Here is a 41,988-nt window from a genome sequence, read left to right as displayed (position 1 = left end):
CTGAGGTCTCGTTGGCGGCCATGCCTTCGCCGCCGGGGTGGAAATGCCGAAAGAAAAAATGGTGTCGGGGATTTCACCCAACACCATTTCCCTCGCATCCGCGAGTGTTTTTGCAATGCGGGCCGGACATTCATCCGCTGCCGGCCCGCGCGTCCCGCTCAGGAATAGCCGGGACGCGGCACCAGCCCCATCAGCGATTGGGAAAGGCCGCCATCGACCACGATCTCTTGCCCGGTGATATAGGACGCATGGCGCGAGGCCAGAAACAGCGTCGCCCCGGTCATGTCGTCGGGCGAGGCGATACGGCGCAGCGGCACCATCTCCTCGCGCCGGGCCTTGGTCTCGGGGTCGGCATAGAAGGCTTCCGACAACGGCGTGCGCACCAGACCCGGGCTGACGCAGTTCGAGCGCACCCCGGACGGTCCCCATTCCTGCGCAAGCTGCCGCGACAGCATCGTGATCGCCGCCTTGGAGGACGAATAGGCCCCGCTGGCCGGTTGCGGCTGGCTGGCGGCGATCGAGGCGATATGGACAAGCGCCCCTTCCCCGCGCGCCAGCATCGCCTTGCCAAAGGCCTGCGAGGTCAGCAGATAGCCGGTCAGGTTGATCCTGAGCATCGCCGACCAATCCGCCTCGGCGATGCCCTGCAGCGGACCGGGGCGCAGGATGCCCGCGTTATTGACCAGGATGTCGGCACCGCCCTCGGCGTCAACCTGCGCGGCGGCGGCCTCGATCTCGGCGCCCTGCGACAGGTCGCAGGCGATGCCGCGCGCGGCGCCACCCAGTTCGGTCAGGATCGGCTCCAGCGCTGCATCGTTGCGGTCCAGTGCGAATACCCGCGCGCCCTGCCCGGCGAACCCCCGGCACAGGGCCTGGCCGATGCCGCCCCCGGCGCCGGTGATGACGACGGTTTTGCCCTGAAGATCAAGCCAGCTCATCGGTATCTCCTTATCTTTCGATCAGTTCTGAGTTGCGAAGACAACAAAAACTCTTATGTCTAGAGGCAGCACCTGATATCCGCCGGTGCCCGCTCGGATACGCCGAAGCGACGCGCGGGACACGAGGAGGACAAGCGCCATGCAATCCGATCATTTCGACCTCAACCGCTGCATCGGGGCGCTCAGCCTGCGCTTTTCCAGCCGGCTGGGGGTTGGCGCGTCGCAGGAATACCATGAACGCTTCCAGATCGGCGTGGTCGAATGGCGCATCCTGTGCCATCTCGCGGTCGAACCCTGGTCGGCCGTCATCGCCATGGGCAATTCGATCGGCGTCGACAAAAGCTCGGTCAGCCGCGCCCTTGTCGGGATGGAAAGCCGCGGCCTTGTCGAGATGCGCGACGCCGCGCGCCGCAAGCGCGAGGCGAACCTGACCGAGGCGGGACTGGCATTGCATCGCCAGGTCCTGCCGATCGCGCGCGCCCGTGAAAGCGCGCTGCTGTCGGGCTTCTCGAACAAGGAGTTCGACCAGCTCCTTGATTTCATGCAGCGCCTGATCACCAATCTGCCCAAGGTCGAAGAGGACGCGCAGTCCCGCGCCGCGGCCGAGCGAACCTAGGCCGCAAGCGAGGGCAGCGGCGCCGCACGCAGCAGCCGGTCCTCCTGCGCGACGACCAGATGCGCCGAAGCCCGCAGGTATTCGGCGAAATCCGGGTCGGAATCGCGCGCCTGCCAGCGCGCCTCCATATCCGCCATGTCGCGATAGGCCCACAGGTGAACGACCTGGTTCAGCTGGCCGACCGTGCTGGTATAGAAGCCGATCGGCGCGCCAAGGCTGCGCAGCAGGACGGGCATGGCGAGCCGGTCGAAGACCTCCATGAACTCGGCCATACGGCGGGGCGTGATCGTATAGACGCGCAGGTTGACCAGCGGGCGATCCTGGGGGGCGGTGAACATGGGTTTCTCCTCAGGCTGCATTGCGCACGGAGCCTTTGTTGTCGTCAAGTTTTCCAGCCAGCGACAGCGCCGCGACATAGCCGAAGGTCATCGCCGGCCCGATGGTGATGCCAGCGCCCGGATAGGCCCCGCCCATGATCGAGGCCGCATCGTTCCCCGCGGCATAGAGACCCGCGATCGGCGCGCCCTGATCGTCCAGAACCCGCGCCTGCGTGTCGGTGACGAGGCCCGGGAAGGTGCCCAGATCACCCATCACGATGCGCAGCGCATAGAACGGTCCCTGCTCGACCGGCGCGACGTTCGGGTTGGGCTTGTGGCCCGCATCGCCCAGATAGCGGTTGAAGCCCGAGGTGCCGCGGCCGAACTGCCGGTCCTCGCCCTGCCGCGCGCCCTCGTTATAGGACGCGACCTCCTTGGCCAGCGTCGAAGGATCGACGCCGATCTGGCGCGCCAGCTCCTCGACCGTCTTGCCGCTGCGCAGGTAACCCGAGCGGAGATGCGACGCCAGCGGCATGGGATAGGGCTTCACGAAACCGATCCCGTATTTGCGGATGGTGCGGTGATCGGCGATCAGCCAGGCCTCGGTGCGGCCCGTGCCGCGGCAGGCCTCGATCATCGCGGCGCCGACATCGTGATAGGAGCAGCTTTCGTTGACAAAGCGGCGGCCCGCAGGCGTCACCATGATGAAACCGGGCTTGTAGCGGTCCACGAGATGCGGGAACGCGATCTCGCCACCGGGATAGGGAACCTTCGAGACCGGCATCCATGCGGCAGCATTCGGCAGCCCCTCGGACAGATGCCCGCCCGCCTTCTCGCCCAGGGTGATGCCGTCGCCGGTATTGCCCTCGGGAACCGGGGTGAAATGCTCGCCCCCTTCGCGCAGATGCGGATAGATCTCGCGCGTGCGGCGGGGATCGCGGGCGAAGCCGCCGGAGGCGAGGATCACGCCGAGACGGGCCGAGAACTCGCGCCGCTTGCCGTCGACGGTCGCGACGACGCCCGCAACGCGGCCATCCCGCGTCACCAGTTCGGAAACCGGCGCGTCGGTCAGGATCTCGATCCCGAGGTCGAAGGTCGATTTCGCCAGCCGCGCCGCCAGCGCATTGCCGGAAGTCAGTTGCACGCCCCGCCGATAGCGCAGCATGTGCAGCATATGCACCCCCAGCCGCTTGGCGACATAGGCCGCCGAAACCGGCGAGCGGGTGAAGTTGAAGAAATGCTTCAGGTCATTGTTCGACGAGTTGAACATCATCCCCATGAAGGTGATGGTCTTCAGCGGCGGACGCAGCCGGCCCAGCTCTTTGCCGAGCCGCCGCCCATCATAGGCCGCCGCCGTGACCGAACGACCGATCTGCACGCCTCCGGGCGCTTCGGGGTGATAGTCGGGATAGATCGAGGGGACGAAAGCCACCTCGGTCTCGGATTCCATGAAGCGCAACATACGCGGGCCGTAGTCGAGATAGGCGTCCACGAAGTCGCGGTTGTAGTTCGGCCCGGCCTCGTGGCGCATATAGGTGTGGACGGCCTCGCGGTCGACCTTGGCGCCGCCCTGCTCGGGGGTGCGGTCCTCGAAATGCGGGTTGCCGGGGATCCAGGCGACGCCGCCCGAAAAGGCGGTGGTGCCGCCAAAGACCGGCGCCTTTTCCAGCACGATCACCGAAAGGCCAGACTTGCGTGCCGTGACCGCGGCGGTCAGCCCGGCAGCGCCGGAACCCACGACGACGACATCATATTCGTTGGTTGTGGACATGTTGATGTTCCTTTCAATCCTGCCGGATGCGATTGCGGACAAACAGCGCAGCAACGCCGGCAACAAGAAGCGGGATGGCAAAGACAGCCAGAAGGGCGGGCAGGCCGAGGCCCCGGCCGATCAGGATGCCGCCCAGCATCGGCCCGATTACCGCGCCGATCCGCCCGATCCCCATGGCCCAGCCGATCCCGGTCGAGCGGATCTCGGAGGGGTAGAGCCCAGCGGCAAGCGCGTAGAAGGAGTTGAAGCCGCCATTCGTGGTGAACCCGGCAAAGAAGGCCAGCACCAGCGTCACGGCCAGCGAAACCGAGAGGTAGCCAAAGGCCGCCACCACGACCGCACCGCAGAGCATCGCGGCGCAGGTGGCGCGCTGCAACCCCATCCGCGCGCCGGCGGCGGCGATGATGAAGGTGCCGATAAACCCGCCCAGATTGAAGAGCGCGCCGGCATAGATCGCATTCTCGACCGCGAGCCCGGACTGAACCGAAAGCTGCGTGATCCAGGACACCAGGAAATAGAAGGTCATGAAGCCCATGATGATCGCCACCCAGAGGCAGATCGTGCCAGAGAGCCGCCCGTCGCGAAAGATCTCCGCCGGCGAGGTCTTGTGCGCCTCGGTGCGCGGCGGCAGCGCGGGCAAGGTCGGCTCGCCCAGACGGCCCAGCACGCGGTTCAGCCGCGAGAGCGCGTTCGCTGGCTGCATACGCTTCAGATAGTCGATGGATTCGGGAAGGATGAGCAGCACCAGCGGCAGCACGATCAGCGAGACGCAGCCCGCACCCGCCAGCATCATGCGCCAGCCATGGATCGGCAGGGTGTGGGCGACGACAAGGCCGGTGATGACCGCGCCCATGGGATAGCCCGCGATTGCCGCCCCGACGACCAGACCCTGCTGTCCGCGCGGCGCATATTCGGCCGCGAGCGTGGTGACGCTGGCCAGAAAGGCGCCGACGGACATTCCGATGATGGTCCGCAACAGGACAAGCTGGGTCACGTTCTGGGCCTGGCTCGACAGGAGCATGCTGACCGTGATCACCGTCAGCAGCGCAAGGATCAGCGGCCGGCGCCCGAAGCGGTCGGCAAGCGGCGCAATGAACAATCCACCCACCGCCATGCCCGCCAGCGAGGCGCTGAACACGATCCCCAGAGCCTCGGGCCCCAGCTCCCAGGACGCCTTCAGCGAAGGCGCGATATAGGACATGATGACGATGTCCATGCCGTCAATGGCATTGAGCAGAAAGCAGATCGCGATGACCGCCACGCGCAGCGGGGTCCAGCGCCCGTCGACCGTCCGCGTATCGGCCTCTCCCGTCATGATCGTATGTGCCATTTCGCCTCCCCGAAATGCGGCACGGCGATATCGTTCCGCGAAAGCATGGCTTCGCGGTCAGCAAACTTGCCGTGTTGAGCTACAGATTATTCCGCCATCTCCCTCGGCGGCGTCGCGTCATCCATAGGCGAGAGAAAGGATCCGGTCAAACATTTTGTTGCGACCGCAACACAAGAAATGTCGAAATTGCGCATGTGGAGGGGCGTATTCCGGCGGCGATGGACTGCCTTCAGGTGGGCTTGCTTCCGTTTTGGCAATCATGAAATGCCGCTGGCGTGGTCGAAACGGACAAAATCTCACGACGCCCTGCCCCCTCGACGGGCTGGAGGCGGTGCTGTTCCGGGCAATATGGATCAGAGCCCCACGCTCTCCTCGCGCAGGGCTTCGCCAAGGAAGCGGCGGCCTATGATTGACGATCGCGCTGCTGCATATCCACTAGCCAAAGCGGTGCGCGTCGCCCTTCGACCGTCAGTCGGATACCGCGATCAGGTAGCCGGGCTTCAGGACCAGATCCACAAGGTCGCCATCCGTATGGCAGGCAGAGGGATGCAGGCGGACGATCAACCTTTCCTCCGAAGGCACGACGACGGTATATTCCATGATCTCGCCCAGAAAGACCCGGTTCTGGACCGTGCCGGTGATACGGTTCGGCTGGTCGGAGGGTACCGTTCCGGCCGGTGAAAGGGCGATGTTTTCGGGACGGATGGCAAAGGTGATTTCTCTCCCGGCCCGGGCAGGCGCGGCGAACTGGCAATGAAAGCGGCCAAGGGGGGACTGGATCTCGCCCTCCCTTCCCGCGACGATGTCCCGGGCAACCTTGCCGCGCAGCAGATTGGTCCTTCCGATGAAATTCGCGACGAAGGCGGATGTGGGCCGGTCATAGATCTCTACCGGCGACCCAACCTGGACCAGAGCCGAATTGTTCAGGACCGCCACCCGGTCGGAAAGGGCCATCGCCTCGCTCTGGTCATGGGTCACGTAGATGGTCGTGACCCCCCATTCCATCTGCAACCGCTTGATCTCGCTGCGCATCTGCTCGCGCAGCAGGGCATCCAGATTTGACAGCGGCTCGTCCAGCAACAGCAGCTTCGGCTCGCGGACGAGGGCCCGGGCCAGAGCCAGGCGCTGCTGCTGTCCGCCCGACAGCCGGGTGGCCGACCGGTTGCGATACTCGGCCAGACCAACCATTTCGAGGGCCCGGAGCACCCGTCTCTCCATGTCTGAACGTGTGAGATTTGTCTTGCGCCGGAACCGCAGCGGATAGGCCACATTGTCGAATACGTCCATATGGGGCCAGATCGCATAGGACTGGAACACCATGCCGATATCGCGCTGATACATCGGCACCTGAAGTTCGCGCGCCCCGTCGAACAGGATGTCATTGCCAAGGCGGATAACCCCGTCATCGGGCCTTTCAAGCCCGGCGATGGACCGCAGCGTCGTCGTCTTGCCGCAACCAGAGGGACCGAGCAGGGTGAACAGCTCGCCCTCCTTGACGTCGAAACTGATGCCCGAAATACCTCCCTTTGCTTCGCCGGTTTCGCTGAGATAGCGTTTGACCAACTGGTCGACGATCAACATGAAAATTCCCTCCCCGGTGACGTATCAGACGACGGCCATGCGGTAGCGCCGCGCGACGACTGTGAAGATGATGCTGACGATGGTCATGAGGCCGACCCATATCATGCCCATGGCAGCCAGTTCCGTGACCTGCCCGTTCTGCCACAGATCGAACAGACTGACCGCGACCAGTGAACTGCCCGGCCCGACCAGCAGCAGTGGCAACGACATGGCCCGAACCGCCAGAAGAAAGACAAAGAGCCAGCAGCTGAACATCGAGGTCGCCAGAAGCGGCATCACGATCATTGCGAAAGTGCGCTCCTGCGTGGCGCCTGCGGCGGTGGAGGCCTCTTCGAGGTCGGTATGGATCTGCATGACCCCCGAATAGGCATAGCGCATTCCATAGGGCAGATAGCCGACAGCCGAGGCCAGAATGACCGAGAAGAGCGTGCCGTAGATCCCCCAGGGCAGGTTGACGAAGACATTGAGGAAGGCGACGCCCATCACGATGGAGGGAAAGACCAGCGGCGCGGTGGCCAGTTGGTCGAGCAGCCATGCCCCCCGCCGCCTGCGCACCGCCAGCCAGGCGCAAAGCGCCGTGAACGGCACGACCAGCGATGCCACCGCCGTCCCGAGGATCAGCGTATTCACCAGCGTTTCGCGGAAGAAGCCGGGGCCGATCACCTTCTCATAGTTCTGCAAGGTGAACCGCGCGAAGCTGGCCATGTTCACCTTGGAATAGAAAGGCTGCAATGAGGCGAAAAGGATGATCAGCAGCGGCAGACCGATCACCAGAAACAGGATCAGCGCCATCAGCCCCGTTGCCACCCAGCGCCAGCGGCCCAGATCCAGGGTGCGCGGGCGATAGCCCTTGCCCGTGATGCTCTGATACTTGTGGGCATGGCGCGACAGCCGACCATAGAAATAGAGCATGATCGACAGGAACACGAGCAGGAACACCGAATAGGCCCCGGCCTGACCGAAATTCGGGGGCGAGACGGCGCGCGCGTTCTGATAGATCGACGTCGTCAGAACCTCGATCCCTCCGGCAAGACCGACGATAGCGGGCACCTCGAAGGATTCGAAGGCGCGAATGAAGCTCATCAGCAGCAGTGCAAGCACGCCGGGCATTCCCATCCGCAAGGTGATCTTCCAGAAGGTTGCAACCGGCCCTGCCCCGCTCATCATCGAGGCTTCCTCGAAGGCGGCGTCGGTCGCCCGCAGAACCGAGGACATCAGCAGGAAGTTCAGCGGCACGAAGCTCATCCCTTCGATCAGGATCATGCCGCCGATGGAGTAGATATTGAAGCGCAGCCCCCCGGTCAGCATCGCCCAAAGTTCGGTGACAGGCCCGGTCCGGCCCAGCAGAAGCAGCCAGGCCACGACATAGAGAACATGCGGGATGGCCATCGAGATGATGGCACCAAGAAAGGCCAGCCGCCGGGCCGGTGCATTGGTCCGCTCGACGATGATCGCCAGCGCGGCCCCGAGGATGATGCCGATACTGGCAGATCCGATCGAATAGATACCCGTATTGAGAAGGCTGGTCAGGAATCCCCGGCTGCTGAGAAGGCCCGAGAAATAGCCCAGGGTGAACTGATCGAAGGATCCGTCATAGTTGGTGGTATGAACGCTGGCCGCCAGCAGGAAGAACAGCGGCGGCAGCACCAGAACAAGCAAGATCAAGGCCAGCACGATCACCGTCAACGACACGCTCTCGCGCCAGCGCCGGATACCCGGTATCGGTGAATCAAGAGGAAAATCGGTCATGGATTGTCGATGCCTTTCAACCTTCGCCCGGCGGGCAGGGACATTCAGCGGAAATATTCCTGATAGATCCGATCCGATTCCTCACCGTTGCTGACCAGAGCCTCGGGTCGGACGAAGTTCTCGCTGACCTCTGCCGTTGCCGGAACGATGGGAGCGAGCATGTCGGAGGGCTGCACGTCGGGATGGGCGGGGAAGTAATCCGCCCCCAGCAGGATCTTTTGCCCGTCCGTCGACAGCAGGAAATCGGTGAACAGCGCCGCAGCATAGGGATGGCGGATATTCTTTGGGATCAGGAGCGTCGCCGTCGTCGACACGACGGGATCCAGCTCGAGCGAGTCCACCGGTGCGCCCTGCGCCTTGCTGATCAGCGGATGGTGGCAAAAGATGTTCAGGGCAAAGAGGTATTCACCTGCAATCACCCGGTCCACCAAGGTCCGTGCCGAGCCCGCCCCGAAGTTGACGACTTCCTGCGCCGCCAGCTTCTGCAGGTACTCATCGGCCTTTTCCTCGCCCCAGGCAGTGCGCAGGTTGGTGATAAAGAGGGGCGTCCCGCTTTCGCTGCCGATTCGCCAGGCGAACTGACCTTTCCATTTGGGATCGAGTAGATCATCATAGGTCTTCGGCAGCTCTTCCGCCGAGACCTCGTCGGTATTGTAGGCCATGCAGTAATAGCTGATCCGCGTGGCCGCCCATAGATGGTCGGGGTCGCGATAGGCTTCCGGGTATTCCGCGAGGAGCGGCGAGTCGAACTTTTGCGAGACACCCGCCTTGATCAGATTGACCGAAACGCTGGTTCCCTCGACGACATCAGCCACGACGTTTCCGGCCCGCATCTCGGTCAGAACCCGTTGGGCGATATCCTCGCTGTCGCCGCGCCAGTATTCCACCCGGATGCCCGGATACTTGTCCATGAATGCCTTCGTCAACGGCTGCAACGCCTGATCGACGATCATCGCGGAATAGATCGTCAATGCACCTTCCGCCTCGGCGCCCCTCAACAGGAACGCCTCACGGTCGGCATCCATGTAGTTCAGAATCTCTTCCTGGCTTTGTGCCTGCGCGGTTCCTCCCAAAACCGTGCAGGCAATGGCTGCGGCCAGAAGATCAGCGCGGCATGCAGTTTTCCTCCAGATGGTCATTGCACTCCTCCCTATGTGCATTTTTGATGATCAGCGCGTCCGCGATCCGGACACCCTTGCCTCTTTCCCGGACAAGCACCGGGTTGAGGTCGATTGCGGCGATATCGCCCGCTGTCCTGGCCACGAACTCCGAAAAGGCGACGATGCAATCGACCAGCGCCTCGCGGTCGAGCGCATCCGCCCCGCGGAAACCGTCGAGAAGGACTGAAGCCTTCAACTGGTCGATCATTGCAGCGGCCTCACCATGCGTAAGCGGGGCCAGTCCGATAGCGGCATCCTTGAAGACTTCGACCATGACCCCGCCGCCGCCCACCACGACCATCGGTCCGAATTGCGGATCCTGCGTCATGCCAAGAATGAACTCGGCGCCCCCGGAAATCATTTCCTGGACCAGCACGCCCTCGACCGTCGCGTCCGGGCAGTGCCGGACGGCATTGCCCAGGATCTCGGCTGCAAGCGTCTGGGCCGTTTCGGGTGTCACGTTCAGCCGGACACCGCCAATATCGGACTTATGCGGAATATCGGGCGACTGGATCTTGAGCGCGACTGGTCCATCGAACTTTCGGGCCAGTTCGGCAGCCTCACGGGCGGTTCGCGCGATGTATTCCCGTGTGACCGGTAAACCCGCCGCATCAAGAATCTTCTTGCTTTCGGCCTCACTCAACATTCGACCAGCCGTTCCCTCATTTGGAACATTGTTCCCGATTCGCCCGTCTGACGGTAGCAGGGATACCATGCTGCGATAGGCGGCATAGTCAAAAAGATGCCTGACCGCCCGCATGCCGCGCTCGACATCCTCGATCAGCGGCAGGCCGGCGCGGTCGGCATATCCGCGCCAATGCCCGGTCAGGCTGTTCGAGATGAAGGACAGAACCACAAGCGGTTTCGGCGAATTCTCGGCCAGTGCCGCCATCCGTCCGACCAGCAGGTCGTGGTTCGGCGCCCCGTCCATCCGCATCCCAAGAACGAGGCCAATCATGTCTATCGCCGGGTCGTCCTGCAGGGCTGCGATAATGCCCTCAAGCGCACCCTCGGCGCGCAGCCTTGGCATCCCGACCGTATCGAGCGGATTGCCAAAGTTCCGCTCGATCCCCAGGGCCTTCCCCACACGTGCGATTGTCTGTGGAGACAAGGGCGGAAAGGATACTCCCGCCTCGTCGCCCAGATCGCTGATCAGCGACGTGGCCCCGCCCGAAACCGTGAGCAGGCAGAGTCCACGTCCCCCGGGCAACGGAGCAACGGCCAGAAGCGCAGCCGTCTCGACAAGTTCGTCGAGGCTCCGAACCGAGGCTACCCCGGCGCGACGGAACAATGCCTGATAGGCCTCGGCATTGCCGGCCAGCGTCCCGGTATGGGCCAGAGTGGCCGCCTGACCTTTCTCGGACCGTCCGAGCTTCAGGACGACAAGCGGCTTTCTGCGGCTTGCGCGCTCGACCGCGGCGCGAAAGCGCGGGCCGTTCTGCGCCCCTTCCATCACAATGGCGATCACCCGCGTTTCGGGATCATCGGCAAGGCAATCTATATAATCGGCCAGATCAAGAACCGCCTGGTTTCCCATGGAAATCAGATAGTTCACTCCAATGCCGCGATTGGCCGCGAGTTCGGCCACGGCATTCAGCAAACCGCCGCTCTGCGACAGAAGCGAGATGCCCCCGGGCGCCAATCCCGAGGGAATATCCGCCATGGTCGTCGCAAAACCATGCTGCAGGGCGGCGATGCCCATGCAATTGGGGCCGGCAACCGCCATCCCCGCCGCCTGTGCGGTCGCAACAAGCCGGGCCTGCCGTTCACGCCCCTCATCGGTGCCGGTATCGGCAAAACCCTCTGACACGACAAGAGCGGCCGGGATACCGTGCGCCGCAGCCGCTTCGACCGCCGCCTGCACCGCATCGGCGGGCAAGGCGATCACCAGGCAATCCGGTACGCCCGGCAAATCCCCGATCGAAGCATGGCAGGCAATGCCCGCGATTTCCGCCGCCGTGGGATGGATCAGCCAGACCTCTCCGCCGAACCCCGAACGCTGCAAGCCCGTGAGCATCTTGGCCGCCGCACCCGTCCCCTTCGAGGAAATGCCAATGAAGGCGATCGACCTCGGCGCCATCAGCCGCGTGGTTGGAAGCCTCTTTTCCGCCTGCATCATGCTCAACCTTCCAGAATGCGAAATTTCGGGAGGGTGAAACCTTCGTTCGGGTGGTCCTCATAGACGATCTCGACCTGCTGGCCGACGCTATGGATATCTGACGGCAGATTATCCCCCACCAGTTGCGAACTGATCAGGGGACCCTCATCCAGTTCGACCAGCGCATAATGATAAGGCAGTTCCTCTCGAAAGCCGGGATGGAAGGCCATGTGATGAATGTTGAAGGCAAAGATGCGCCCGCGCCCGCTGGCCTCGACCCATTCGCAATTCCCGGCGAAGGGCTGGTTCTCGTGGTGCTGGCAATAGGCCTTGGGCCAATAGACGGCACCGCAGTCCTTGCACTTCCAGACCAGCAGCTTGTGATCCTTGAGGCCGTCCCAGAAAGCCTCGTTATCCTGGTCGATACTGGGCCAGGGTTTCTTCCATTCGTCGGTGACGGTCAGGACATGGGGTTCTGCGGTCATGCGTGCCTCCCGAGCAGGGTGCTGGTATGGATCGAGCACATTCCGGGCGAGACCAGCTCGCCGCCATGCCCGGTTGTCAGAACGACGTTGCAATCCTTGATCTGGCGTTCGCCGGCTTCGCCGCGCAGCTGGCGGACGGATTCGGCGAGGCCCGTCAGATCGCCGAGGTGATAGCAGGAGAGCAGCCCGCCGGAGGTGTTCACCGGGATCGAGCCACCCGGCCCGATGGCCCCGGATTCGACGAAGGCGCCGCCTTCACCCTTCTTGCACCAGCCATAGTCCTCAAGCTGGAGCAGGACCTCGCCGGTGAAGCAATCATAGAGCTGGGCGCAATCCACATCGTCGAGCGTCAGTCCCGCCTGTCCGAAAGCCTGCGATTTTGCCGGTTCGACCGCCATATGGGTAAAGTTCTTCTTCTCCCACCACAGATCTCTGGAGACTTCGCCAAACCCTTGACCCAGCACATAGACGGGCGGCTTGGGACGGTCCCTGGCACGCTCGGCGGTGGTCAGGACAAAGGCGATGCCGCCATCCGAAACCTGGCTGAGGTCCAGCAGATGATAGGGATCGGCGATGATCGGCGAGTTCTGGTGATCCTCGACGGTCATCGGGCGGCCATGCATCTTGGCTTCGGGATTGAGGTTCGCCCATGCCCGTTCGGCCACCGCGATTGCCCCGAGCTGCCGGCTGGTCGTCCCGTAGACCGCCATATGCCGTGCTGCCATCCAGCTGTGGTGGCTGGCCGCGCGGCTGTCACCCAATGGCTTGCCCCAATAGCCCCGCTTCTCGGTATGGGCCATGCCGCGAAAGCCCTTCTTGCGCGACACCTGGGATTGCGACCAGTCGGTTACTGCCCCCATCAGCAGGACGTGATCCGCGATCCCGCGGTCAAGGTATGACATCGCCGCGGCGATCCCGAGACCCGCAAGGGCCCCGCCTCTTCCCATGGTGAAGTAGAAGTTGTTCTTGGTCCCCAAAACGCGGGTAAACGTATCCGAATAGGAGGCGCGATCCCCGCCTCCACCGGTGCGGCGCAGGTCGATGGCGCCACCGATATCGTCGCGGGTCAGGCCGGCATCGGCAATGGCAAGCCGCGCACATTCGGCGGCGATCATCCGTTCGGATCGGTCGGGTTGCGGCCCGGCCACGACGCCAAGGCCGATAATCGCGTATTTTCCTGAACTCGGGTGTTTCGGCACGGATTGGTCCCTTTTCGTAGTTTCGGATAAGGTCAGGCCGCTTCGATCCGGCGCACGCCCGTGCCCGGTCCGTCCGGCAAGCAGAGAGTGCCGTCCCTGACGGCAAGCCCTGTGAATGGATCGTCGAGCAACCGCTCGAACTCGCCCAGCTCGCAGGCATAGTCGATGCCGGGCAGGGCGCAGGCCGCGCTGAGCGCAAAGCCGGACAGCAAACGGCTGCCCACGGCCGCGCCCATGCGATAGCGGATGCCGCCCAACTCGCAGATCCGGGCCGCCGCCAGCGTATTGCGCAGGCCGCCCAGCTTGGGGATCTTCAGGCTGATCGCATCCACCCGACGATGGCGCACGAGGTCATATATCTCGGCCAGCGATCCTGCGGCCTCGTCAGCCTCGACCAGCACCGGGACCATGCGCGTGACAAGCGCCAGCCCGTCCAGATCGCCTGCAGGCACGGGTTGTTCGACAAGGTCGATCCGGCTTGTGGCCATGCCGTTGATCGCAGCGATGGCATCCTTGGCGTCATAGGCCTGATTGGCGTCGATCGTCAGATGCACGACATCCCCCACGGTAGCCCGAATTGCCGCGACGCGCGCGATATCCGTCGCGACATCGCCATCCACCTTGATCTTGAGATAGCGGTATCCCTGCCCGACCAGCCGTTCGGCCTGAGCCGCCATTTCTTCGGGGGTCTTGATCGCCAGGATACGCAGGATCGGCACCTCGCGCCGCGACTGCCCCCCAAGCAAGGTGGTCAGCGGAACGCCAAGCTCGCGGGCCAGCAGGTCATGCAACGCGCAATCCACCGCCGCCTTGGCTTGCGGCGCACCCTTCAGCACGCGATCCAGTCGCGTCATGATCGCCGCTATATCGGCCGCATTCCGGCCCAGAACATGTGGGCGGAAATGCTCCAGTTCGGCCAAGAGTGTTCCGCCGACAGAACCCATATGTGCGGTGGCCGAGGCATAGCCATGGCCAACGGTCCGCCCTGCCTCGAGTCGCAGGATAACGCCATGGGTTTCCGGATTGGCGCCGAGCGCAAATTTCCACGCCGGATCATCCTTCCGCAGCACCACCGTCTCTATGTCATACCCCGTGATCCGCATGGCCATCTCTCAGCCCAGACCACCCTGTGCCGCATCAAGCGGTCGCACCGTCTTGCCCAGATATTCGGCCTCGGTTCCGTAAAGCAGTTCCTTGACCATGCCGGCCGACAGGAGCTTGACCAGCTGATCGGTCTGACCCGTCAGCGGCAGCACGAGATCGCTGCTCTGTGCCAGATCCATGACCACGTCCATGTCCTTTTCGTGCCAGGTGAAGCGTGTAGAATCCCAACGCTCCAGCGTGCCGTTCTTGCCCGGACATTGCAGCAGCACCTCGCGCATGCGCTGCGCGTTGATGCCGTAGCGCTTGGCCAGCAGCAGCGCCTCGTAATTGCCGACGCAATGGATCCAGTGCAGCAGGTTGTTGCAGGTCTTGCCCACCTGCCCCGCGCCCACGGCCCCCAGGTGAATGACGTCGCGGCTATAGGCCATCAGGACGGGGCGCAGATGTTCGACGGCTTCGGATTTACCCCCACAGAGCGAGACGAGATTGCCATTCACAGCCCCGTCCAGTCCGTAAACCACCGGCGCGTCAACAAAATCGACGCCCTTTCCCGCGCATTCCCGTGCGAGTTGCTGCATCGTGGCGGGGTTGTTGGTCGCGGCCACCGCGATCACCGAACCGGGCTCCACGACCTCGAGAAGGCCGCGTGTCACGCTTTCGGATTGCGCGTCGGTGGCGACGACCACGACGAAGGTTCGCGCCCGCCCGGCAAACCCGGCCAGCGTATCGCTGATCTCCATCCCCTGCGCCCGGGCCCTTTCCAGACAATCGGGATCGACATCGTTGGCGACCACGGCAAACCCGGCCTTCTGGACATGCGCTGCCATGGCGAGGCCCATTGCCCCGACCCCCACGAAACCCACGTTCATGGTGATAATCCTTTCAAGGGATGACGTTTCCCGCCGCGCCAACAGCACGGGTCCGGGTTTTGTCACGCGTTCAGTTGATCTTGCCCGCACAAGGGCCGCCTCTAAGCACCGGTTGCATGGTGTATGACGGCGGGCCTCCCAACCCTTGCCATGCCGTCCGGTCACTTTATCGGGCGAACCTCCTCAAGTCCGTTCGTCCCGGATAAGCAAAGCCTGCGGGCCATCAGCTATAATATCAAGACGAAAGATTTTATATCGTTCAAGGATATGGTTATAACTCTGATGTCACCCACCTTGCAGAGAACTGCCGATAGCAACAGCGGAGGAATGAATGGACATCCGATCGGTCAAGCGTTTCCTTGCCGTCGCCGAGAATGGCAGCCTCAACAAGGCGGCGCGCCAACTGAACATTTCGCAACCCGCATTATCCAAGAGCATCCAAATGCTGGAATACGATCTGGGCGTTCCGCTTCTGGACCGCAGCGCGCGCGGAATTACGCTAAACTCTTTCGGTGAAACGGTTTTCGAACACGGCCGCCGCATTGCAGCCGAGCTTCGGCGGATGGAGAGCGATATCGAGGCCATCCGCACGCTTGCCAGTGGAGAGATCAATGTCGGCGCTCCCCTCGGACCCGACAGCCGGATCCTCGCCATGTCGGTGGTCCGGCTGCTGTCCGAAGAGCGCCGGTTCACCGTGAACGTTGCGAACGGCACGCGTGCCGATCTGATCCGTCCGCTTTTGCTCGGGGATCTGGATTTCCTGATCGCCACGCTTTTCGACCCCGATGACCTGCCGGCGGATCTGGAGCAGCGGCAGCTCTATCTTGATTCAATGATCATCGCTGTCCGCGCGGGGCACCCTATTCTGGCCGCGTCCGGTTCTGCCCTGGCGCGGCTGGCGGAATTCCCCTGGATGGTGCTGACCGGCAATCGCGACGTGGAATCGGCCTTGCGATCGGTCCTGCATATCGAGCCGAAGCGGTCAGTCTTGCGAAGCGGCTCCCCCATGTTCGTCAAGAACACGCTGATGCGCAGTGACCTTATCGGACTGGTCCGAGAGGATTCGGTGCGGCTGGAGCTTGAAGCCGGCACGGTGGTCGAGATCGACATCTCGGATGTGGCGGACCTGAATACTCTGGTTCCCCCCTTGCCGGTCGGTCTGATCATGCGCACCGATGTATCAATGCCCGTCGCCGGAAAGGCGCTGATCGAAGAGGTGATCCGGGAAGTGCGCCGCCTGGGCGAATGACCGTCTCGGCTTGGGGAGCAGACCGCACCGGAACTTGCAGAAATCGCGACGGCTGGGCGGAATATTCTGGAGCATAGCGATATGAAAAACCCCGCAGCATTGCCACGGGGTCCATTCATCAACGGGAACCGTATCAGACGCAGCGGGCGAGCTGCTCGATATCCCCGCGGCTCAGGCCGATATCATTCAATTCGCGGTCCGCGAGCGCGTTCAGTTCGCGGCGGGTGATGCGCGCCCTGTGCCAGACCGAGATCATCGCGGCCACGCGCGCAAAAACGCGCGCCAAGGCACCGCCGGTTTGGCTATGGTTCATTTCGACAGCGGACATCCCGGCACCTCTCCTCTTGCCCGTTCACTGGGCATGTTGCGGACAAGGCGGATATATTCTGGGAGAACCTTGGGAAATAGACCCGTTTCCGGCAAAGCTGCCATGCTTTCTGCGCCGCAGCATCACGGCGAATGTCGGAGCTGCTTGTCTGGCAAGCCGGCGCTTTTCAAAGATGAAATCTGCGCGCCGGATTGCGCAGCATCTGGCAACTAAGCAATCTTGCCGCCCAGACGCTATTCTTGCAGAAACGGGATTTCACAAGCGCACATGACCTTGAACAGAAAATCTGCGGGCGGGGATGCACGGCTGGATGATATCGTGATCTTTGTCCGGGTCGTCCAGAACGGCAGCCTCAGCATGGCGGCAAAGCAGTTGGGGAAGTCTCCTTCCCATATCAGCAAACACCTGACGGCTCTGGAAACCGCACTTGGAGTCTCACTCTTGCAGCGCTCCACCCATCACCTGCAACTGACCGATGCGGGCGGGATATTCTTTGACCATTGCCTGCGCATCCTGGGCGACCTCGAAGCCGCCAAGGCCGATGCGGGCGCGGTATCGGACGAGTTGATCGGCACCCTGCGGATTCACAGCACTCCGGGGATCGGGCAGGCGTTGATCGTCCAGACCTCGGCCGAATATACGCGGAAGTTTCCCAACATCCGGGTCGAGCTGAATTTCAGCATCTATTCCGCCGGACTGAACGAAAGCGGTGCAGATATCGTCATTGGCAGTCGGGATTTCGACAAGGACAAGTTCTTCGCCAGCGGAGTCTTCGAACGCAAGCTGGGATCCGTCCCTCATGTCATCTGCGCCACACCTGCTTATCTGGCCCGGCATGGCCACCCTCGGGTGCCGCAGGATTTGCTGGCACATAATTGCCTGATCCATGTCAAGCAGCGGGGCAGCCCGGCGCTGTGGACCATGCGCCATGGCGATCAGGATCTGGAACTGATGGTGGACGGGTCATTCCGGTCCAACATCGAAAGCGCCATACGGCTGGCCGCGATCGAGGGCACGGGGATCGCCCGCCTGCCGCGCTATAACGTGGCCGACGAACTGCGGCAGGGCACCCTGATCGCGCTGCTTGAGGATTGCATCCTGCCGGAACGGACGATCAAGGCATTCTATCCGCGCAGCCGCTTCGTCCCGCGCAAGGTCTATGAGTTTCTGGCCCTGCTGGAGGACCGGATCCAGCGGCTCGCGGCGTGACAGGACCAGAAGGTCCTGATCCCGTCACCAAGATCAGCGCATGACCGACTTGACCAGATCGACCATCTCGGCGGGCTGATCCAACGCCTCGCGGACGGCTATCGCCACATCCTCGCCCACCAGCGGATCGACCGGCAGGCCAAGCGTCTCGGCGCGTTCAAGAAAAGCCTCGTCCGTCACGGCGGCCTCGAAAGCATTCTGCAGTACGCCCAGTATATCGGCGGGAATATCGGGCGGACCAGCCACGAGACGCACGACGCTGACCTGTGAGTCGATCAGGGCAATGGCGCGCTCGGCCATCTCGCCATTCACCTTGTTGCCGAGTTGCGGGACGTTTGGATCGTCGCCCCCGACCTGCGCCACAAAGATCGCGCCGGTGTCCCGCGCAAAGTCTTCGACCGAAGACCGCGATGCCAGAAGGCCCTGCACCTCGCCGCGGCGCATCGCCAATTGATCATCCCCGCCATTATATCCCGTGATCAGATCGACCGGCAGATCCAGCGCCTCGATCAGCAGCCGGGTCTCCGCAACTGAGCCCGACCCCACCCCCGCGCCCGCAAAGCGGATTGGTGTTTCAAGGGCCATCAGCTGGTCCAGCGTCTCGATGCCGGATTCCTTGGTGACCATGAGCACGCGAGGATCCGAGGCAACCTTGCCGATCCAGGACATATTGCCCAGATCGAATTTGGCGGAACCTTCCTCTGCAAGTTGCGTATAGATCAGCCCGGTATTGAAAGTGCCGATGGTGAGCCCGTCGGGCTTCGACGCATAGATAAAATTCGTCCCGATGATGTGACCCGCCCCCGGCATGTTACGCGGCACGATCGTCGATCCGGGCAGATGCCTTTGCATGTATTCGGCCACCAGCCGGCCATAGATATCGTAACCCCCACCCGGCTCGGTCCCGATGATGAAGTTGATCGTCTTTCCATCGAAAAATTCCGGACCCACCTCGGCGCTCGATTGCACGGGGACTGCCGCCCAGAGCGCCATGGTCAGAGACAGCAGCATATTGCGGTCGATTTTCACAAGAACTCCTCCCAACTGATTGTAAAGGCGTAGTGTAATTCCGCTGTTGTTTTTGTTGCCGTCAGCGGAGCAGCGCCGCCTTCAGCATGTTGGTGACATCCTCAGGCTGATCCAGCGCGGCGCTGATCGCATGCCCGACCTCGTCCCCGATCCGGGGCTCGACCGGCAGTCGCAATGCTGCAGCACGCTCCAGAAACTCGGGATCGCGGGTCGCGGCGAGATAGGCGTCCTGCAACGCAGCCAGCCGGTCGGCGGGCACACCGGGCGGCGCGGCGGTCAGGCGTGCGATGGTGCCCTGCACCTCGATCAGCGACAGCGCGCTTTGTGCCGCCGGATCGGTGATCACGTCCCGGGCCTGCGGCACATCGGCATTCTTGCCTCCGAACTGCAGCAAAAACTGGCCGTGGCTGTCATTCACGAAGACCTCGCGCGACGAGCGCGGGTTCAACACACCCATGATCTCGCCCCGGCGCATCGCCATTTCGGTCTCATTGCCATTATAGCCGGTGATCACGTCGATCTTCAGATCAAGCGCGCGGGCCAGCAGGATCGTCTCGACCGTCGCAGCACTTGTCACGCCGCCTCCGCCGAAGCGGATGGGTTCGTCGAGCGCCTGAAGGCTCTCGAAATCCTTGATGCTCGACTGCGCAGAAGTGACGATCACCCGCGGGTCCGAGGCAATATTGCCCACCCACGAATATTTGGTCAGGTCGAACCTGATGCCCGGATCCCCGACGATCTGGCCATAGATCAGCCCGGTATTGAAGGTGCCGATGGTCAGCCCGTCAGGTTCCGACCCATAGATATAGTTCGCGCCGATGATATGACCTGCGCCCGGCATGTTGCGCACCACGAAGGTCGATCCGGGCAGGTGTTTCTGCATGAACTCGGCGACCAGGCGGCCGTTGGTGTCATAACCGCCGCCGGGTTCGGTGGCGACGACATAGGTTACGGTCTTGCCGTTGAAGAATTCGGCCCCATCCTGCGCTTGTGCCATACCGGCGCAGGCCAGCATCGCAACCGTCAAGGCTGCTTTCGCAATCATGTCCCCCTCCTCAGGCGGTCATTAGGGCGACCGTGTCCTTTACGGACATGACGCGACCCATCCGGGGAAAAACGCGATCCATGAAGAAATCATGGTTGCCGCCGCGCGTCGAATAGCAGGCGTCCCGCACCACCACGATGCCGCAATCCATGTCCCGCGCCGCAAAAACCGTGCTGGCGATGCCCACATCTGTCGAGCCGCCCGCAATGATGATGGTGTCCAAGCCGCGCACACGCATCTGAAGCTCAAGATTGGTGGCATGGAAGGCGTTCCAGCGGTTTTTCGGAATGATCACATCCGTATCCAGCGGCGCGATCTCCTCAGGGATCTGCACCTCCCAGCTGCCCTTCTTGAAGCGGGGCAGGATCGGAGTCGTCGGAGACGGATTCAGTTCCATATCGGTATCGGTCAGCCGCTCGACACAGTCGACATGATTGGCGCCGTGCATCCCGCTGGGATAGAAGGTCGTCATGCCGACAGCACGCGCCCCGGACAGCAATTGCTGCATATTGGGCAGGATGTTGTTCTCGGACAGGAAAGCCTGTTTGCGGGGGTCATCCGAGTGCAGATAGCCATTCAGCGTGTCGAACAGCACCAGCCCCACATGCTGGGCCGAAAGTTCCTTCTTGAGGCGCGAGATCTTCGCCATATTGTCTCCGTTCCTGTAGCGGATCCGCATGCAGAACAAGGCCGCAGGGAAGGCTGCGGATACGGGCCACAAGGGCCCGGCGGACAAAAAGGCGCCAGATTTCGCCTTGCCGCGCTTGCAATCTGTATGGGGAGGACATCGTTTGACGGACGATCTTGTCCTGCGGATCCGGGTATTCGGCTTGTCAGACCATTTCCCTTCCTGCGCCCAAGCTGGCACAGGCCTTCGCGCAAGTCACCGCACAAGATGGAAAAGTGCTTTTTCCGGCTTGGGGCCCGCGCGTGCTTGGGGCATGAGTGCGGGGTCAGCGACCCTTTCGCCGGATTTGAGACGAATGGCTCTCAGATCAATTCAGCTGGCTTGGCCAGGGCTTGCAATGCAGGCAGCCGTCCCTCGGGTAGAGAGCACTTCTAGCCGCGCTTGCAGCGCGTCGCGTTTGCGCATCTCGGCGGCGGGGTCGATCGGCACGCGTTTCCTGACGACATTCGTATCGCCATAGCATGTGCCAAATCCCACGCCTCCCCAGCCCCATCCGCCTCCGTCAAATCCCCCTGCGCAGAGGCTTAAGCCGACACCGTCGCTGACCTCGTTTTCCCACGCATAACCCCGGGCGATATTCGCCTGCACCTCGGCCAGCAGGCGCGAAACCTGGGTGTATTCCGCGGAAACGGCTCTCTCGCACCGCTCTTGCGGCGTGCCGCAGGAAGAAAGGCAGATCATGGCGAAGCATCCGACTGCGGTGCTGACTCGGATCATGGCAGGTGTCCCCGATGGGCGTTCGGCTTCTCTCGGGGATTACAACGCTCCGTCCGGTGCTTGGGGTTCCGAAACGGAGGAACGCGCGGTTGCCCGGCCATCGCAGCAGACCCGTTCTCTCGAATTGAGCTTCCCCCACGACTTCATCGTCACGTCACAAACCCAAGCTAGAACGGATTCGTTCGGATGAATTTGGGGACGTCCATGGGCCGCGAGAACTGGCAGGCAATCCACCGCGAAATCTCGACACGGATCGTCGAGGGGCGGATGCGACCGGGTGAGCGGCTACCAACCGAACCGGAATTGTGCAGCATGTTCGGCGCCGGCCGCCATTCGATCCGCCGCGCGATCGAGGCACTGTCGATCGAAGGCAAGCTGCGCGTCGAGCAGGGTCGCGGCACCTTTGTCGAGGACGCGCCGCTGATCGAATACCATATCGGCCAGCGCGTGCGCTTTCGCCAGAACCTGCGCCAGCAGGGCGTCGTGCCCGGTGGCGCGGTGATCGAGGCGATCATCGGCCCCGCCCCCCGCTCGGTCGCGAAGGCGCTGGACCTCGCCCCCGAAACCGCTGTCCACCGCCTCTGCAGCCGTGGCGAGGCGGATGGGGTGCCGATCAGCATCGGCTATTCCTATCACGAAGCCGCCCGCTTTCCCGAGCTTCCGGCGATGCGCCGGGCGGGCCTCTCGATCACCGAGATCTATCGACATTACGGCATCGACGACTATTTCCGCCACTCCACCACGATCCTGTCGCGCCGGGCCGAACCCGAGGAATCGGCGATGCTGCACCAGCATCCCGCCCAGCCGGTGCTGGTCGTGCGCAAGACGGACGTGGATGCGGCGCGCCGGCCGCTGGCCCATTCCGAAGGGATCTGGGCCGCCGACCGCGTGAGATTCACCTTCGAGGATCAGTCCGAAGAACCCTCCGCCGCAGACTAGACAGGGCCTGCGGCGCGGCCCCCTCGCGCCCCGGCCAGCGACAGACAAAGGACAAGCGATGTTTGATCAGAATGCACCCCCCGCGAAAGGGGGACCGATGGCGCATGGCCAGAATCTGCAGGTGCTGGCACGTGCCCCGGCCGAGAGGCTGAAGCCGCTGGCCGAAAGCCTGCTGCCGCATCTGGGCGCGCCCGAGGTGCTGCAAAGCCGCACCGGCCTTGTGCTGCTGCCCATGCGCGACACGGTCGAGGACACCGATTTCCATCTGGGCGAGGTGCTGGTTTCCGAAGCCCATCTGCGCCACGGCGGGCATCAGGGCTATGGCATGATCGTCGGCCGCGATCTGGAGCGGGCCATGGCCATGGCGGTCATCGACCTGGCGCTGGATGCCGGGATCGAGGCACAGGCCATCGCCGCCTTCCTTCTTGTCGAAACCATGGCTCAGGCCGCCGAGGACCGCGCCACGCTTTGCGCCGTCGAAGCCACGCGGGTCGAAATGGAGACCTTCTGATGCTGGCCCCCGATCTTCAGGAAACCCAAGACAATGCGACCTTCGAGGCGCTGATGTGGGCGCTGTCCCGCCCCGGTGAGGTGCGGACCCTGCCGGAACCCGGCTTCCCCGGCATCGCACAGGCATTGGCCGATCTGGAAACTCCGGTCTGGACCGATGACGCCGACCTTATCCCGGTGTTGGAACGCTGCGGGGCCAAGCCCGCCGCGATCGGGCAGGCCGAGCTTCTTTTCGCAGGGACCGCAGCGGGCAATGCCAGCGCCGCCGCGCAGGCGCGGACCGGGTCGGCGCTTTATCCCGACGAGGGTGCGACGCTGATCGCCGCTGCCGCGCTTGCCGGGCCGACCCGCCTTCGCCTGACCGGGCCGGGGATCGAGACGGTGCGCGAGGTCGCCACCGACCTGCCCGCCGCCTTCTGGCGGACCCGCAATCGCCGTATCGCCTATCCGGCCGGCTTCGACCTGTTTCTGGTCGAGGGTCGCCGGGTGCTGGGCCTGCCGCGCTCAACCATGATCGAGGTGCTCTGATGGCCTATGTCGCAACCCGGGGGGGCGAACGCGCAATCGCCCAGTCCGAACGCCTCTATCGCGCCAAGCTGGGCCGCATCGACAAAGCCCGTGTCGAAAGCGTGGCCGAGGCGCTGCCGATGCTGGTTGACCGCGTGATGGGCGAGGCCTCGCTTTACGAGCCGGAACTGGCCGCGCTGGCACTGAGCCAGACCGGCGGGGATCTTTACGAAACCGTGCTGCTGCTGCGGGCATGGCGCTCGACCCAGCCGCGCATCGCGGTGGCGCGCCCGGTCCGGCAGGAGGGGCTGTTCACCCATCGCCGCATCTCGGCCGCGTTCAAGGATATTCCCGGCGGCCAGATCCTTGGCCCGACGCTGGATTATTCGCACCGCATTCTCGAAACCGGTGTGCTCGAGGATCGCGCGGCGGTGCCCGCGCCGGTGACCCCCGCCGATCATCCAGCCCCCGCGCATCACCCCTCGCTGGCCGACTGGCAGCGCGCGCAGGGGCTGCTCGAGACGAAGCCTCGCGCCGAGGTCGCGCCCGAGGACATCCCCGACGTCACGCGGGAACCGCTGCTGTTTCCCGCGCCCCGCGCCCATACCCTGCAAAGCCTTGCCCGCGCCGATACCGGAGGGGTTCTGGCGCTTGGCTATTCCGCGATGCGAGGCTATGGCAACGCGCATCCGACCGTGAACGAGCTGCGGCTGGCCGAGGCCGAGGTTCAGGTGGTCCATCCCTGCGGCACGGTCTTTTCCGCCGGTCGCGTCCGCGTCAGCCAGGCCGAGGTGATCGCCAAGGAAAGCAAGGGCATCCGCCTTGGCTTTGCCGCGACGCTGGGCTGGAACGAGGTCAAGACGATCTCGGCCGCGACACTGGACCTGAACGCCCCCGGCGCCGCGAAAGGCTCTCCGGTCGAGGAGGAGTTCTTCCTTTACCACACCGAACCCGTCGAGGCCTCGGGCTTCTGCATCCATTTCAAGCTGCCGCATTACGTGACCTTCCAATCCTCGCTGGATGCGATCCGCGATGCCGCCCGGGCTGCGAACGCCCAGCCTGCCCCCAAGGTCGAGGAGCCTGCCGAATGACCGCGCTTTCCGAACTGACCCGGCCCTGGGCCGCGATGAGCTATGGATTCCTCGACGGCTCGGCCAAGCGCGAGATGCGGCGCAAGATGCTGAAGGCCATCGCGGTGCCCGGCTGCCAGATGCCCTATGCCAGCCGCGAGGTGCCGATGGCGCGCGGCTGGGGCACCGGCGGGCTTCAGGTGACGCTGACGCTGGTTAACCCGGCCTCGGTCGTGAAGGTGATCGACCAGGGCGCGGATGACAGCGTCAATGCGGTCTCGATCCGGCAGTTCCTGTCCCGCGTATCCGGCGCGCGCGAGACCTGGGACACCTGCGAGGCCTCCATCATCCAGTCCCGCCACCGCATTCCCGAGGAAAGGATGCGCGACGACCAGATCCTTGTCCTTCAGGTGCCGAACCCCGAGCCGCTGCGCCCGGTCGAGCCGAATATCTCGGTCGCGCGCCAGATGCATGCCGATGCCGATTACGGGCGCATGTGGCTGATCCTCTATGAGCAACTGGTCCGGTCCGGCCGGATCATGCAGGGCGCGTCCTATCCGGCGCTGGTGAATGGCCGCCATGTCATGACGCCCTCGCCCATTCCACGCTGGGACGTGCCCAAGATGCACATGGCCCGGCACCTGACCTTCCTGTCGGCGGGGCGCGAGAAACGCGTCTTCGCCATCCCGCCCCATACCCGGGTCGAGCCGCTGGTGTTCTCCGACATCCCCTACAAGGTCGAGGATCACGCCGCGCTGACCTGCCACCGCTCGGGGCTGAAAGGCTTCTTCATGAACGAGATCCCGCAGGCCGACGGAAGTTCGGCGCATGAGCTTTCCGACAGCAACCTTGGCATCAAGGCGATCCGCCGGGCCGAGGGCGAGGCCGCCACGATCGCCCCGACCTGGTATCGGGACGGCCGGATGACGGAGGTGGGGGAATGAGCGCCGCGCTGCAAGACCGCCTTGACGCGCCCCGCCTGATGACCGCGCCGCCGATCCTGCGCATGGAGGGCATCTCGCACAGCTTTGGCGCGGTGCAGGCGCTTCGCGATGTCTCTGCCACGGTCTATCCGGGCGAGGTGCTGGGGATTGTGGGCGAGTCCGGTTCGGGTAAATCGACGCTGCTGCGGATGATGAACCTTGAGGACCGGCCCGACCTCGGCGACTACCGGTTGTCGATCCCGGGTGCCGAGGGCAACCTCTTCGATCTGGACCGCTATGCCCGGCGGATGCTGCGCGCCCGCCATATCGGCATCGTCTACCAGAACCCGCATCTGGGGCTGCTGATGCGCAATTCGTCCTCCGGGAACGTGGCCGAGCGCCTGCTGATCGCGGGCGAGCGCCGCTTCGCCGAACTCAGGGCGCGCGGGCGCGAGGCGCTCTCCGCCTCGGAGTTTCCGCTGGAGCGGATGGACGCGCCCCCGATCGAACTGTCGGGCGGGATGCAGCAGCGCGTGCAGCTGGCCAAGGCCATCGCGCTGGAACCGGCGCTTCTGCTGCTGGACGAGCCGACGACCGGGCTTGATGTCTCGGTGCAGGCGCTGGTGCTCGACACGCTGAAGCGCCTGCAGCGCGACCGCGCCATCACCATGGTCCTTGTCAGCCACGATCTGGGCGTGATCCGCACCATGGCTGACCGGGTGATGGTCATGCGCCGTGGCCGCGTGGTCGAGGAAGGGCTGGCCGACCAGATCTTCCAGGACCCGCAGCACCCCTACACCCAGGCCCTTGTCCATGCGAAACTGTGAGGAGACGATGACCGGCACGCCCGTCCTTGAGGTCGAGAACCTTTCGAAGCATTTCGACATGCACCATCTGGGCCAGCGGCTGGCGGCCTTCCACGATGTCAGCTTCTCGGTCCATCCCGGCCGCTTCCTGCTGCTGCGCGGCCATAACGGCGTCGGGAAATCCACGCTGCTGCGCACGCTTTACCGCAGCTATCGCCCCAAAGGCGGCCATGTCTGGCTGAACACGCCCGAGGGCCGCTTCGATCTGGCGCGGGCCGCGGATGTGGATATCGCGCTTCTCCGGCGGCGCGAGATCGGCTTCGTCACGCAATTCCTGATCGCCCGCCCCCGCGTCGCCGCCGAGGAGATCGTGGCTGAGCCGCTGCGCATCGCCGGAGAGCCGCATGACCGCGCGCTGGACGAGGCCCGGCGTTGGCTGTCCGAATTCGGGGTGAAGCCCGAGCTTTGGGCGGCCTATCCCTCGACCTTCTCGGGGGGCGAGCAGCAGAAGGTGAACCTTGCCCGCGCCCTGATCCTGCCGCAGCGGTTGCTGCTGCTGGATGAGCCCACAGCCTCGCTGGACGCGGGCGCGCGGGCGGCGCTGGTGCGCCGGCTGGGGCAGCTGAAATCCCAGGGCGTCGCCATGATCGGCGTTTTCCACCATCCCGGCGATGTCGCCGGGCTGGTCGATGCGGAAATCGATCTTTCAAGGATGGAGAAAGCCCATGTGGATCAGTAACTTCCGGGTGGTCCTGCCCGATGCGGTGCTGGAATCCGGCGCGTTGCGGATCGAAGACGGGATGATCGCCGAGATCCTGCCCCATCCTGTCGCTGGCGCCGCCATCGACGGCCGGGGGATGCTGCTTCTGCCCGGCTTCATCGACATGCATGGCGACATGATCGAGCGCGAGATCGAGCCGCGCCCGCAGGTCCGCATGCCGCTGGAACTGGGGTTGCGCGACCTTGACCGCAAGCTGGCGGGCTGCGGCATCACCACCGCCTATGCGGCGCTTTCGTTCAGCCCAAGCTCGACCTACGGACACCTGCGCAGTTTCGAGCATACCAGCAGCGTCATCCGGGGCCTCAAGGCCATGCGCGGCGACCTCTTGGTCGATCACCGCGTCCATGCTCGGTTCGAGATCACCTTTCCGAACGCGCTTGGCGTCATCGAGGCGCTGATCCGCGATGCCGCCGTCGACCTGATCTCGCTGACCGATCACACGCCCGGACAGGGCCAGTATCGCGATATCGAACGGGTGATCGCGCGAACCGCGCGGGAAAAGAACCTGAGCCGGGACGAGGCCGAGGCCAGCGTCGCCCGCCGCATCGCCGACCGCACCCGCCCGGCCGAGGAACTGACCGCGACGCTTGCCGCGATCTCGGAGACCTGCCGCCGGCACGGGATCGCGATGGCCAGCCATGACGACGACACCGTGGAAAAGGTCGCGCTGATGGCGGGGCTTGGCGTCACCATCAGCGAATTTCCGGTGACGCTGGACGCGGCCGCCAAGGCGCGCGAGCTTGGCCTTGCGACGGCGATGGGCGCGCCGAACGCGCTGCGCGGCGAAAGCTACTCCGGCAACCTTTCCGCGCGCGAGGCGCATGGGCAGGGCGCGCTGGACATCCTTGCGGCGGATTACCACCCCTCGGCCATGCTGCCCGCGCTGCTGGAGCTGGCCCGGAGCGATCCCGCGGGCCTGCCGGGCGCAGCGCGGCTTTGCGGCGCCAATGCCGCCCTTGCGCTGGGGCTGCACGACCGCGGTGCCATCGAGGTCGGCAAGCGCGCCGATCTGGTCATCGCCGACCCGGATGGCTGCGGCCATGTCGCGGCCACATTGCGGGGCGGGCGCGTGATCTATTCCGATGGCCGCATCGCGGGTGCCGCAGCGGATGCCGCGCTCTGTGTCGCATAAAATTCATCCGAATGAATTTCCCGCGTTGCAAACAACCGGCAGGATCGACCCATGACACAGCAAGACCTTATCCTTGAGCGGCTGAGCCGGGCCTTCGGCGAGACCAGCGCGGTGGACGATGTCAGCCTGCGGATCCCGCAAGGGCAGTTTGTCAGCGTCATCGGTCCCTCGGGCGCGGGCAAATCGACGCTGCTGCGGCTGATCAACCGTATGGCCGAGCCAAGCTCGGGCGTGATCCGGCTGGGCGAAACCGAGATCACGACGCTTCGCGGCCGCGCGCTGCGGCGCTGGCGGTCGGAATGCGCGATGATCTTCCAGCAGTTCAATCTGGTCGAACGGCTGGACGTGCTGACCAATGTGCTGATCGGAAAGGTTGCGGATCACGGCTTCCTTTCGTCGATGGCGATGCGGTTTTCGGATGCCGAACGGGCCGAAGCGGTCCTTGCGCTGGATCGGTTGGGCCTTGCGCCGCGCGCCCTGCAACGCGCCGGCACGCTGTCGGGCGGACAGCAGCAGCGCGTGGCGATCGCCCGTGCGCTGGTCCAACATCCCCGCATCCTGCTGGCGGACGAACCCATCGCCAGCCTCGATCCCGGCAACGCGTCGCGCGTCATGGACGCGCTGCGCCGCATCAATCGCGAGGACGGGATCACCGTCATCGTGAACCTGCATACGCTCGACACCGCCCGGACCTATTCCGATCGCATCGTGGCGATGCGGACCGGGCGGCTGATGTTCGATGGCACGCCGTCCCAGCTGACCCCGGATGTCGTCCGCGACCTTTACGGCGACATCGGGCTTGGCCCCATAGACGAGACTGTCACCTCAACCGCCGCACGCATTCGCGTCCCGGCCTGATCCCAGGAACACCACATGCGCAACCACATCAGCGCCGCGCTTTTCGCGGCGACCGTCACCGGCTTGCCTCTCGCACCCGCGTTCGCCGACGGGTGGAAGGACGATTACCGCATCATCCGCATCGGCATCTCCTCGGCCGAGAACGAGGCGGACCGGATGAAACGCTATGAACCGTGGAAGGACTATCTGGAGCGGACTCTTGGCGTCGAGGTCGAGTTGTTCACCGCGGGCAGCTATGATGGCATCATCCAGGCGCTGGCCGCCGACCAGATCGAGGTCGCCTCGATCGGCTCCTCGGCCTATGCCGCAGCCTATACCGAAACGAATGGCGGGGTCGTGCCGCTTCTGGCGACGCGCGAAGCGAATGGTGCGACCGGCTATTATTCGGTCATCACGACGCGCTGCGACGGCCCGCTGAAAACGCTCGAGGATCTGAAGGGCAAGGTCGTGGCCTTTGCCGATCCCGACAGCACCTCGGGCTATGCGGTGCCCTTCTACAATCTGGTCCAGCAGGGCTTCGATCCGCGCAGCTATTTCGGGGCCACGCCCTTCTCGGGCAGCCACGAGGCGGGCGTGCAGGGCGTCGTCGCAGGTCAGTTCGACGCCGCCGCCACCTATATCTCGGATCTCGAGGGCAAGGACGGCATTCCGCAGCGCATGGTCACCAAGGGCATGATCGAGGCGGGCGCGGTCTGCACGATTTGGACCTCGCCCGAGATCACCAACGGTCCGGTGACGGCGCGGTCGAACCTGCCCGCCGATCTGATCGACGCGATCCGGGCCGCCTATCTGGCCGCGCCCGAGGCCGACCCTGCCGCCTTCAAGGCAATCACCGGCGGCGATACCTCGGTCGCCGAAGGTTATATCGAGGTCGACCATTCCCGCTATCAGTGGATCATCGACATGCGCGACTGGCTGAAGGCACAGCGCCGCAGTTGAGCCGTCCCGCGCCGCCCGCGCCATGCGGGCGGCGTATCCATTTTCAGGATAGCCCCATGAGCGCGAATGCACCCCCCGCAAGCCTCGCCAGCTTCCAGCGCGCCTTCGACCTGCATCGCAGACGCCAGCGACGGCAGTTCTGGATCACGGCGCTGCTTTTGCTGGCGGCTCTTGCCCTGACCGCCAAGCTTGCGAACTTCTTTCAGGTAACGCAGGTCACCCTACCCGATGGCAGCCGGGGCGAGCGCTGGCTGCTGGGCGCGGGCCTGCCCCGCCTCGGCGACTATGTCGAAAAGACCATTCCCCAGCTTGGCCTGTCGACCCTGCCGCAGGATCTGCAGCACTGGTTCTGGCGCTGGCAGATCTGGGCGGAGCTGCTGCTGGAGACCGTGCTGATCGCCTTCATGGCGACGGTGCTGGGCGTGGCGGGCGGGTTCATCCTGTCCTTTCCGGCCGCCCGCAACCTCGCGCCCTCCGGCTGGGTGCGGTGGCTGACCCGACGCTATCTGGAAATCGCCCGCACCGTCCCCGAGATCGTCTTCGCGCTGATCTTCGTCTTTTGCTTCGGCATCGGGCCGCTGGCCGGGGTCATGGCCATCGCGCTCCACAGCACCGGATCGCTGGGCAAGCTCTATTCGGAAGCGAACGAGAATATCGACATGCGCCCGGTCGAGGGCGTGCGCGCCGCGGGCGGCACATGGTTCGACCAGATCCGCTATGGTGTCGTGCCACAAGTCCTGCCCAATACGCTCAGCTACACGCTGCTGCGCTTCGAGATAAATGTCCGCTCGTCCTCGATCATCGGCTATGTCGGCGCGGGCGGGCTGGGCGAGGAGCTGCGCACTGCCGTCAGCCTGCAGGAATATACCGACCTTTCTGCGCTTTTCCTCATCATCCTGGCCACGGTCTTTCTGATCGACTGGGCCTCGGAAAAGCTGCGCCACCGCATCATCGGGCTGGAGGCGATCTGATGCAGCATCCCCACATACCGGACGAGAAAACCATCGCCGCCCTGCGCAAAGCCCATCCCGCGGCCTTCGGTCCCGATCCCGCGACCCGCCGCCGCCGCGCATTGGCGCTGGCCCTGCCCGCCGCGCTGTTCCTGTGGTGCCTGTGGGATTTCGACGCGACGCCGCTCAGGCTCTGGCAAGGCTTCGGACGGCTGGGCGAGGTGCTGTCCTTCATGTTGCCGCCCCATGTCGGCTTCGACCTGCGCGAGCTGGGCGAGATTGCCCGGGACCTCGGCGAGACGCTTTCCATCGCCTTCCTCGGGACGATCCTTGGCGCGATGGTGGCGCTGCCCCTGTCCTTTCTTGGCGCGGGCAACATCAACCGGCTGCCACTTTTGCGCTTTGGCATCCGGCGCGGCTTTGACGTGATCCGCTCGTTCGAGACGCTGATTCTTGCCCTGATCTTCATCCGCGCCTTCGGCCTTGGCCCGCTGGCGGGGGTTCTTGCCATCGCGGTGGGTGAAATCGGCGTCCTTGCCAAGCTTTACGCCGAGGCGATCGAGAATATCTCGAAAAAACCGGTCGAGGGTGTTACCGCCGCCGGCGGCTCGCGCCCGCAATCCATCCGTTTCGGCGTATTGCCGCAGGTGGTGCCGGTGCTGATGTCGATCACCCTTTACAACTTCGAGTCGAACGTGCGCTCGGGGACCATCCTTGGCATCGTCGGGGCGGGTGGCATCGGCTTCCTGCTGTCGGACCGGATCAAGGCCTTTCGCTGGGACGAGGCATGGTCGATCATCATCCTCATCATTGTCATGGTCTTCATCGTCGACTGGATCTCGGGGAAACTCCGCGAGCATTTGATCCGGGGCGGCGCGGATACCAAGACGGAATGACGATGGCCGCGACGGGCTTGAGGCGCACCGGCCCTGTTGGCCGATGCGTCTGTCGTTTCAGTGATGCGCCAGGATCTCGCCCAGAAAGGCGCGGCTGCGCTCGTGCTGGGGATTGCGGAAGAAGGTGTCGGGGTCGTTCTCCTCGACGATCTCGCCATCGGCCATGAAGATCACCCGATCCGCGACCTGCCGGGCGAAGCCCATCTCATGCGTGACGCAGATCATCGTCATGCCGTCGCGGGCCAGACCGATCATGGTATCCAGCACCTCCTTGACCATCTCGGGGTCGAGCGCCGAGGTGGGTTCGTCAAAGAGCATCGCCTTCGGCTCCATGCAGAGCGCCCGCGCGATGGCGACCCGCTGCTGCTGCCCGCCGGAAAGCTGCGCGGGATATTTGTCGGCCTGATTGCCGATCCGCACCCGGTCCAGATAGCGCCGCGCCGTGGCCTCGGCATCGGCGCGCGACAGCTTGCGCACCCGCATGGGGGCCAGAATGCAGTTCTCCAGCACGGTCTTGTGCGGGAACAGGTTGAACTGCTGAAAGACCATGCCCACCTCGCGCCGGACCGCATCGACGGCCTTCTGGCTGTCATTCAGGCGATGACCCGAGACGACAATCTCACCGTCCTGAATGGTTTCGAGGTGGTTGATGCATCGGATCAGGGTCGACTTGCCCGAACCGGATGGCCCGCACAGGACGATCTTTTCGCCCTTCCTGACGGTCAGGTCCACGGATTTCAGCGCATGGAAGTCGCCATACCATTTCTCGACCTTGCGCATCTCGATCATCGGGGCGCCGCCCTGCTGAGACTGCTCCATCTGAATCCTCCCTTATTTCGAGACGCCGGCCGACATGCGACGCTCGAGGTAGCGGCCATAAAGCGAAAGCGGCCAGCATATGACAAAGTACATGACGCCGACGACGCCGAAGACGACCAGCGGCTTGTAGATCTGGTTCGAGACGATCACCCCGGCCCGCGCCAACTCGATGAAGCCGACGATGGCGGCCAGTGACGTGCCCTTGAGAAGCTGGACGAGGAAGCCCACGGTGGCCGGCAGCGACAGCTTGAAGGCCTGCGGCACGATCACGTCGAACATCCGGCTGCGCGCATGCAGGCCAAGCGCGTTTGCCGCCTCGGTCTGGCCTTTCGGCACAGCCTGGATGGCCCCGCGCCAGATCTCGCCCAGAAAGGCCGAGGCATGCGCGGTCAGCGCGAAGCCGACCGCCGCCCAGGCCGGCACGTCGAAGCCCAACAGCGGCAGACCGAAATAGGCCACGAAAAGCTGCATCAGCAGCGGCGTGCCCTGGAACAGCCCGATCCAGGCAATGGCCGGATAGCGCAGCCATGGCCGCGACGACACCCGCATCAGCGCGACAACGACGCCAAAGACGATCCCGCCCAGAAAACCCATGGCCGTCAGGATCAGCGTCCAGCCAAGACCCTGGAGAAGATAGGTAAGCTCTTGCATTCCCATGTCGTCCTCCTCAGCGGTCGGGATAGTTGAAAGCACGCTTGCCGATGGCCGCCAGCGCCCACATCGTGATCAGCGAGATCACCAGATAGATCATGGTGAGCGTGAAATAGACCTCGAAGCTGCGGAAGGTCTCGGCCTCGATGCGCTGGCCGACCGAGGTAAGCTCATAGGCCGAGATCGAGGTGCAGATCGCCGTGGTCAGCGTCAGCAGGATGAATTGGCTGGAGAGCGAGGGATAGATCGCCTTCAGCGCCGGTTTCAGCACGATCAGGCGAAACACTTCACCCCGGTGCAAACCCAGCGCCAGCCCGGCCTCGGTCTGCCCCTTCGAGATGCTTTCCACACCGCCCCGGATGATTTCGATGGCGTAGGCGCCGCCGTTCAGCCCCAGCGCAAGGATTGCGGTGATGGTGGGGTTCAGGCGGATGCCGGCCAGCGGCAGGGCGAAGAAGATGAAATAGATCTGCACGAGGAACGGGGTATTGCGGATGATCTCGACAAAGGCGGTCACCAGAAAGCTGGGAACCCGCATCTGGGCGCGCAGGATCGCCACGCCCAGCACGCCGATGATCATCGCGAGCGCCATGCCGAACACCGCCAGCAGCATCGTGCCCATGACCCCGTAAAGCAGGGCTTGCCAGGCATTCGCCACCACGCTGAAATCAAGTGTCATCTGCCCCTCCCTCTGCGGTCTGACGGATTACGTGTCCCATTCCGGCTCCCAATCGAAGCGCGAGAACCTCTCGCCCCGCGCAAGCCCGTGGATGGCGCGCATGTCCTCCTCCTCCAGTTCGAAATCGAAGATCTCCAGATTGGCGCGCATGTTTTCGGGCCGGGAGGAACGCGGGATCGCGCCGACATGATCCTGCTGGACCAGCCAGCGCAGCGTGACCTGTCCCGCGGATTTGCCGTATTTCGCCCCGATCGCCTTCAGCAGGTCGGACTGGAAGACCTTGCCGCGCGCGATGGGCTGATAGGCGTTCAGCAGCATGTCGGCGCGGCGCATCCGGGTCAGCAGCCTTTCCTGCGACAGGTAGGGGTGGTATTCGACCTGGTTGCAGAACAGATCCGCCTTGTGGACATCCAGCGCCTCGTCAAGCAGGGCCACGGTGAAGTTGCTGACCCCGATCAGCCGGGTGCGACCGTTGGCCCGCTCCTCGGCAAAGGCGGCCAGCGTCTCGCCCAGCGGCACATCGCGCGTCGGCCAATGGACCAACAGCAGGTCGACCTGTTCCAGCCCCAGCCGGTCCAGGCTTTCGCCGACGCGGGCATGGACCTGCTCGGGTGCGAGATTGTCGAACCAGATCTTGGTGGTCACGAAAAGCTCGTCCCGCGCCACGCCCGAAGCGCGGATCGCCCGGCCCACCTCACGTTCGTTGCCATAGCGGATGGCGGTGTCGATCTGGCGATACCCCATCTCGATGGCGGTGCGGATCGCCGCCTCGCCCTCGGGCCCGGTCAGTTCGAAGGTGCCAAAGCCCAAAGCGGGGATCTTTTCGCCGCGGATTGTCTTGCTGATCATCTCAGGACTCCTTGCCCACGGGTTGCGGTTCCAGCACGTCCAGCGCCGCGCGACGCGCGCGCCGGGCCCATGCCTCGGCTGTCATACCCGCCGATTGCCGGTCATTGGGTACTTCGACCGCCACCGGCAGGTCGGGCGGCAGCGCCGCGAAGATCGCGGTGAGGTCGATGGCACCGTCGCCCGGCAGCAGACGCTCGTGCCGGGCCGCGAAGTTCAGCGCCTCGCGCGTGGCGGGGATCTCGGCAGGACCATCGCAGATCTGGCCGTAATGCAGCCATTGACGCGGGATCGCCGCGATGGCCGAGGGTGCGACACGGGCGCGCGAGACATGCAGCGTGTCGACGATCACGCCCTGATTGGGCTGGCCCGCAGCATTGAGCACCCGCAGCGCCGCCGCAAGATCGGCGAGGTCCGATTGCGGCATGAATTCCAGATCGGCCGTCAGGCCGAAGGGCGCCGCCGCCTCGCATAGCGCGACGAAAGACGCGGTCAGCCGGCCCTCGTCCGGGTCATCGCCAGCGACAAGAATGGCGCGCGCGCCAAGATCGGCGGAAGCCTCGAGGAAGGGCAGGAAGGGGTCGGGTCGGAAATCCGGGGCCAGTCGGATCATCTCGACATCGAAGATCCCGATCCCGCTGTCCTCCATCTGCCGCCGCAGGGCGCGACGGCGACTGGCATCTTCCATCAGTGGAAAGGCGATCCCGCCCGGAGCCGCGGGCAGCATCCGCAGACCCAGAAAATCGTATCCGGTCGCGGCGGCGACGCTGACCGCCTCTTCGGGCGGGGCGCCGAGGCAGGTCAGGAAGGAGAGCGACAGCGCCCGGGTCATGCCACCGCCCTTTCCGCGGCCTGCCCCAGCATCTCATCCAGCGTGACGGTGCGGTCCTCGCGCGCGGCGGTTTCGATCGCCAATGTCGCGGCCAAGGTGGCCAGACCGTCGCGGGCCGTGATCAGAGGCTCGGCCTCGCGCCGGATCACCGCGATGAAATGGTCAAGCTGGTTGACATAGGTGCGCGATCCGTCGCCGGGCCGATGCTCGCGCAGCAGGGGATGCTGCCAGTGCTGGTCCTGCTCGGCATGACGCCACAGATACATGTCCGAGACCGAAAGCGCCGCCTTGCGCCCCGCGATGAACAGGCAGGGGCCCGGTTGCGCGGGATGATACAGCGCCTGCCCCGAGCAATATTCCCAGGCCCAGGGGCTGACCGCCGCGTCCGAGATGACGAAGCTGCCAAGGACGCCATTCTGGAAGCGGATGGCGATGCTGGCCGTATCCTCGACCACGAAGCCGCGCGTGGCCGATGAGGTGAAGGCGCGCACGCTCTCGATCTCGCCGATCAGATGGCGCAGGGCGTCGATGTCGTGGATCAGGTTGATGAGCAGCGGCCCGCCGCCCGGCTGGCGCCGCCATTCGGCCTGGAAATAGGCGTCGGGCTTGTCGAACAGCGTCATGCCGTTCACCGCGACCAGATCGCCCAGCTCGCCCGCCGCGATGCTTTTCTTCGCGGCGCGGATGTCGGGGCTGTGGCGGCGGTGATGCCCGACCAGCACCGGGACACCACGCGCCTCGGAGGCCTCGGCGATGCGCGTGCCCGCAGCCACCGTGTCGGCCACCGGCTTTTCGACAAGGCAGGCAATGCCGCGTTCGATGCAGGCCAGCGCGGCCGGCTCGTGCAGGCGGTTCGGCAGCGCGATGATCGCGCCATCGGGGCGCGCCCTGTCCAGCGCCTCGGTGTAATCGGCGAAATGCGGCACGCCCAGATCACCGGCCAGCGCCTTCCCTTCGGGCGAGGGGTCGCAGATCGCGGCCAGTTCGACCCCCGGATGGGCCTGGATCAGCGCGGCATGTTCGCGCCCGATCAGCCCCGCGCCCAGCAATGCGATGCGGATCATTCGGTCCACTCCTTCATGGCGCGCAGCGCCAGCCGATAGCCGAAGGCTCCGAAGCCGGCCATGACCGCCGTGGCCGTGCGCGAGACCAGGGATTTGTGATAGATCTCCTCGCGCTGATGCACGTTCGAGATGTGAAGCTCGATCTTCGGTCCGTCAAAGGTTTTGAGCGCGTCGAGGATCGCGATCGAGGTGAAGGTATATCCGGCCGGATTGATGACGATCCCGGCAGCTTCCGTCCGCGCCTCATGGATCCACTGGATGATCTCGCCCTCGAAATTCGACTGGCGGAAGACCACCTCCAGCCCCAGTTCGGCGGCGTCCTCCTCGCACCAGCCACGGATCTGGTCCAGGGTGATGCGACCATAGATCTCGGGTTCGCGCTGGCCGAGCAGGTTCAGGTTCGGCCCGTTCAGGACATAGATCTTTTTCATTGCAAGCCTTCGCACATGTTCGGTCGGCAGGCAGCCGCATCCGCGCGGCTGCCATCGTCACATCGTCCCTCGCGGGCCGGTCGCTTACTGGGCGGTAAAGGGCACGCCCTCGAGCGAGGCGGGGAATTGCGGCAGAGGCTCGCCCAGCCATTTCTGGCTGATCGCTTCAAGCCGGCCGTCGGCCTTGATCTTCTCGATGAAGGCGTTCAGCCACTCGTTGATTTCCTTGTCGCCGGGCTTGGTTGCGACGCCCATCCATTGCTCCTGGAAGACCACCTTCTGTTCATAGTCGTTACCCGGAGCGGCCTTGTCGAGATTGATCTTGTAGGTGGTGTTGCCGCCGATGGCATCGACCTGACCGGAGACCAGCGCCTGCATGGTCGAGCTGTCATCGTCGAAGCGGCGGATATTCGGCAGATCGCCCAGCAGCTTGGTGATCGCGGTGTCCTGTGCCGCACCGCGCGGCACGCCGATATTCATGCTGCGCGCATCTTCGATCGTCTCGATCTTGTTCTTGGCGCTGGACAGCAGGATGATCTTGAGGCCCGCATAAGGCTGGGTGAACTGCACGACCTTGGCGCGGTCGGGATACATGCCCATCACCGCCATCTGCAGATCGACCTTGCCGGTCAGCAGGTTCGGGATGCGGGCGGCGACGGCGCCGGGCACGAATTCGACCTTGACGCCCAGTTCCTCGGCGATCAGCCGGGCCACGTCCACGTCATATCCGATATTCTGCCCGCTCGCGTCGATCGAACCCCATGGCGCCTGTTCGCCCATGACGCCGATGCGGACCACGCCCGCATCCTTGATCTTTTCCAGCGTCTGGGCCCGGGCATCAGAACCAAAGCCCGCCAGCCCCATCGCCGCCACCAGCCCGAGCGCGGCGGCCCGGATCGAAAACTTGAAAGACATACTTCCTCCCAGAAGTTTTGACAATTTTGTTCGGGATATTGCGCGGGCTTCCCTGCCCGCGGCGGTGATGTCAGGCGAATCCTCCATTCGCTCCTCCGTGTTAATCAACCAGTTGGTTAATGTCAACGTCCACGCTACAGTCATCCTGCCCTCTCGCCTTAGGAAACGAGTTCCATATCATGACGGACAGAATTGATTTGAAAGAAAAAACCAAGGTTTCCCCGGGCGAGCGCGCACCCGAGAAGCGCCGCCGCGCGCTGCTTGATTCGGCGATCGAGGAGTTTTCCACCTTCGGGCTTGGCGGTGCCCGTGTGGACCGGATCGCGGATCGGGCGCATACCAACAAGGCGATGGTCTACCACTATTTCGGCAGCAAGGAGGAGCTTTACCTGGCCGCCCTGCGCGCCATCTATGCCGACATCCGCAACGCCGAAGCGGCGCTGGAGCTTGACCCCGACCGGCCCGCAGAGGCCATCTCGAGGTTGGTCGAGTTCACCTTCCGCTATTACATCGAGCATCCGGGCTTTGTCCGGCTGATCAATACCGAGAACCTGCACGGCGCCTCCCATCTGAAGGGGACGCAGAACATGACCGAGTTGAACCGAACGATCCTGGATCAACTTGGCACCATCCTTGACCGGGGTGTCGAACAGGGCGTGTTCCGCCCCGGTATCGACGTGCTGGATCTGTACATCTCGATCTCCGCCCTTGGTTTCACCTATGTCTCGAACCGCCACACGCTCGAAGTCCTGTTCGGCCGCGAATTGCTGGCCGAGGACCGGGTCGAGGCGCGGCTGGCGACCATCAAAGAGATGATCCTGCGCTATCTGCGGGCGGACTGACCCCCTCCGCCATGGCGCGGTAATGCGCGACGGTCCGGGCAATGCCCTGGGCCAGCGGCGTCCTTCTGGCCGGACCCAGAAGATGCGCGAAGGAGACCGGGCGGATCTCAGGCGCCATCGGCACCTCGGGACCAGAGAAGTCGATGCGGGCATCCGGCACTTCCGCCCGGATCGCCGCGACGATCTCGGGCAGGTCAGCGGTGCCGCCGGTCAGCGGAAAGACATGCGCGCCCTCATATGTGGCCAGCGCGGCCGCGGCAAAGGCCGCCGCCACATCGCCGACAAAGACCAGATCCTGCGGCCCCGAGTAACCGATCGTATAGGGCCGCCCCGCCACCGCTTCGCGGCAGGCCAGCGTCGGGCCGGCGGTCAGCCCGACCTCACGCCCCGGTCCATAGACGACGGTGGGGCGAAAACCGATGCTGGCAATGCCCTCGTCCAGCCACCAGGCGCGGGCCGAGGCCTCGCAGGCCAGCTTGAAGGCGCCATATTGCGTGACCGGATGCGGCACCGCGCCGTCATCGGGACCAAAGACGGCGGCGCTGCTGGCATAGACCACGCGGGCAATGCCCTGTGCCTTGGCGGCGGAAAACACGTTCAGCGTGCCGATCAGGTTGACCTGCGCGCCCAGCACGGGATTGTCCCTGCAAGCGGGCGTCAACAACGCGGCAAGGTGGATGATGGTGTCGCAGTCCCGCGCGGCCTCGCGCAGGGCCGCCCCGTCTGTGATGTCGCCCTGCACCCATTCCACGCGCTCGGCCTCGGCCCCCGCGATCTCGCGCAGGATGCGCCGGTCGGTCGAGCGGTCGAAGACGCGGATGACATGGCCCTGCCCCGCCAGTTCGCGCAGGATCCAGCCGCCGAGAAACCCGGCGCCGCCGGTGATCAGAACCCGGCTCATGCCGCGCCCGCCATGTCTTCCGACGTCAGGGTGAAGGCCACGTCGTAAAGATTGACCTCGCCCCCCGCCAGCGCGCCGGTCGCGAGCGCCAGCCCCCGCGCGCGGTCAAGCGCGGCGTCAAGGCCGGGCCGGGACGATCCCTCGACCAGCAGCACCGCGTCAAAGCCCGGCTCGGCCATCGCGGCGCGGATCTCGGTCTCGCGCGTGCGGACGGCCGAAACCTCGGAGCGGGCAAGGCCCAGATGCACGGCGGCCACGCCCGGCAGGGCCAGCACCGCATCGACCAGCGCCTGTCCGCCGCTTTCCAGCGCCGCCTCGGGCGCGTCCCCCGCGAAGGCAAAGCGGATGGTCGCCATCGCGCCGCCATCACCCCGGCCCGCATGGGCGACGCGGCGGCAGGCGATGCGCAGGAAATTCTGGAAACTGGGCGCGACCTCGGCCGTCCAGCGCGTCGGATTGTTCAACCGCTCGAGATAGTCGGGCGAGCGGAACACCTCGACATCATCCCCGGCATAGATCGTGCCAAAGACATATCGCCCCGCCTCGGGATCATGCAGGCGCTTGCCGGTGCGAAAACCGGGGATCGACAGCCGTTCGGGCATATGCTCGCGCGTGTGCCATTCGATGTAGTTCTCATGCGCTCCTTCGGCGATGTCATGCCAGATCGCCAGGAACGCGCCCCCCTTCAGTGCCATTCGCTCTCCTCCTCAGGTCACGCTTGACAGGCGGTCCCGTCGCGCGCCACTTAGGCTACTAGGATGTTAGTTAGACGGCTTGTCAAGGATGATGAGCCGCGAACGACCCGAGGGAGGGAAAATTCATGCACAGACACGAGACGCCGCGCGTCGCGATCGTGACCGGAGGGGCTGGAGGCCTTGGCTTGCCCATCGCCCGCCGGCTTGCCGAGCAGGGCCACAAGGTCGCGATCTGGGATCTGGATGCCGGGCGCGCCGAAGAAGCAGCGGCCGAACTGCCCGGAGCGCGCGGCTATGCGGTGGACGTGACCGACCGCGAGGCCGTGCAGGCCGCAACCTCCCGCGTCGTCGCCGAGATGGGCCCGCTCGGCATCCTCGTCGCTAGCGCCGGCCATAACGGGCCGCTTGCGCCATTCGCCGAATACCCGCTGGAGGGCTGGGATTTCGTTATCGGGCTGAACCTGACCGGGGTGTTCCATTGCTGCCAGGCGGCGGTGCGCGAGATGCTGAAAACCGGCTATGGCCGGATCATCAACATCGCTTCGATCGCCGGCAAGGAAGGCAATCCCAATGCCGTTGCCTATTCCGCCTCGAAGGCCGGGGTGATCGGGTTGACGAAATCCGTGGGCCGCGAGTTGGCGACGACCGACATCCGGGTGAATTGCGTCGCCCCCGCCGCGATCGAAACCGAGATGATGCAGCAGTTGACGCCCGAGTTCCGGGCCTATGTCACATCCAAGATCCCGGTCGGCCGGCTGGGCCGCGCCGACGAGGTGGCGGCGCTGGTGGCCTGGCTCGCCTCCGAGGAATGTTCCTTCTCGACCGGGGCCGTCTTTGACGTCTCGGGCGGGCGCGCGACCTATTGAGGGGGTTGGAGATGTTCGGAAATCACCGACTTTCGCTGGCCTACCTGACCGTGCAGGGCTGCCCGCCGCTGGATCATGTCCGTGCCGCCGCCGCAGCGGGCTATGATTCGGCCGGATTGCGGCTGATCGCGCCGCATGGGCTGGAACTGGCCCATCCGATCGTCGGCGACAGGGCGCTGATCGGCGATCTCAAGATGCTGGCCGCCGATCTGGGCGTGGATTTTCTGGATGGCGAGGTCTTTACCCTGACACCCGAAACCGATGTGCGCGAATGGACCCCGGTGATCGAGACGGCGGCAGAGCTGTCGATGCCCTTGATGCAGATCACGTCCGAGGATCCCGACCGCAGCCGCGCGGCCGAGAACCTTGCCCGCATCGCCGAGATCGCGGCCGGGCATGGCATCAGCATGGCGATCGAGTTCATGCGCTGGCGTTCCGCTGCCACCATCCAGAACGCGGCCGAACTGGCGCGGCTCTCGGGGGCCGGGAATGTCGGCATCCTGCTGGATGCGCTGCACCTGTCGCGCTCGGGCGGGTCGCCCGAGCAGGTGGCCGCGCTGCCGCCGGAGGTGATCCTTTATCTGCAACTTTGCGACGCCGCTGCCGCCATGCCGGTCGACGATGACGCCTGCATCGCGGAGGCGCGGACGGGAC

General features: G+C 64.5%; 45 protein-coding genes. 18 read left to right on the top strand and 27 right to left on the bottom strand.

Features of this window, described 5'->3' with window-relative positions:
* Positions 1-158: 158 nt before the first annotated feature.
* Complete coding sequence (locus VNQ78_RS01030; RefSeq protein WP_325685673.1) at positions 159-938, bottom strand: SDR family oxidoreductase; 780 nt, start codon at positions 936-938, stop codon at positions 159-161.
* A 139-nt stretch (positions 939-1,077) separates the two neighbouring features.
* Here VNQ78_RS01030 and VNQ78_RS01025 point away from each other — a divergent pair, with 139 nt between their 5' ends.
* Positions 1,078-1,554: a hypothetical protein gene (locus VNQ78_RS01025; protein ID WP_325685671.1), complete on the top strand. Its 477-nt coding sequence runs from the start codon at positions 1,078-1,080 to the stop codon at positions 1,552-1,554.
* Here VNQ78_RS01025 and VNQ78_RS01020 read toward each other — a convergent pair.
* From VNQ78_RS01020 to VNQ78_RS00970, 11 genes are all read right to left on the bottom strand, one after another.
* On the bottom strand, positions 1,551-1,892 hold the full coding sequence (locus VNQ78_RS01020) for an NIPSNAP family protein (protein WP_325685669.1): 342 nt from the start codon (positions 1,890-1,892) through the stop codon (positions 1,551-1,553). The two genes, VNQ78_RS01025 and VNQ78_RS01020, sit on opposite strands and share 4 nt — an antisense overlap.
* Positions 1,893-1,902: 10 nt before the next feature.
* Complete coding sequence (locus VNQ78_RS01015; RefSeq protein WP_325685667.1) at positions 1,903-3,642, bottom strand: FAD-dependent oxidoreductase; 1,740 nt, start codon at positions 3,640-3,642, stop codon at positions 1,903-1,905.
* A 13-nt stretch (positions 3,643-3,655) separates the two neighbouring features.
* Positions 3,656-4,972 carry an MFS transporter gene (locus VNQ78_RS01010; protein ID WP_325685665.1) on the bottom strand — a complete coding sequence of 439 codons (1,317 nt, stop codon included), beginning with the start codon at positions 4,970-4,972 and terminating at the stop codon, positions 3,656-3,658.
* A 468-nt stretch (positions 4,973-5,440) separates the two neighbouring features.
* The gene (locus VNQ78_RS01005; protein WP_325685663.1) at positions 5,441-6,553 is read right to left on the bottom strand and encodes an ABC transporter ATP-binding protein; all 1,113 of its coding nucleotides are present in this window, start codon (positions 6,551-6,553) and stop codon (positions 5,441-5,443) included.
* Positions 6,554-6,577: 24 nt separating this feature from the next.
* Positions 6,578-8,302 (bottom strand): iron ABC transporter permease, encoded by a 1,725-nt coding sequence (locus VNQ78_RS01000; RefSeq protein ID WP_325685661.1) that lies wholly within the window; start codon positions 8,300-8,302, stop codon positions 6,578-6,580.
* A gap of 44 nt (positions 8,303-8,346) precedes the next feature.
* Positions 8,347-9,441: an extracellular solute-binding protein gene (locus VNQ78_RS00995; RefSeq protein ID WP_325685659.1), complete on the bottom strand. Its 1,095-nt coding sequence runs from the start codon at positions 9,439-9,441 to the stop codon at positions 8,347-8,349.
* A complete protein-coding gene (locus tag VNQ78_RS00990; protein ID WP_325685657.1) occupies positions 9,407-11,578 on the bottom strand; it encodes an acetate--CoA ligase family protein in 2,172 nt (723 codons plus the stop codon). Before VNQ78_RS00990 ends, VNQ78_RS00995 begins: the two co-directional genes overlap by 35 nt.
* A 5-nt stretch (positions 11,579-11,583) precedes the next feature.
* Positions 11,584-12,045 (bottom strand): Zn-ribbon domain-containing OB-fold protein, encoded by a 462-nt coding sequence (locus tag VNQ78_RS00985; protein ID WP_325685655.1) that lies wholly within the window; start codon positions 12,043-12,045, stop codon positions 11,584-11,586.
* Positions 12,042-13,244 carry a thiolase family protein gene (locus tag VNQ78_RS00980; protein ID WP_325685653.1) on the bottom strand — a complete coding sequence of 401 codons (1,203 nt, stop codon included), beginning with the start codon at positions 13,242-13,244 and terminating at the stop codon, positions 12,042-12,044. The genes VNQ78_RS00985 and VNQ78_RS00980 overlap by 4 nt, the downstream gene beginning before the upstream one ends.
* Positions 13,245-13,276: 32 nt before the next feature.
* The gene (locus tag VNQ78_RS00975) at positions 13,277-14,347 is read right to left on the bottom strand and encodes a mandelate racemase/muconate lactonizing enzyme family protein (protein ID WP_325685651.1); all 1,071 of its coding nucleotides are present in this window, start codon (positions 14,345-14,347) and stop codon (positions 13,277-13,279) included.
* A gap of 9 nt (positions 14,348-14,356) precedes the next feature.
* The gene (locus VNQ78_RS00970) at positions 14,357-15,217 is read right to left on the bottom strand and encodes an NAD(P)-dependent oxidoreductase (protein WP_325685649.1); all 861 of its coding nucleotides are present in this window, start codon (positions 15,215-15,217) and stop codon (positions 14,357-14,359) included.
* Positions 15,218-15,548: 331 nt separating this feature from the next.
* Here VNQ78_RS00970 and VNQ78_RS00965 point away from each other — a divergent pair, with 331 nt between their 5' ends.
* Positions 15,549-16,466 (top strand): LysR family transcriptional regulator, encoded by a 918-nt coding sequence (locus tag VNQ78_RS00965; RefSeq protein ID WP_325685647.1) that lies wholly within the window; start codon positions 15,549-15,551, stop codon positions 16,464-16,466.
* 133 nt (positions 16,467-16,599) lie between these two features.
* Here the strand turns inward: VNQ78_RS00965 and VNQ78_RS00960 are convergent, their stop codons facing one another.
* Positions 16,600-16,794, bottom strand: a complete 195-nt coding sequence (locus tag VNQ78_RS00960) for a DUF1127 domain-containing protein (protein WP_325685645.1) — start codon at positions 16,792-16,794, stop codon at positions 16,600-16,602.
* Between the two features lie 273 nt (positions 16,795-17,067).
* On the opposite strand from VNQ78_RS00960, the gene VNQ78_RS00955 reads away from it, so the two are divergent.
* On the top strand, positions 17,068-18,003 hold the full coding sequence (locus VNQ78_RS00955; RefSeq protein WP_325685643.1) for a LysR family transcriptional regulator: 936 nt from the start codon (positions 17,068-17,070) through the stop codon (positions 18,001-18,003).
* Between the two features lie 33 nt (positions 18,004-18,036).
* Here VNQ78_RS00955 and VNQ78_RS00950 read toward each other — a convergent pair whose 3' ends face one another.
* The 4 genes from VNQ78_RS00950 to VNQ78_RS00935 all read right to left on the bottom strand — a co-directional run bounded on the left by VNQ78_RS00950 (position 18,037) and on the right by VNQ78_RS00935 (position 21,482).
* Positions 18,037-19,032 carry a Bug family tripartite tricarboxylate transporter substrate binding protein gene (locus VNQ78_RS00950; protein WP_325685641.1) on the bottom strand — a complete coding sequence of 332 codons (996 nt, stop codon included), beginning with the start codon at positions 19,030-19,032 and terminating at the stop codon, positions 18,037-18,039.
* Positions 19,033-19,093: 61 nt separating this feature from the next.
* Positions 19,094-20,077 (bottom strand): Bug family tripartite tricarboxylate transporter substrate binding protein, encoded by a 984-nt coding sequence (locus VNQ78_RS00945; protein ID WP_325685639.1) that lies wholly within the window; start codon positions 20,075-20,077, stop codon positions 19,094-19,096.
* Between the two features lie 10 nt (positions 20,078-20,087).
* Complete coding sequence (locus tag VNQ78_RS00940; RefSeq protein WP_325685637.1) at positions 20,088-20,726, bottom strand: isochorismatase family cysteine hydrolase; 639 nt, start codon at positions 20,724-20,726, stop codon at positions 20,088-20,090.
* A gap of 351 nt (positions 20,727-21,077) precedes the next feature.
* Positions 21,078-21,482: a hypothetical protein gene (locus VNQ78_RS00935; RefSeq protein WP_325685635.1), complete on the bottom strand. Its 405-nt coding sequence runs from the start codon at positions 21,480-21,482 to the stop codon at positions 21,078-21,080.
* A gap of 186 nt (positions 21,483-21,668) precedes the next feature.
* On the opposite strand from VNQ78_RS00935, the gene phnF reads away from it, so the two are divergent.
* Genes phnF through phnE (VNQ78_RS00875) form a run of 12 tightly spaced genes read left to right on the top strand, consistent with a single transcriptional unit; the run spans position 21,669 to position 31,793 of the window.
* Positions 21,669-22,421, top strand: a complete 753-nt coding sequence (gene phnF, locus VNQ78_RS00930; RefSeq protein ID WP_325685633.1) for a phosphonate metabolism transcriptional regulator PhnF — start codon at positions 21,669-21,671, stop codon at positions 22,419-22,421.
* 58 nt (positions 22,422-22,479) lie between these two features.
* Positions 22,480-22,932: a phosphonate C-P lyase system protein PhnG gene (locus VNQ78_RS00925; RefSeq protein ID WP_325685631.1), complete on the top strand. Its 453-nt coding sequence runs from the start codon at positions 22,480-22,482 to the stop codon at positions 22,930-22,932.
* Positions 22,932-23,459 carry a phosphonate C-P lyase system protein PhnH gene (gene phnH / locus VNQ78_RS00920; RefSeq protein ID WP_325685628.1) on the top strand — a complete coding sequence of 176 codons (528 nt, stop codon included), beginning with the start codon at positions 22,932-22,934 and terminating at the stop codon, positions 23,457-23,459. Before VNQ78_RS00925 ends, phnH begins: the two co-directional genes overlap by 1 nt.
* Complete coding sequence (locus tag VNQ78_RS00915) at positions 23,459-24,529, top strand: carbon-phosphorus lyase complex subunit PhnI (protein WP_325685626.1); 1,071 nt, start codon at positions 23,459-23,461, stop codon at positions 24,527-24,529. The genes phnH and VNQ78_RS00915 overlap by 1 nt, the downstream gene beginning before the upstream one ends.
* Positions 24,526-25,452, top strand: a complete 927-nt coding sequence (locus VNQ78_RS00910) for an alpha-D-ribose 1-methylphosphonate 5-phosphate C-P-lyase PhnJ (RefSeq protein WP_325685624.1) — start codon at positions 24,526-24,528, stop codon at positions 25,450-25,452. Before VNQ78_RS00915 ends, VNQ78_RS00910 begins: the two co-directional genes overlap by 4 nt.
* Positions 25,449-26,258, top strand: a complete 810-nt coding sequence (locus VNQ78_RS00905; RefSeq protein ID WP_325685622.1) for an ATP-binding cassette domain-containing protein — start codon at positions 25,449-25,451, stop codon at positions 26,256-26,258. The genes VNQ78_RS00910 and VNQ78_RS00905 overlap by 4 nt, the downstream gene beginning before the upstream one ends.
* 7 nt (positions 26,259-26,265) lie before the next feature.
* Complete coding sequence (locus tag VNQ78_RS00900) at positions 26,266-26,976, top strand: phosphonate C-P lyase system protein PhnL (RefSeq protein WP_325685620.1); 711 nt, start codon at positions 26,266-26,268, stop codon at positions 26,974-26,976.
* Positions 26,963-28,150 (top strand): alpha-D-ribose 1-methylphosphonate 5-triphosphate diphosphatase, encoded by a 1,188-nt coding sequence (locus tag VNQ78_RS00895; RefSeq protein WP_325685618.1) that lies wholly within the window; start codon positions 26,963-26,965, stop codon positions 28,148-28,150. The genes VNQ78_RS00900 and VNQ78_RS00895 overlap by 14 nt, the downstream gene beginning before the upstream one ends.
* Before the next feature lie 51 nt (positions 28,151-28,201).
* The gene (phnC, locus tag VNQ78_RS00890) at positions 28,202-29,008 is read left to right on the top strand and encodes a phosphonate ABC transporter ATP-binding protein (protein WP_325685616.1); all 807 of its coding nucleotides are present in this window, start codon (positions 28,202-28,204) and stop codon (positions 29,006-29,008) included.
* Between the two features lie 15 nt (positions 29,009-29,023).
* Positions 29,024-29,947 carry a phosphate/phosphite/phosphonate ABC transporter substrate-binding protein gene (phnD, locus tag VNQ78_RS00885; RefSeq protein WP_325685614.1) on the top strand — a complete coding sequence of 308 codons (924 nt, stop codon included), beginning with the start codon at positions 29,024-29,026 and terminating at the stop codon, positions 29,945-29,947.
* Between the two features lie 56 nt (positions 29,948-30,003).
* The gene (gene phnE, locus VNQ78_RS00880; protein ID WP_325685612.1) at positions 30,004-30,918 is read left to right on the top strand and encodes a phosphonate ABC transporter, permease protein PhnE; all 915 of its coding nucleotides are present in this window, start codon (positions 30,004-30,006) and stop codon (positions 30,916-30,918) included.
* Complete coding sequence (phnE, locus tag VNQ78_RS00875; protein ID WP_325685610.1) at positions 30,918-31,793, top strand: phosphonate ABC transporter, permease protein PhnE; 876 nt, start codon at positions 30,918-30,920, stop codon at positions 31,791-31,793. The genes phnE (VNQ78_RS00880) and phnE (VNQ78_RS00875) overlap by 1 nt, the downstream gene beginning before the upstream one ends.
* Positions 31,794-31,850: 57 nt before the next feature.
* Here the strand turns inward: phnE (VNQ78_RS00875) and VNQ78_RS00870 are convergent, their stop codons facing one another.
* The 8 genes from VNQ78_RS00870 to VNQ78_RS00835 form a co-directional block, all read right to left on the bottom strand.
* Positions 31,851-32,612, bottom strand: coding sequence for an amino acid ABC transporter ATP-binding protein (locus VNQ78_RS00870; RefSeq protein WP_325685608.1), 762 nt, complete (start codon positions 32,610-32,612; stop codon positions 31,851-31,853).
* A gap of 12 nt (positions 32,613-32,624) precedes the next feature.
* Positions 32,625-33,269, bottom strand: coding sequence for an amino acid ABC transporter permease (locus VNQ78_RS00865; protein ID WP_325685606.1), 645 nt, complete (start codon positions 33,267-33,269; stop codon positions 32,625-32,627).
* 10 nt (positions 33,270-33,279) lie between these two features.
* Positions 33,280-33,942 (bottom strand): amino acid ABC transporter permease, encoded by a 663-nt coding sequence (locus VNQ78_RS00860; RefSeq protein ID WP_325685604.1) that lies wholly within the window; start codon positions 33,940-33,942, stop codon positions 33,280-33,282.
* Positions 33,943-33,969: 27 nt separating this feature from the next.
* Complete coding sequence (locus VNQ78_RS00855) at positions 33,970-34,791, bottom strand: aldo/keto reductase (protein ID WP_325685602.1); 822 nt, start codon at positions 34,789-34,791, stop codon at positions 33,970-33,972.
* A gap of 1 nt (position 34,792) precedes the next feature.
* Positions 34,793-35,620, bottom strand: a complete 828-nt coding sequence (locus VNQ78_RS00850) for a sugar phosphate isomerase/epimerase family protein (RefSeq protein WP_325685600.1) — start codon at positions 35,618-35,620, stop codon at positions 34,793-34,795.
* Complete coding sequence (locus VNQ78_RS00845) at positions 35,617-36,684, bottom strand: Gfo/Idh/MocA family oxidoreductase (RefSeq protein ID WP_325685598.1); 1,068 nt, start codon at positions 36,682-36,684, stop codon at positions 35,617-35,619. Before VNQ78_RS00845 ends, VNQ78_RS00850 begins: the two co-directional genes overlap by 4 nt.
* Positions 36,681-37,115: a type II 3-dehydroquinate dehydratase gene (aroQ, locus tag VNQ78_RS00840; RefSeq protein WP_325685596.1), complete on the bottom strand. Its 435-nt coding sequence runs from the start codon at positions 37,113-37,115 to the stop codon at positions 36,681-36,683. Before aroQ ends, VNQ78_RS00845 begins: the two co-directional genes overlap by 4 nt.
* An 84-nt stretch (positions 37,116-37,199) precedes the next feature.
* A complete protein-coding gene (locus tag VNQ78_RS00835) occupies positions 37,200-38,030 on the bottom strand; it encodes a transporter substrate-binding domain-containing protein (RefSeq protein WP_325685594.1) in 831 nt (276 codons plus the stop codon).
* A 179-nt stretch (positions 38,031-38,209) separates the two neighbouring features.
* Between VNQ78_RS00835 and VNQ78_RS00830 the strand changes: the two genes are divergently transcribed.
* On the top strand, positions 38,210-38,872 hold the full coding sequence (locus VNQ78_RS00830) for a TetR/AcrR family transcriptional regulator (protein WP_325685592.1): 663 nt from the start codon (positions 38,210-38,212) through the stop codon (positions 38,870-38,872).
* Here VNQ78_RS00830 and VNQ78_RS00825 read toward each other — a convergent pair.
* Positions 38,835-39,773 (bottom strand): NAD(P)-dependent oxidoreductase, encoded by a 939-nt coding sequence (locus VNQ78_RS00825; RefSeq protein WP_325685590.1) that lies wholly within the window; start codon positions 39,771-39,773, stop codon positions 38,835-38,837. The genes VNQ78_RS00830 and VNQ78_RS00825 overlap by 38 nt on opposite strands.
* On the bottom strand, positions 39,770-40,468 hold the full coding sequence (locus VNQ78_RS00820; RefSeq protein WP_325685588.1) for a hypothetical protein: 699 nt from the start codon (positions 40,466-40,468) through the stop codon (positions 39,770-39,772). Before VNQ78_RS00820 ends, VNQ78_RS00825 begins: the two co-directional genes overlap by 4 nt.
* 125 nt (positions 40,469-40,593) lie before the next feature.
* Between VNQ78_RS00820 and VNQ78_RS00815 the strand changes: the two genes are divergently transcribed.
* Both VNQ78_RS00815 and VNQ78_RS00810 read left to right on the top strand, forming a co-directional pair.
* Positions 40,594-41,334, top strand: a complete 741-nt coding sequence (locus VNQ78_RS00815; protein WP_325685586.1) for an SDR family NAD(P)-dependent oxidoreductase — start codon at positions 40,594-40,596, stop codon at positions 41,332-41,334.
* Positions 41,335-41,345: 11 nt separating this feature from the next.
* Positions 41,346-41,988 (top strand): sugar phosphate isomerase/epimerase family protein (locus tag VNQ78_RS00810; protein ID WP_325685584.1); only part of this gene is annotated, 643 nt, incomplete at its 3' end.

It is taken from the genome of Paracoccus sp. (in: a-proteobacteria), from assembly GCF_035556475.1.
Classification (GTDB): Bacteria; Pseudomonadota; Alphaproteobacteria; order Rhodobacterales; family Rhodobacteraceae; genus Paracoccus.
Note: the sequence above shows the minus strand (reverse complement) of the source record. Positions and strands in the feature narration are given on the sequence as shown.

Bases quoted from the DNA above. Each gene is read 5' to 3' on its own strand.
- VNQ78_RS01030 (WP_325685673.1), bottom strand. From the start codon at position 938: ATGAGCTGGCTTGATCTTCAGGGCAAAACCGTCGTCATCACCGGCGCC.
- VNQ78_RS01025 (WP_325685671.1), top strand. From the start codon at position 1,078: ATGCAATCCGATCATTTCGACCTCAACCGCTGCATCGGGGCGCTCAGC.
- VNQ78_RS01020 (WP_325685669.1), bottom strand. From the start codon at position 1,892: ATGTTCACCGCCCCCCAGGATCGCCCGCTGGTCAACCTGCGCGTCTAT.
- VNQ78_RS01015 (WP_325685667.1), bottom strand. From the start codon at position 3,642: ATGTCCACAACCAACGAATATGATGTCGTCGTCGTGGGTTCCGGCGCT.
- VNQ78_RS01010 (WP_325685665.1), bottom strand. From the start codon at position 4,972: ATGGCACATACGATCATGACGGGAGAGGCCGATACGCGGACGGTCGAC.
- VNQ78_RS01005 (WP_325685663.1), bottom strand. From the start codon at position 6,553: ATGTTGATCGTCGACCAGTTGGTCAAACGCTATCTCAGCGAAACCGGC.
- VNQ78_RS01000 (WP_325685661.1), bottom strand. From the start codon at position 8,302: ATGACCGATTTTCCTCTTGATTCACCGATACCGGGTATCCGGCGCTGG.
- VNQ78_RS00995 (WP_325685659.1), bottom strand. From the start codon at position 9,441: ATGACCATCTGGAGGAAAACTGCATGCCGCGCTGATCTTCTGGCCGCA.
- VNQ78_RS00990 (WP_325685657.1), bottom strand. From the start codon at position 11,578: ATGCAGGCGGAAAAGAGGCTTCCAACCACGCGGCTGATGGCGCCGAGG.
- VNQ78_RS00985 (WP_325685655.1), bottom strand. From the start codon at position 12,045: ATGACCGCAGAACCCCATGTCCTGACCGTCACCGACGAATGGAAGAAA.
- VNQ78_RS00975 (WP_325685651.1), bottom strand. From the start codon at position 14,347: ATGCGGATCACGGGGTATGACATAGAGACGGTGGTGCTGCGGAAGGAT.
- VNQ78_RS00970 (WP_325685649.1), bottom strand. From the start codon at position 15,217: ATGAACGTGGGTTTCGTGGGGGTCGGGGCAATGGGCCTCGCCATGGCA.
- VNQ78_RS00965 (WP_325685647.1), top strand. From the start codon at position 15,549: ATGGACATCCGATCGGTCAAGCGTTTCCTTGCCGTCGCCGAGAATGGC.
- VNQ78_RS00960 (WP_325685645.1), bottom strand. From the start codon at position 16,794: ATGTCCGCTGTCGAAATGAACCATAGCCAAACCGGCGGTGCCTTGGCG.
- VNQ78_RS00945 (WP_325685639.1), bottom strand. From the start codon at position 20,077: ATGATTGCGAAAGCAGCCTTGACGGTTGCGATGCTGGCCTGCGCCGGT.
- VNQ78_RS00940 (WP_325685637.1), bottom strand. From the start codon at position 20,726: ATGGCGAAGATCTCGCGCCTCAAGAAGGAACTTTCGGCCCAGCATGTG.
- VNQ78_RS00935 (WP_325685635.1), bottom strand. From the start codon at position 21,482: ATGATCCGAGTCAGCACCGCAGTCGGATGCTTCGCCATGATCTGCCTT.
- phnF (WP_325685633.1), top strand. From the start codon at position 21,669: ATGAATTTGGGGACGTCCATGGGCCGCGAGAACTGGCAGGCAATCCAC.
- VNQ78_RS00925 (WP_325685631.1), top strand. From the start codon at position 22,480: ATGTTTGATCAGAATGCACCCCCCGCGAAAGGGGGACCGATGGCGCAT.
- phnH (WP_325685628.1), top strand. From the start codon at position 22,932: ATGCTGGCCCCCGATCTTCAGGAAACCCAAGACAATGCGACCTTCGAG.
- VNQ78_RS00915 (WP_325685626.1), top strand. From the start codon at position 23,459: ATGGCCTATGTCGCAACCCGGGGGGGCGAACGCGCAATCGCCCAGTCC.
- VNQ78_RS00910 (WP_325685624.1), top strand. From the start codon at position 24,526: ATGACCGCGCTTTCCGAACTGACCCGGCCCTGGGCCGCGATGAGCTAT.
- VNQ78_RS00905 (WP_325685622.1), top strand. From the start codon at position 25,449: ATGAGCGCCGCGCTGCAAGACCGCCTTGACGCGCCCCGCCTGATGACC.
- VNQ78_RS00900 (WP_325685620.1), top strand. From the start codon at position 26,266: ATGACCGGCACGCCCGTCCTTGAGGTCGAGAACCTTTCGAAGCATTTC.
- VNQ78_RS00895 (WP_325685618.1), top strand. From the start codon at position 26,963: ATGTGGATCAGTAACTTCCGGGTGGTCCTGCCCGATGCGGTGCTGGAA.
- phnC (WP_325685616.1), top strand. From the start codon at position 28,202: ATGACACAGCAAGACCTTATCCTTGAGCGGCTGAGCCGGGCCTTCGGC.
- phnD (WP_325685614.1), top strand. From the start codon at position 29,024: ATGCGCAACCACATCAGCGCCGCGCTTTTCGCGGCGACCGTCACCGGC.
- phnE (WP_325685612.1), top strand. From the start codon at position 30,004: ATGAGCGCGAATGCACCCCCCGCAAGCCTCGCCAGCTTCCAGCGCGCC.
- phnE (WP_325685610.1), top strand. From the start codon at position 30,918: ATGCAGCATCCCCACATACCGGACGAGAAAACCATCGCCGCCCTGCGC.
- VNQ78_RS00870 (WP_325685608.1), bottom strand. From the start codon at position 32,612: ATGGAGCAGTCTCAGCAGGGCGGCGCCCCGATGATCGAGATGCGCAAG.
- VNQ78_RS00865 (WP_325685606.1), bottom strand. From the start codon at position 33,269: ATGGGAATGCAAGAGCTTACCTATCTTCTCCAGGGTCTTGGCTGGACG.
- VNQ78_RS00860 (WP_325685604.1), bottom strand. From the start codon at position 33,942: ATGACACTTGATTTCAGCGTGGTGGCGAATGCCTGGCAAGCCCTGCTT.
- VNQ78_RS00855 (WP_325685602.1), bottom strand. From the start codon at position 34,791: ATGATCAGCAAGACAATCCGCGGCGAAAAGATCCCCGCTTTGGGCTTT.
- VNQ78_RS00850 (WP_325685600.1), bottom strand. From the start codon at position 35,620: ATGACCCGGGCGCTGTCGCTCTCCTTCCTGACCTGCCTCGGCGCCCCG.
- VNQ78_RS00845 (WP_325685598.1), bottom strand. From the start codon at position 36,684: ATGATCCGCATCGCATTGCTGGGCGCGGGGCTGATCGGGCGCGAACAT.
- aroQ (WP_325685596.1), bottom strand. From the start codon at position 37,115: ATGAAAAAGATCTATGTCCTGAACGGGCCGAACCTGAACCTGCTCGGC.
- VNQ78_RS00835 (WP_325685594.1), bottom strand. From the start codon at position 38,030: ATGTCTTTCAAGTTTTCGATCCGGGCCGCCGCGCTCGGGCTGGTGGCG.
- VNQ78_RS00830 (WP_325685592.1), top strand. From the start codon at position 38,210: ATGACGGACAGAATTGATTTGAAAGAAAAAACCAAGGTTTCCCCGGGC.
- VNQ78_RS00825 (WP_325685590.1), bottom strand. From the start codon at position 39,773: ATGAGCCGGGTTCTGATCACCGGCGGCGCCGGGTTTCTCGGCGGCTGG.
- VNQ78_RS00820 (WP_325685588.1), bottom strand. From the start codon at position 40,468: ATGGCACTGAAGGGGGGCGCGTTCCTGGCGATCTGGCATGACATCGCC.
- VNQ78_RS00815 (WP_325685586.1), top strand. From the start codon at position 40,594: ATGCACAGACACGAGACGCCGCGCGTCGCGATCGTGACCGGAGGGGCT.